This is a genomic window from Streptomyces sp. NPDC018019 (assembly GCF_044327805.1).
Classification (GTDB): domain Bacteria; phylum Actinomycetota; class Actinomycetes; order Streptomycetales; family Streptomycetaceae; genus Streptomyces.
Genome location: NZ_JBIRGD010000016.1, coordinates 1 through 57671, shown reverse-complemented (window position 1 = coordinate 57671; position 57671 = coordinate 1). Strand labels below are relative to the sequence as shown.

Genomic DNA, 57671 nt, shown 5'->3' with positions numbered 1-57671 from the left:
ACCGAGGTCGCGCCGGTCGCCTCCCTGTACGTGAACGACTTCAACACGGCGGCGCGGGCCGCGTACCGGCGGGTCGGCTTCCGGGAGGCCGGCGCCTTCATGAGTGTGCTCTTCTGAGCCGGCCGCGCCCCCGGCGGCGGGCCGCCGCCGCACACCGGCCGCCCCGCCGATCGTCTTCCGCCCCGGCGCCTTGTACGCTCCCCGCCATGGATGACGTCGCGGTCGGCCCCCTCGACCTCGCTGCCCGCGTGGACGACGCGCTCGCCGTGCAGGCGCTCGCCTTCGGACTCACCGACGACGAGATCGGCGTCCGCCGCCACATCGTCCTGCGCCACCTCACCAGCCCCGGAGCCCGCGCCCTCGGTGCCACGACCCCCGCCGGACGGCTGGTCGGCTTCGTCTACGGCATGCCCAACAGCCGTACGCACTGGTGGTCCACCGTCGTCGAGCCGTACCTGCGCGCCCGCGGCCTGGACCAGTGGCTCGACGACTCCTTCGTCATCACCGAACTGCACGTGCTGCCCGCCTTCCAGAACCGGCGGATCGGCCGCGAACTGATCACCCGCATCACGGACGCCGCCACCGAACCGCGCAGCATCCTGTCCGCCATCGACACCGACAGCCCGGCCCGCGGCCTCTACCGCTCCCTCGGCTACCAGGACCTGGCCCGCCGCGTCCTCTTCCCGAGCGCCCCGCTCCCGTACGCCGTGATGGGGGCGCCCCTGCCGCTCAAGCGGTGAACGGGACGCGGCCGGGCGCGATCCCGCCGGACGGGATCCGCCTGCCGCGGGGTGTATCCCATTTCCGTGGGGCGCGCCCCTCCGGATAACCTCGCGGCAGTCACTTTTCTTACGCAGGAGAATCACCATGGCCCAGGTCCAGCGCATGTCCCGATTGATGATCAAGACGCTGCGCGACGACCCGGCCGACGCCGAGACCGCCAGCCACAAGCTGCTCGTGCGCGCCGGCTACGTCCGCCGCACCGCCGCCGGCATCTGGACCTGGCTGCCGCTGGGCAAGAAGGTGCTGGAGAACGTCTCGCGGATCGTGCGCGAGGAGATGGACGCCATCGGCGCCCAGGAGGTGCTGCTCCCGGCGCTGCTGCCCAAGGAGCCCTACGAGACCAGCCGGCGCTGGGAGGAGTACGGCGACCTGCTCTTCCGCCTCAAGGACCGCAAGGGCGCCGAGTACCTGCTCGGGCCCACCCACGAGGAGATCTTCACCCTCACGGTCAAGGACCAGTGCACGTCCTACAAGGACCTGCCGGTGATGCTCTACCAGATCCAGACGAAGTACCGGGACGAGGCCCGTCCCCGGTCCGGCGTGCTGCGCGGCCGCGAGTTCCAGATGAAGGACTCGTACAGCTTCGACAGCAGCGACGAGGGCCTGGCCGAGTCGTACCGCCTGCACCGCGAGGCGTACCAGAAGATCTTCCAGCGCCTCGGCCTGGACTACCGCATCGTCTCCGCCGTCTCCGGTGCCATGGGCGGCTCGGCCTCCGAGGAGTTCCTGGCCCCCGCCGCGGCCGGCGAGGACACCTTCGTGGACTGCCCGGCCTGCGACTACGCGGCCAACACCGAGGCCGTCACGGTCAAGGTCGAGCCCTCGGACGCCTCCGGCGTCGGCGCGATGGAGGAGCTGGACACCCCGGACACCCCGACCATCGAGACGCTCGCCGAGCACCTGGGCGTCCCCGCCTCCGCCACCCTCAAGAACCTCCTCGTCAAGGTGGACGGCGAGATCGTCGCGGTGGGCGTGCCCGGCGACCGCGAGGTGGACCTCGGCAAGCTGGGCGAGCACCTGGCCCCGGCCACGGTCGAGCTGGTCTCCGCCGAGGACTTCACTGGCCGCGACGACCTGGTGCGCGGCTACGTCGGTCCGCAGGGCCTGGCGGGGAAGGCGTTCAAGTACCTCGCCGACCCCCGGGTCGCCCCCGGCACCGCCTGGATCACCGGCGCCAACAAGGACGGCAAGCACGCCCGCAACGTCGTCGCGGGCCGCGACTTCGAGGTGGACGAGTACCTGGACGTCGTCGTGGTCGAGCCGGGCGACCCCTGCCCCCAGTGCGGCGCGGGCCTGCGCATCGACCGGGCAATCGAAATCGGCCACATCTTCCAGCTGGGCCGCAAGTACGCGGACGCCTTCGAGCTGGACGTGCTCGGCCAGAACGGCAAGCCGGTACGCGTCACGATGGGCTCGTACGGCATCGGCGTCTCCCGCGCCGTGGCCGCCCTCGCCGAGCAGACCCACGACGAGTCCGGCCTGTGCTGGCCCCGCGAGGTGGCCCCGGCCGACGTGCACGTGGTCGCCGCGGGCAAGGCCAAGCAGACCGAGCTGGCCCTGGAGGTCGGTGACAAGCTGGGCGCCGCCGGGCTGCGGGTCCTGGTGGACGACCGGGCCGGTGTCTCGCCGGGCGTGAAGTTCACCGACGCGGAGCTGCTGGGCGTGCCGACCATCCTGGTCGCGGGCCGCCGCGCCGGTGAGGGCGTCGTCGAGCTGAAGGACCGCCGTACGGGCGAGCGCGAGGAGCTGACGGTCGAGGAGGCCGTGGCCCGGCTGAGCGCCTGACGGACGCGGAACGGCCCAGGGGCCGGGCGGGACCGGGAGTCCGGTCCGGTCCGGCCCCGATCGCCTTCGCGCGCCCTCTCCACAGGGCTGCCGCGCCGTCCGCCGGGCCTACAGCCAGGTGGCGAACTCCAGCAGCAGCTCGCCGCGCTGCTCGTCGCCGCCCGGCGTCGTCAGTTCGCGCACTCCCGCGGCCACCGCGCGGTGGAGCGTCCAACTGCGCAGCCGGTCCCGGTCCACGTCCAGGGAGTCCGCCAGTTTGGCCACCCGGCGCCGGGCCGCCGACGCGGCCCCCGAACCGGCCGCCAGGTCCTCGAAGCGGTCCAGCACCAGCCAGGCCAGGTCGTACGCCCGCTCGCCGACCACCGGCGACGGGCCGACCGCCAGCCACGGCGCCCGCTCCCCGGCCAGCACCTTGCCCTGCCGGAACGCGCCGTGCAGCAGCACCTCCTCGGGCGCGTCGGCCGGCAGCGCCCGGCGCAGCTCCAGGCACTCGTCCAGCAGCGGCCCGGCGGCCACCGTCGCGGACCCGAGCGCCCGCAGCTCCTCGACGGCTTCCTCCGTACGGTCCGCCAGCGACGGGAAGGGGTGGTCCGCGGCCGGCGGCACCCACAGCCGCCGTACCGTCCCCGCCGCCTCCAGCAGGGCCTTCGCCTCCGGCAGCGAGCGCAGGGACACCGCGCCCCGCAGCCGCTCCAGGAGCAGCGCACCGCTGTCCGCGTCGGCGCGCAGCAGCTGGACCGCGCCCCAGCCGTCCCACTGCGCCAGCGCCGCGCCCTCGTGCGCCGGCGCCCGGCCGGGCGCCGGGAACTTCAGCGCCGCCGGGGTGCCGTCGGCCTGCCGCACGTACGCGAGCAGGCTGCTGCGCCCGCCCGGGGCGTGCACCCGCTCCAAAGTCAGCTCCCAGGCGTCCAGCCGCTGCTGCACGAGCCCGGGCAGCGCGTCGAGCCAGGCACCGGCCGGGCCGTCCGGGTCGCCGCCGAGCGCGCTCACCAGCCGTTGCGGCGGTTCGATGGGTGCCGTAGCCATGCGTGTGCTGTCCCTTTCGACGGACGTTCGGTGGATCGGTGCGGTGAACCGGTCGTCGTGGACCGGCGCGGTGGCCCCCGGTGCGGGCGGCCCGTCATAACCGGCCGCGGCGGCGCCGGGGGCGCCGGACGGGATGCCGGCGCCCCCGGCGCGCTCCGTGAGCCCAGGGAAGGCTACGCCGCTGCCGCGCCAGCGCACCGCCCGCACCGCGGCCTCCCGCAGCGCCCCGGCCGCGTCCCGGCGCCGGGCACCGCCCCCGGCCCGTACGAGATCGGCGTACACCGCCGCCACCCGGTCCTCCAGCTCCGCGGCCAGCCGGACGGCGGCGGCCGCGTCCGGCACCGGGAACGGCAGCTCGTACGCGGCCGCGGCGGCCTGGGGTGTGCCGCCGAGGTCCTGCACGCCGCGCCGGAGCGCGTCCCGGCGCGCGCGGTGCGCGTCGTACCCCTCCCGCGCTTCTTTGCGCCGGTCGGCACCGATCCGGCCGCCGACCACGCCGTAGCCGTAGACGGCGGCGTGCTCGGCCGCCAGCGCCGCCTGGAGTGCCCGCAGCTCGGCGCCCCGTGTACCGCTCGCCGCCGCCTCGGCGCGCGCCGCCCTGGATGTCAGCATCGCTGTGCCCCTTCCGCGGCCGGGGCCGGGCCCGGCCTGTCGTCCGTGATCGGTGCCACCGTCGCCGCGGCGCGCCTCACGCGCCGCCCTCCGTGAGCAGGTACGCGTGCGCCGCGCCCGCCGCCGCGACCGACGCCAGCAGCCCGGCCAGCTCCGGCGGAGCGTCCACGAGGGCCGCGGCCCGGGCGTCGGCGGTACGCCGCTCCGCCGCCGCGAGGTCCGCCCGCGCCCGCTGCGCGTCCGGCGGGACGGCGGGGGAGGCGGGGGCGGAGGGCGCGGCCGACGCGCCCGCACGGGGCGACGTGGAGGGGGCGGCGGAGGCGGACGGCGCGGGGGAGGCCCCGCCGAACGCCGCCGCGTGCCGGGCCACTTCGGCGCGCAGCGGCCGCAGCCGCTCGCCGAGGCCGGGGTGCGCGGCGAGCGTCGCGTCGTACCGGGCGAGCAGCGCGGCGCTGTCCCGCGCGGCCCGCGCGCGCAGCCGCGCCTCCGCCGCCGCGTCCGCGTCCTTCCTGCCCCCGCCGGACCCGGAATCCTCCGAGCAGCCGGTGAGCAGCAGCGCCGTCCCGCCGAGCACGGAGCCGGCCAGCAAGGTCCTCCTGCGCGTGAGCGCGACGTTGTGCACGTGTGACTTCCCGGGGTCTTCGGTGGGGGCGTCCGTAGTGATCACCGCAGGCGAGCGTATCCGTGACCCGCCACCGAATCGTCAGTACCCCGCCGGAACAGCTAGGCTTTGACCCGACACGCGACCTTCCCACAACAGCACACGCGGCCGAGGAGTCACCCGGATGAGCACCACCCAGAGCGAGAGGCTGCGCGGACTGCTTGAACCGCTCGTCGCCGCGCGAGACCTGGATCTGGAAGAGATCGAGGTGACACCGGCCGGAAAGCGGCGTGTGCTGAGGATCGTGGTCGACTCCGACGACGGCGTACAGCTCGACGAGTGTGCCGAGCTGAGCCGCGAGGTGTCGCAGGCGCTGGACGACTCCGACGTCATGGGCGGCGCCCCGTACACGCTGGAGGTCACCTCCCCCGGAGCCGACCGCCCGCTGACCGAGCCGCGGCACTACCGCCGCGCCGTCGGCCGCCTCGTCAAGGCTCAACTCCACGAGGGCGGCGAGCTGGTGGCACGCATCACCGCCATGGACGACGAGGGCCTGGACCTGGAGGTCCCGGGCGTCAAGGGGCGCAAGCCCACCGCCCGGCGGGTCGCCTTCGCCGAGATCGCCAAGGCGCGCGTGGAGATCGAGTTCAACCGCAAGCAGGACCAGGGGCGCGACGACCGCGCCGAGCAGCACGACGAGAGCCAGGAGGAGGCGTAGCCGTGGACATCGACATGAGTGCCCTGCGGGGTTTGGTACGGGAGAAGGAGATCTCGTTCGACCTGCTGGTCGCGGCGATCGAGTCGGCCCTCCTCATCGCGTACCACCGCACCGAGGGAAGCCGCCGGCACGCGCGGGTGGAGCTGAACCGCGACACCGGGCACGTGACGGTGTGGGCCAAGGAGGACCCGGCCGACCTCGAAGAGGGCGCCGAGCCCCGTGAGTTCGACGACACCCCGTCGGGTTTCGGCCGGATCGCGGCGACCACCGCCAAGCAGGTCATCCTCCAGCGGCTGCGGGACGCCGAGGAGGAGATCACCTTCGGCGAGTACGCCGGACGGGAGGGCGACGTCGTCATGGGCGTCGTCCAGCAGGGCCGGGACCCGAAGAACGTCCTGGTCGACATCGGCAAGCTGGAGGCCATCCTGCCGGTGCAGGAGCAGGTCCCGGGCGAGGAGTACGCGCACGGCACGCGGCTGCGCTCGTACGTGGTCCGGGTGGTCAAGGGCGTGCGCGGCCCGTCCGTGACGCTCTCGCGCACCCACCCCAATCTGGTGAAGAAGCTCTTCGCCATGGAGGTGCCGGAGATCGCCGACGGCTCGGTGGAGATCGCGGCCATCGCCCGTGAGGCGGGCCACCGCACCAAGATCGCCGTGCGGTCCACCCGCTCCGGGCTGAACGCCAAGGGCGCCTGCATCGGCCCGATGGGCGGCCGGGTGCGCGCGGTCATGGCCGAGCTGCACGGCGAGAAGATCGACATCGTCGACTGGTCGGACGACCCGGCCGAGCTGGTGGCGCACGCCCTGTCGCCCGCCAGGGTCAGCAAGGTCGAGGTGGTCGACCTGGCGGCGCGCTCCGCCCGGGTGACCGTCCCCGACTACCAGCTGTCGCTGGCCATCGGCAAGGAAGGGCAGAACGCCCGGCTCGCCGCCCGGCTCACCGGCTGGCGCATCGACATCCGCCCGGACACCGACCAGGGCGGGGACCAGAGCTGAGCCCGGGCCGCCGCCGGGTACGGGCCATCCGCCCGTCCCCGCCGGGGGCCGGGACACGTCAGGGTGCGGCCGCAGCCGAAAATCGGTGGCGGCCCACCGGAATTTTGAGCGACCGTTCGGGCATTACCCCGTAGGGGTGAGGCCGTCGCGGGGAGGTAGACTTAAGCAGTGTCTGGCCGGACGCATGCCCGCGCATGCCCTGAGCGCACCTGTGTGGGGTGCCGGGAGCGAGCGGCCAAGAGCCATCTGCTGCGCATCGTGGCGATCGAGGGTGAGTGTGTCCCCGATCCTCGCGGTACGCTGCCCGGCCGGGGTGCTTATGTGCACCCGACACGGGTCTGTCTCGACCTGGCGGTCCGCCGCCGGGTCTTCCCCCGGGCCTTCCGGGGCCGGGGACCGTTCGATGCGACGGCCTTGCGCCGCTTCGTCGAACGGGCGCATGCCGATCAAGCCCCACCGGTTGATCGGGCAACACCGTAAGAAAGCACAGCGCACGGAAAACCGTGCGGTCAGGTACCTCGCGAGTCGGAAGTAGGTCGAGATTGCGATGAGCACTCGATGAGTACGCGATGAGTACGCCCATGAAGTAGCGACGGTCCGGTGGACACCCGGACCTAGAAGGAGCGAAGTGGCTAAGGTCCGGGTATACGAACTCGCCAAGGAGTTCGGAGTGGAGAGCAAGGTCGTCATGGCCAAGCTCCAAGAACTTGGTGAATTCGTCCGTTCGGCGTCCTCGACGATCGAGGCGCCGGTTGTTCGAAAGCTGACCGACGCTTTCCAGGCGGGCAACGGCAACGGCCGTGCCGCCGGCAAGCCCGCAGCACCGCGCAAGAGCGCGCCTGCGAAGCCCGCGCCGTCCCCGGCGCAGGGCGCACGCCCCGCCGCCCCGAAGCCGGGCGCCCCCAAGCCGGGCCCCGCCGCTCCGGCGCCGGCCGCCCCCGAGGCACCCGAGTCCCAGGCCCCGGCGGCTCCCGCCGAGGCCCCGAAGTCGGCCCCGACCCCGGGTCCGCGCCCCACGCCGGGTCCGAAGGCCCCGGCGCCCAAGCCCGCGCCGGCCGCGCCGGCGCAGCCCGAGTTCCAGGCTCCGCCGTCGGCTCCGGCCCCGAAGCCCGGCGCCACCCCCGGCCCGCGTCCGGCCCGCCCGCAGGGCGGCCAGGGCGGCCGTGACGGCGGCCAGGGCCGCGGCAACGCGCCGCGTCCCGGCGGCGAGCGCCAGGGGGCCCCGCGCCCCGGCGGCAACCGTCCGTCCGGACCGCGTCCGGGCAACAACCCCTTCACCTCCGGCGGCTCGACCGGCATGGCCCGCCCGCAGGCCCCCCGTCCCGGTGGCGCGCCGCGCCCCGGCGGCCCGGGTGCCCCCGGCGGCCCGCGTCCGCAGGGCGGCCAGGGTGGCCAGGGCGGTCCCCGTCCGCAGGCGCCCGGTGGCGCCCGTCCGACCCCGGGCGGCATGCCCCGCCCGCAGGGCGCCGGCCAGGGCGGCCCGCGTCCCGGCGGCGGTAACCGTCCCAACCCGGGCATGATGCCGAAGAGCCCGGCCGCCGGTCCCCGTCCGGGCCCCGGTGGCGGCGGTCGCGGTCCCGGTGGTGCCGGTCGTCCCGGTGGCGGCGGCGGTCGTCCGGGTGGCGGCGGCTTCGCCGGCCGTCCCGGTGGCGGCGGCGGTCGTCCGGGTGGCGGCGGCGGTTTCGCCGGCCGTCCCGGTGGCGGCGGTCCCGGTGGTGGCGGTGGCTTCGGCGGCCGTCCCGGCTTCGGCGGCCGTCCGGGTGGTCCCGGTGGCCGTGGTGGCACGCAGGGCGCCTTCGGCCGTCCCGGCGGTCCCGCGCGCCGTGGCCGCAAGTCGAAGCGGCAGCGTCGTCAGGAGTACGAGGCCATGCAGGCCCCGTCGGTGGGCGGCGTCATGCTGCCCCGTGGCAACGGTGCGACGGTCCGGCTGTCGCGCGGTGCCTCGCTGACCGACTTCGCCGAGAAGATCAACGCCAACCCGGCGTCCCTCGTCCAGGTCATGCTGAACCTGGGTGAGATGGTCACCGCGACGCAGTCCGTCTCCGACGAGACGCTGCACCTCCTCGGCGAGGAGATGAACTACGTCGTAGAGATCGTCTCCCCGGAGGAGGAGGACCGCGAGCTCCTGGAGTCGTTCGACATCGACTTCGGCGAGAACGAGGGCGGCGAGGAGATGCTCGTCGCGCGTCCGCCGGTGGTGACCGTCATGGGTCACGTCGACCACGGAAAGACCCGGCTGCTCGACGCGATCCGCAAGACGAACGTCATCGCGGGCGAGGCCGGCGGCATCACCCAGCACATCGGTGCCTACCAGGTCGCGACCGAGGTCAACGACGAAGAGCGGCGCATCACCTTCATCGACACCCCGGGTCACGAGGCGTTCACCGCCATGCGTGCCCGCGGTGCCAAGTCGACCGACATCGCGATCCTCGTGGTGGCGGCCAACGACGGTGTGATGCCGCAGACGATCGAGGCGCTGAACCACGCCAAGGCGGCCGACGTGCCGATCGTGGTCGCGGTCAACAAGATCGACGTCGAGGGCGCGGACCCGACCAAGGTGCGCGGTCAGCTGACCGAGTACGGCCTGGTGGCCGAGGAGTACGGCGGCGACACGATGTTCGTCGACATCTCCGCCCGCCAGGGCGAGAACATCGACCAGCTGCTGGAGGCCGTGGTCCTGACCGCGGACGCCGCTCTGGACCTGCGCGCCAACCCGGAGCAGGACGCCCAGGGCATCGCGATCGAGGCCCACCTCGACCGTGGCCGCGGCGCCGTGGCGACCGTCCTGGTCCAGCGCGGCACGCTGCGCGTCGGCGACACGATGGTGGCCGGCGACGCGTACGGCCGGGTCCGGGCGATGCTCGACGACAAGGGCAACAACGTCGAGGAAGCGGGTCCGTCGACCCCCGTCCTGGTCCTGGGTCTGACCAACGTCCCGGGCGCCGGCGACAACTTCCTGGTCGTCGACGAGGACCGCACGGCCCGCCAGATCGCCGAGAAGCGCGCCGCCCGTGAGCGCAACGCCGCGTTCGCCAAGCGAACCCGCCGGGTGTCGCTGGAGGACCTGGACAAGGTACTCAAGGCCGGCGAGGTCCAGCAGCTCAACCTCATCATCAAGGGCGACGCGTCCGGTTCGGTCGAGGCCCTGGAGTCCTCGCTGCTCCAGCTCGACGTCGGCGAAGAGGTCGACATCCGGGTCCTGCACCGCGGCGTCGGTGCGGTCACGGAGTCCGACATCAACCTGGCGTCCGGCTCCGACGCGATCGTGATCGGCTTCAACGTCCGCGCCGAAGGCCGCGCGACGCAGATGGCCGAGCGCGAGGGCGTGGACGTGCGCTACTACTCGGTCATCTACCAGGCGATCGAGGAGATCGAGGCGGCCCTCAAGGGCATGCTCAAGCCGGAGTACGAAGAGGTCGAGCTCGGTACGGCGGAGATCCGCGAGGTCTTCAAGTCGTCCAAGCTGGGCAACATCGCGGGTGTTCTCATCCGCTCCGGCGAGGTCAAGCGCAACACCAAGGCCCGCCTGGTCCGCGACGGCAAGGTCGTCGCGGAGAACCTCAACATCGAGGGTCTGCGCCGCTTCAAGGACGACGTCACCGAGATCCGCGAAGGCTTCGAGGGCGGTATCAACCTCGGCAACTTCAACGACATCAAGGTCGACGACGTCATCGCGACGTACGAGATGCGCGAGAAGCCGCGCGGCTGATCACACGCATCACCGCCCGCGTTCCCGGCCCGCCGTCACCGGCGGGCCGGGGCCGGGCGGGACTGGGGCCGGTCGGCGGATATTTCCGTCGATCGGCCCCGGCTGTTGCGTGTACGGTTCGGATGGCTCGTACATCTGCCATCTAGTGCCCCACGGGTGGCCTTACCCGCACCGCATGTACGTAGGGACGCTGTCCTTCGACCTCCTCCTCGGCGACGTACGGTCGCTGAAGGAGAAGCGCTCCGTCGTCCGCCCGATCGTCGCCGAACTGCACCGCAGGTACGCGGTCAGCGTGGCGGAGGTCGGTGACCAGGACCTCTACCGCAGGGCCCGGATCGGCCTGGCGGTGGTGTCCGGGGACCCGGGGCACCTCACAGACGTACTGGACCGCTGCGAGCGCATGGTCGCCGCACGGCCCGAAGTGGAGCTGCTGTCGGTACGCCGGCGGCTCCACGGCGACGATGACGACTGAGCGGGTCGTCGGCGCCACGAGCACCATGGTGAAAGAGACAGAAGGAGACGGACCAGTGGCCGACAACGCGCGGGCGAAGAAGCTGGCGGACCTCATCCGGGAGGTGGTCGCCCAGAAGCTGCAACGCGGCATCAAGGACCCGCGCCTGGGTTCGCACGTGACCATCACGGACACCCGGGTCACCGGCGACCTGCGGGAGGCGACGGTCTTCTACACGGTCTACGGCGACGACGAGGAGCGGGCCGGCGTGGCGGCCGGGCTGGAGAGCGCCAAGGGCATCCTGCGCTCCGAGGTCGGCCGGGCGGCGGGCGTGAAGTTCACCCCGACCCTCACGTTCGTCGCGGACGCGCTGCCGGAGAACGCCAAGACGATCGAGGACCTGCTCGACAAGGCGCGGGCCTCGGACGCCAAGGTGCGCGAGGTGTCCTCGGGTGCCGCGTACGCGGGCGAGGCGGACCCGTACCGCAAGCCCGGCGACGAGGACGAGGACACCACGGCGTAATGAAGCGCGAGAACACCGGCGCGAAGCGCGTGGAGCGCACCCGCGCCAAGCAGGGGGCGCCGGACGGCCTGGTCATCGTCGACAAGCCGGCCGGCTTCACCTCGCACGACGTGGTGGCGAAGATGCGGGGCATGGCCCGCACCCGCCGCGTCGGGCACGCCGGCACGCTCGACCCGATGGCGACGGGCGTGCTCGTCCTGGGCATCGAACGCGCCACCAAGCTGCTCGGCCACCTCGCGCTGACCGAGAAGGAGTACGTCGGTACCGTCCGGCTGGGCCAGACCACGGTCACCGACGACGCCGAGGGCGAGATCACCGCGTCCACGGCTGCGCACGGCCTGGACCGGTCGGCGATCGACGCGGGCGTGGCCGACCTGACCGGCGCCATCATGCAGGTGCCGTCCAAGGTCAGCGCCATCAAGATCGACGGCAAGCGGTCCTACGCGCGGGTGCGCAAGGGCGAGGACGTGGAGATACCGGCCCGCCCGGTGACCGTCTCCTCGTTCGTCGTGTACTCCGCCGAGGAGACCGAGGCCGAGGACGGCACGCCCGTCACCGACCTGCTGGTCTCGGTGGAGTGCTCCTCCGGTACGTACATCCGGGCGCTCGCCCGCGACCTGGGGGAGGCGCTCGGCGTCGGCGGGCACCTGACCGCGCTGCGGCGCACCCGGGTCGGCCCGTACAAGCTCGACCGGGCCCGCACGCTGGAGCAGCTCCAGGCGTCCGTGGACGACGAGACGGGCGGCGGGCTGCCGGTCATGCCGATCGGCGAGGCGGCGGCCGCGGCCTTCCCTCGCTGGGACGTCACGCTGGACCAGGCGCGGCTGCTGACCAACGGGGTGCGTCTCCCGATGCCGCGGTTCGACGACGCGGGCGGGCGACCGGCCGCGGCGTTCGCGCCGGACGGGACGTTCGTGGCGCTGCTGGAGAACCAGGGCGGCCGGGCGAAGAGCCTCGCGGTCTTCGCGCCGTAGCGGGGACCGGGGACGGACAGCACGGACGGGCGGTGCCATGGACATGGCGCCGCCCGTCGCCGTCCGCCCGGCAGGGGCGCGGACGGCGGTGCCGTGCTCCGGCGCACGGGTGAAGGGGCAAGCCGCGGCGGCCGGACGGGCGCCGCCGGGTGCCGCACTCCACAGAAGCGAGGCGACCCTTCCCGCGAACCGATGCGCACGGCATGGCAGTCTTAGACCTGCGTAAGGCCGAGGGTGCCCGGATCCGACCGGGTTCTTCCGGCGCAGTGACGGACGAGAGTTCTGGCGAGGAGCGGGCACAGTGCAGCGCTGGCGTGGCTTGGAGGACATCCCCGAGGGCTGGGGACGCAGCGTCGTCACCATCGGCTCCTACGACGGCGTGCACCGCGGACACCAGCTGATCATCGGGAAGACGGTGGCCCGCGCCCGGGAGCTGGGCGTGCCGGCCGTGGTGGTCACCTTCGATCCGCACCCCAGCGAGGTGGTACGGCCCGGCACCCACCCGCCGCTGCTGGCCCCGCACGAGCGGCGCGCCGAGCTGATGGCCGGCCTCGGCGTGGACGCCGTGCTGATCCTGCCGTTCACCCAGGAGTTCTCGAAGCTGGCCCCGGCCGACTTCGTGGTCAAGGTCCTGGTCGACAAGCTGCACGCGCAGCTGGTCGTGGAGGGGCCGAACTTCCGCTTCGGACACAAGGCCGCGGGCACCGTGGACACGCTCGCCGAGCTGGGCGGCACCTACGACTACGCGGTCGAGGTGGTCGACCTGTTCGAACGGGGCACCGCGGGCGGCGGCGAGCCGTTCTCCTCGACCCTGACCCGGCGGCTGGTCGCCGAGGGCGACGTGGCGGGCGCGATGGAGGTCCTGGGACGGCCGCACCGGGTCGAGGGCGTGGTGGTGCGCGGCGCCCAGCGCGGCCGGGAGCTGGGCTATCCGACGGCGAACGTGGAGACGCTGCCGCACACCGCGATCCCGGCGGACGGGGTGTACGCGGGCTGGCTGCACGCGGCCGGCGAGCGGATGCCGGCGGCCATCTCGGTCGGCACCAACCCGCAGTTCGACGGCACGGCCCGGACCGTCGAGGCCCACGCGATCGACCGCGTCGGCCTGGACCTGTACGGCCTGCACGTCGCGGTCGACTTCTACGCCTACCTCCGCGGCATGGAGAAGTTCGAGACGCTCGACGGACTGCTGGAGCGGATGGCGGTCGACATCAAGGAAGCACGCGAGCTGATCGCCTCCGCCGAGGACTGACGGCGGCTTCCCGACGGCGTACGGCGGTGCCCGCGTGGGCGGGGCCGCCGGAGCACGGAACGAGGCCCGGCACTTGGGAAAGTGCCGGGCCTCGTCGTGTGTGCCGCCGGGCTCCTGACCGGTCGCCAGGAGCCCGGCGGCAGCGGCCGCTACTGCGGCGGGGGCTGCTGCGTCCAGCCGGGCTGGAGACCGGGCTGTCCGGGCGCCTGGGGCGCGTCCGGGGGCTGCTGCTGCCAGCCGGGCGGCGGCTGCTGGCCCTGCGGCTGCTGGGGCTGCTGGGGCTGCTGGGTCCAGCCGCCCTGCTGCGGCGGGTAGCCGACGGGCTGGCCCTGCGCCTCCTGGCCCGGCTGCGGGTATCCCTGCTGGGCGTACTGCTGCTGCCCGTACTGCTGGGCGTTCGGGTCGCCCGGCACCTGCTGCTGGGCGGCGGGGTCGTTCCACACGCCCTGCGCCTGCTGGGCGCGCGAGAAGTCCTCGGCGACCAGCGCGGACAGGTTGAAGTACGCCTCGCGGGTCTTGGGGCGCATCATGTCCAGGTCCACCTCGGCACCAGCGGCCAGATGCTCGTCGAACGGGACCACGACCACCCCGCGGCACCGGGTCTCGAAGTGCGACACGATGTCGTCGATCTTGATCATCTTGCCGGTCTCGCGGACCCCTGAGATCACCGTGATGCCGCGCTGCACCAGGTCGGCGTAGCCGTGCGCGGACAGCCAGTCCAGCGTGGTGCTGGCGCTGGAGGCACCGTCCACCGACGGCGTGGAGATGATGATCAGCTGGTCGGCGAGGTCCAGCACACCGCGCATCGCGCTGTAGAGCAGACCCGTGCCCGAGTCGGTGAGGATGATCGGGTACTGCTTGCCGAGGACGTCGATCGCCCGCCGGTAGTCGTCGTCGTTGAACGTCGTCGAGACGGCCGGGTCCACGTCGTTGGCCAGGATCTCCAGGCCGGACGGCGCCTGCGAGGTGAACCGGCGGATGTCCATGTAGCTGTGCAGCTGCGGGATCGCCTGCACCAGGTCACGGATGGTCGCGCCGGTCTCCCGGCGGACCCGGCGGCCGAGCGTGCCGGCGTCCGGGTTCGCGTCGATGGCCAGGATCTTGTCCTGCCGCTCGGAGGCGAGCGTGGCGCCCAGCGAGGTGGTCGTCGTGGTCTTGCCGACGCCGCCCTTCAGGCTGATGACCGCGATCCGGTAGCAGGAGAGCACCGGGGTGCGGATCAGCTCCAGCTTCCGCTGGCGCTCCTGTTCCTCCTTCTTCGCGCCCAGCTTGAAGCGCGAAGGCTGCGCGTTGGCGCCCGGCTTCTTCTTCTTGGGCTGGTTGCGCAGCAGCCGGTCGGAGGTCAGCTCGACGGCGGCGCTGTAGCCCAGGGGCGCGCCGGGGGCGGCTCGCTGCTGGGGCTGCTGCTGGCCCGGCTGGGAGTACTGGGCGTAGTTGGCAGCGGAGTTGGGGTCGGCACCCTGGACAGGGGTCGGGGCCTGCGGCTGCTGCGGGGCCTGCGGCTGGGCCTGCTGGGGCTGTTGGGCCTGCGGCTGCTGGGGCTGTGCTTGCTGCTGGGGGTACCCGGGGTACTGCTGCTGGGCGGGCGCGGCCTGCTGCGGGTAGCCTTGCGCGGCCTGCGGGTAGCCGTAACCGCCCTGCTGCTGCGGATAGCCGTAAGCGGGCTGCTGCTGGGACTGTTGAACCTGCTGGGGCGCCTGCTGCTGCGGCTGCGCCTGCTGCGGGTAGCCGTAACCACCTTGTGCGGCAGCGGTGTTGGGGTCGGCCGGTGCCTGCTGCGGCATCGGGGCGCCCTGCTGGGGCTGCTGGGGGTACCCGTAAGCGGGCTGCGGGTAGCCGTACGCGGCCTGCTGGGGCTGCTGGCCCTGGTAGGGCGCCTGCTGCTGCGGCGGCTGGGGCTGCTGGACCTGCGGCTGCTGCGGGTAGCCGGCCTGCTGCTGGTGCTGCTGCGGCTGGGCCTGCGGGTATCCCTGCTGCTGAACCTGCGGAGCCTGTTGCGGGTACGGCTGCTGCTGGGCCTGGGCCTGGGTCTGGGCCGACCGCGGGTCCGCAGGCTGGTACTCCGGAGGCAGCGGCGGCAGGTTCGCAGGTGCACCTGCCTGCGGTGCGGCGGCAGCGCCCCAAGGCGCACCCTGCTGGGGAACGCCCTGCTGGGGCTGCTGCTGCGGCGCTGCCTGCTGCTGATACGGCTGCTGCTGGGGCACGCCCTGCTGAGGAACGTCCTGTTGGGCCGCGTCCTGCTGCGGAGCCTCGGGCTGCTGGGCCTCCGGCTGCGGTTGGGCCTCCGGCTGCTGCTGGGCGTCCGGCGCGGACTGCTCCTGTACGGGCATCTGCTGCGCGGCGACCGGCGCTTCGGACTCCGGAGCGGACTGGGGCGCGGGCGCAGGGGCGGCCGCTTCGCCTTCGGCGGGGGCACCGGACCGGTCCGCGGCGTCCGTCTGCGGCTCGTCGGCGGCCGGCGCGGCCTCCACCGGGGCGGGCGCGGGGGCCGGTTCGGGCTCGGGGTCGTCGTCCCACAGCGACGCCGACGGGTCCATGCCGCTGCCGGACCGTACGTTCCCGGACGCGGCCGGGTCGGAATCGGAGGACTCCGCGGGCACCGAGGGCTCGGCGGGCGTCTCCGGCGCCGCCTCGGCGACCGGCGCGGGCGGCGCCGGGGGAGTCACGGGAGCCGTCGGCTCGGGCGCGGGCTGCGGGGGCGCCACCGGGGCGGGCGCGGCCGGCGGCGTGCTGGGCGCGGGCGCCGCGGCGGCGTCGGCGCCCTCGGGCCGCAGCGTCGGGAACCCGGGCGGCGCGGCCGGCGGCATCGCGGCACCCTGCGGGGCACCGTGGGCCGGGGCGCTCTGCGGGGCGGCCGGCGCGGGCCCCGCCTGCGGCGGCCCGGTCAGCGGCGCACCGGTGGGCGGCGTGGGGGGCGTGGCGGCGGGAGGTGTCGTCGCGGCGGCACCACCGCCGGTGTCGTTGCTCGCGTACCAGGCCGGAGCCGCAAAATCGATCTTGAATTCACCTGTCAGATCGAACTCGGACTGGTCGTCGTCAGGATCGTTCCCGTCCGGACGGAAAGCCTCCTGCTCCCTCACTGTGCCTCCTGGTGTACTGAAACGCACCTGAACGGCAGGACCGGATACAGGCGGATCAATCGGATGTAGCGGACGTCGGACCACACCACCCCGGGTAGCGCCAACACTAACTGTCTCCATCCCCGTATCGGCAGCCGTCGGTGTGCTCCTGCGGCTCTCAATACAGCCTAATCAACAGTCGGCCTCGAACGGCAGTCGATGTCATCTCGTCTTGGCAACCCCCGGCGCCCCGGGGATTCACCCGAGTCGGCCCGCCCCGCGGAGCCTCCGGTACGCGGCCGTGCTCCCCCTGCGCCGGCGCGGGTCCGCGGCCACCCCCACGAGGTACCCGCGGAGGCCCGCGCCGTACGTGCGACCGCCCTGCCGGACCGTCAGTCCATGCGCCGCGGCCCGCCCAGCAGATTCGTCTCCGCGTCGGTGGGCTGCGTCATCACGAACTGGTGGTTGTCCCGCGTGCACCAGAGCATCGCGTTGTCGCTGAGCGTCGGCAGCACCCCGCCGATCTGCGCCGGCAGCCGCATGATGCGCGTCACCACCTCGGCCTCCTCCGGCGACAGCCGCTGCAGGCAGACCAGGTCGGCGCGGGCCAGCATCTGCGGCGACCGCGGCCCCAGGAAGGGGAGCACGGTCAGCACCGACTGCCAGGGGCTGGGCGCGAGCTGGTTGCGCGGCGGGCGCGCGCCCATGTCCCGTACGACCAGCACCGGGCTGGAGACCGACGGCCCCTGCGGCGCGATCTGCCGTACGTCGTGCACCGAGACGCACTGCTGCCCGCCGCCCGCGGCCTGTGCCATCTGCGCCCAGGCCGGCGGCCGGGCGGTCTCCACGGCGACCCGCGCGCCGGTGGCGACCGTCCGCAGCGCCAGCACCTGCGCCAGCCACATGCTGCCCACCAGCACCACTTCGAGCGGGCCGGGGCGCAGCAGGCTCAGCACCGCGGGCTGGTTCTGCGGGTCGATGCCGATGACGACACCGTCCTCGGCGACCGGCAGGGTCAGCGACCCGAGCGACTCGGCGGTCAGCACATGCGGACTGCGCCGCGGGCCGCGCAGACCGAAACCCGGCTGCGGGCGCGGCCCGGTGGGCGCCGCCTGCCGCTCGTCGGGCCGCGGCTCGTGCGACAGCCGCCGCCCGCCGCCCGCGGGCGCGCCGCCGATGGGGGGATTGCGCCAGCCGTCGCTGCTCGGGGTGGCGCGGGGCTGGTAGGTGGGCGTCGCCATCAGCGGGTACCTCCGAGGGGGAGCGTGGCCAGGAGACCGGGGAGCTGCTCACGGTCCAGCCGTACGAGCCCGACCTTCACCGAGCCGGAACGGCGCTCCAACTCGTCCTGCGCGGCGGTCAGTTCGTTCTCGCTGCGGGTCGACAGGCGGACGTAGCCCGAGATGGCGGGCGCCCGGCCGCTGCCGTGTGCGGCGGTCAGCGCGAAGGTGCTGGCCATCGCCGGGGTGCTGCTCAGCAGCTGGACGATGCCCGCCAGCGGCGTACCGCCCTGGCCCAGCTGGGGCCAGCGGCCGATCCAGTACGTGGTGTGCCAGCGGTCGTCGCAGCGCATCGCGCGGACCGTCTCCTGGGTGCGGCGCGCGGCGCGGCCGTCGCGGCCCATCGCGCCGTTCGCGGCCCGCGGGCTGACGCACACCGCGGTGCCGACCGCGGCCACCACCTCGCGTTCGGCGAGCACCTTGGCCCGAACCCCGTGCGCGGTGAGCCGGCTGACGAGCTGGTCGGCGGCGCGCAGCAGCGACCGCTGGGCGCCGTCGAGCCCGCCGCCGCGCGCCTCGATGGCCTCCGCGCACAGCTCCGGGTCCAGCTTGAGGGCGATCCAGGTGAGCTGGAGCGCGGGCGTCTTGGTCTGCGCCTGGAGGGGCGCGTAGGAGCGGGCGGCGACGGCCTGTTCGGGCAGGTGCGGCGCGGGCGCGGGCTGGGTGTACTGCACGAACTGCACCGATTCGAGGTGGATGTCCTCCACGTCCAGAGCGGTGTGCAGGACGTCCATCGGCAGCGGGCGGCTGCCGCTCTGCGGGCGCAGCGGCTCGTCGCGGCCCTCCACCTGGACGATGGCGGTCAAGAACGTTCCGTCCCCGACGAAGCCGATCGCCCGCTGCTCGGAGTCGGTGTACTCGTACGTCCGCAGTGCCGGATCGCACTCCACGAGCGGGGCGAAGGCCGGGTCCACCCCGGTGGTGCCGGCCGCCGAACCGCTCCGCTTGGCACGGCGCTTCATCGCACGCACCGTCGTGATCCACTCCGGCAGCGGGATCCGCCGGCGCCGGCCGAGGGCGAGCACGACGAGGACGGCCGCCACCACCGCCGCGACGGTCAGGGCGACGGGGTGGATCGCCCAGCCCACCAGCACCAGCGCCGCGGCGATTTCGATGATCGCGAGCTGCTGCACCCGGACGCCGCCGATGCTGCCGGCCTGCGCGCGCAACCGGGGTGCCACCGGGCCGGCCGGGCGGTCCGCGGCCTGGCCCCGGCTGTGATTTCCTCCATTGCCCGGAGCTATACCGTTTTGGCCCGCATTTCCCGCGTATTGCGGCGCAGCGGAAGGCTGTTGCTGCTGTTGCCGCCCATTGCGGCGTCGAGCCCTGGTGGCGCTGGACATCCCCCGGCCTGCTCCTCTACTGGTGGTGTGGCTCCGAGCATTGTGCCTCTGAGCGGTATGTCTTCCCGGCCTCAGTACCGTCGTCGAGACTGGTGCGCCGGAAGGTGGCACCCGTACCGTACGGGTCGATCGACACACGGCATAGTAGAGGGCGCTGCGGCCTGAGTGCCGGGGGCGGTCCACGGTGGATCCGACAGGCGGGGAGAGAAAGCAACAATGGCATCACGTCGGGACGAGCTGAATGCGTATTCGTTCGCTCGAAAGCGGACGACTGCGGCATTTCTGAAGCCGCTGCCGAACGGCTCGATCGAGAGTGCGCCGCGACCGCTCAAGGCCGTGCTCCCGAGCATCCTGCTGGGCCTGGTGGTCACCGTGGGCTTCGGCGCCTGCGGCATCCTCAAGCCGGTCGCGCCGAAGGGCTGGGACACCCCCGCCCAAAACGTCATCGTCGGCGACAAGTCCACCACCCGGTATGTCGTCCTGAACAGCAAGGGCGAAAACGGCAGCACCCAGAAACTCCTGCACCCGATCCTCAACCTGGCCTCCGCCAAACTCCTTCTCGACCCGAAGAAGTTTCAGGTCGTAAAGGTGAAGGAAGAGGAACTCGACGGAAAAATCCCGCACGGCCCCGCAATCGGAATCCCGTACGCCCCCGACCGCCTCCCCACCGAGAAGGAGGCCGGCACCCCGAAGGTCTGGGCGGTCTGCGACCGCCCCGGCAGCGGCGAGAACAGCAAGTCGCAGCAGGCGGTGTTCGTGCTGGGCGGGAAGGACAAGGCGCGGGTCCTCGACCACGGCAGGCTGGACCTGCACCAGGCCCTGTACGTCCAGGACCCGCAGGGTGAGAAATACCTGGTCGACCAGAACGGCGTGGCCTTCAAGTTCGACGCCCTGGCGGGCAAGGCCCCCTCGCCGGCGGTCAAGGAGCAGCAGGACGACAAGCTGCGTCAGGTCGTCTTCGGGGACGCGCAGCCGCAGCAGGTGACCTCCGAATGGATGAACACCCTCATCAAGAGCCAGACGCCGCTCGTCATGCCCCGGGTGGACAAGGCGGGCACGCGCATGCCCGTCGAGGGCGTGCCGGCCAAGTACAGCGTCGTCGGCAACGTCCTGAAAGCCGGTGACAACCAGAAGTACGTGGTGACCGCCGACGGCCTGAAGAAGGTCACGAACTTCCAGGCCAAGCTCCTGCTGGAGGGGCCGAACGCGACCGCCGTGAACAAGGGCGGCGAAAAGATGGAGGCGATCGCGGTCTCCACCGACAGCATCACTCCCAAGCGTGACGACAAGGACCAGGTCGTCCAGTTCATGTCCGAGAACCCGGGTACGGCCCTGTGGCCCTCCGAGGCCGTCACCATGGCCAACGCCGCGGCGACGCAGCGCACCTCCGGCATCGGCGACTCCGGCAAGCGCGCGGACGTCGCCTGCAGCGTCTACCACGGCACCGGCACGGAGTACGCGAACGGCGCCGGCAAGGCGCTCGGCTTCGACGGCTCCGTGCCCAAGATGAGCACTTGGGTCGGCAAGGACTACCCGGCCACCATCGCCTCCGGCTCCGCCTCGTACGTGACGCCCGGCTCCGGCCTGCTGTTCCAGCAGGTGACGGGCAGCGCCAAGAACGGCCCGCTGTTCCTGGTGACCGACACCGGCCTGCGCTATTCGGTGCCCCGCAGCAACGACAGCGCCACCAAGGCGGGCAATGCCGAGAAGGAGCGCGACCAGGCGCAGATCCACCTCGGATACGAGAACGTGCACCCGCCGACGGTCGACAAGGCGTGGTCGCAGCTGCTGTCCGAAGGGCCGTCGCTGGACGTCGACAGCGCCAAGAAGCCGCAGAGCTCCTGACCCCGACATCCTCACCTGTTCTTCACATCCGTTGGCGCCGCTTCACCGGCGGCGCTGACCGAAAGAAAGGCATCTGTCCGTTTCCAACGAAATGGCATTCGGAAGCCGACAGTTGGCATTGTTGTGATCCCGTCACAACCTCCCACCCGCTGTTGGGAGCGGGCGTATGGAGTGGTTAAAGTGGCGGAAGGCGTCAACAGAAGACGCCGACCGGGGGGCCCACATCACACGAGTCCCCCGGCACGACGTACGAGTCTCATGGGGGACGTTGACTTATGGCTGGTCAGCAGTTCACAACCACTGAGGAGGAGATGGTCGCATTCAGCGGCCGTATCGCCTCCGTCAACCAGTCGATCCAGGGTGAGATCACTCGCCTCAACGGGGTCGTCGAGGGCATCACGTCTGGGTGGAAGGGTGCTGCGGCCTCCTCGTACCACCAGCTGCAGACTCAGGTGAATGACGACGCCAAGCGCCTGAACCAGCTGCTGAACGAGATCAAGGAAGCGATCGACGCGACCACGAAGAACTACGTGGCCTCGGAAGAGGAGCAGGCCCAGTCGATGTCCCACGTCTCCGCGCAGGCTTCGCCCTTCGGATGACGGGACCGCGCCGCCCGCGGCGGCGCGCCCACTTCGCCGCAGCACGCACCGGCCCGCCGCCCGAGCGGCCAGGGCCCGGCTGACCTGCCGCGGCATGTGAATCGATCAGAGTTCGACTCCCCGAGGAGACCCTATGTCCGGCCAGATCCTCGTCAATTTCGCGACGATCTCCCAGGCCGCCTCCGACGTGCGCGGAACGGCCAACAACATCCGTACCCAGCTCGATGACCTCGAGTCGGGTGTCAAGAAGATCGCCGCCAGCTGGGAAGGCGCCGCGCAGGAGGGCTACCAGGCCCGCCAGCGCGAGTGGGACCAGCGCGCCGCTTCCCTGCACTCGACCTTGGAAGCCATCGCCAAGGCCCTGGACCAGGCCGCTCAGAACTACCAGAGCACCGAGTCCAAGAACGCCAGCATCTGGGGCGGCTGACCCGTCACCGTCCACAGGCGGATACGGCACAACGGCTGAGCAGCCACCAAGGCTCGCACAGTGGTGAATGAGGGCGGGCGCGCTGCACCAGTGCGCTCGCCCTCACGCAGTCCACCCCCTTCCTCCACCGCCCCCTCGGTTCCTCCCCTTCACCTTCCCGAATCCGCCTCACACGGAGAGCAGACACCTCGTGGGATCTCGCGCCAACGGTCACCGAGCCGGCCACCGCCGACGCGCGGCGGTAGCACTGGCCGGAGCGGCCTGCGCCGTCGCACTGTCCTGCGTGACGGCCGCGCCGGCGATCGCGGACCCGAACGTGCCCCTCAACAGTGGCCAGTGCACGTTCGGCACCGACGACATCAAAGAGACCCCGTGGTCGCTGCAGCGCCTGATCACCAGGCAGATGTGGGCCTACGGCCAGGGTGAGGGCATCAAGGTCGCGGTCATCGACACCGGTGTCGACGCGGGCAACGAACAGCTGCGCGGCGCGATCAGCGGCGGCAAGAGCTACGTACCCAAGGGCAACCCCACCGAGGACCAGGTCGGTCACGGCTCGAAGGTCGCGGGCATCATCGCGGCCCGCCCGAAGAGCGGCTCCGGCTTCCACGGCATCGCCCCCAAGGCGACGATCGTCCCCTTCCAGCAGACGGACAAGGAAAAGGGCGGCACGGCCGACAGCCTGGCCAAAGCCATCAACGACGCGGTCGCCGCGGGCGTCGACATCATCAACATCTCGCAGGGCACGAACGCCGACCCGGCGCTGCTGGGCCCGCTGCGGGCCGCGGTCACCAACGCCGAGGCCAAGAACGTCCTGATCGTCGCCTCGGCGGGCAACGGCGGCGCGAGCGGCGCCGAGCAGAGCATGTACCCCGCCGCCTTCGAGAACTCCAACGTCCTGGCCGTCGGCGCCTCCGACCGCAACAACGAGCGCGCCCCGTTCTCCCAGGCCGGTGCCTTCGTCGACCTCGCCGCCCCCGGCGTGGACATGGTCTCCACCGTCCCCAACGGCGGCAACTGCGTCGACCAGGGCACCAGCTTCGCCGCCCCGTACGCGGCCGGCGCCGCGGCCCTCCTCATCGGCCGCAACAAGGCCGAACACCAGGACTGGAAGCCGCGCGAGATCATCTGGCACCTGGAGAAGACCGCCGAACGCGTCCGCAAGAACCGCGACCACAACATCGGCTGGGGCGTCGTCGACCCCGTAGCGGCTCTCAACGACAAGACCAGGCCGACCGGCGAACCCAAACCGGACGCCACCTCCGACTCCGCCGCCACCGGCGCCAACATCCAGCCGGCCGTCCTGACCATCGGCGAATCCGCCGAGGAACGACAGGCCCGCATCGCCATCTACATCATCGGCGGCGGCGCCCTAGCCGTCGCCACGGTCGTCGGCACCTCGATCGCACTGCGCGACTGGCGCCGCAAGACCGGCTACAACTCGAACGGGGAGGCCAATCATGGCTAACGATTCCTACCGCGTTGATCTTGACCGGTTGGATGAAGTGGTGCGAAAGCTCCGGACGGTGCTCAAGGACATGCAGGGAGCCTCGGGCAAGGCGAAGAGCGGTACGCATTTGCCGGAGGGGGCGTTGGGGAAGGGGTTCGCGGAGGAAGGTGAACTCCGAAATGCTCACAACGAGATGAAGGCCCACATCGAGACGTACGTCCTCAAGAAGCTCGAGGACCTGATCGATGACTTGACGAAGAAGACGGCCAAGACGCACGGCGCGTACCAGGACCGTGAGCAGGACACGAGCAACGCGATGAAACACGGGCAGTCTTCGTCGGGTAACCAGTACCGGTGAGCGATGACCATGGATGCTGGGAAAACTGAGCAGAGTAGGGGGCAGAGCCGTGGGTAGTTACGCGGACAAGAAGTACACGCCGCAGGACAAGTGCTACGCGATCGAAAACACGACGCAATTTCACAAATTCGACTTCGAGTCGCTGAAAGCCATGGTGGCCAACGCGAAGCCCGAAGACGTCGCCGGTGTCGGCCATGCGTGGGAACAGGTGCACAACCGTCTGGTCAGCGACAACGGTGGGGGCATCAAGGCTTTCTTCGACAAGGCCATCAATGAGGTGCTGGAGCACTGGGAGGGCGACGCCGCGAAGGCTTTCCGGGCACGGGCAGACAAGATCAGCCAAAATATCGAGAACGGTGCTTCCTACGCCAAGGTCGTCGGCGAAGGGATGAAGCGATCGAGTGAAGCCCTGAGCGAGTACAAGAAGCATCTCGATGGGATGGAGTGGCCGAGCTGGGGGAACCGGGCCTGGGACTGGGCAACGGACAGCATCGGAAGGGATGACTCGAAGGCCAACTCGCAACTTTCGAGTGGAAAGAGTGCTGCTCAGGTTGTTGAGGACAACGAAGACAATCTCTCTGCCGGTAAGGAAACGCAGCTGAAGGCTGCGGCGACGATGGAGTACCTGGGCGCGGCTTACCGAACGAATGCGGCTGCCATCGGGAAGCCACCGAACACCAAGTTCAACGACGACACCGACATTCCGCCGCCGAACGTCGGACCAGACGTCCCGCCCGTTCTGCCGTTGCCCGCGGCTGTTGCCAAGAAGCCCAAGCCCCTCGTTGGCGGCTCCGGTGGCTCCCTGGGCAAGGGCCCGGGCTTCTCCTCCGACGGCCTCAAGGCGCCCAAGACGGACGGCATCCACGGTGGCATGGGCTCCGTCCAGCCCGGCAAGGGCATGGTGCCCTCGAACATCGGCACCGGCCTCGACAGCTTCAACCCGCCCAGCCCGTCGGGTCCCGGCGGTGGCTTGACCGGCACCGGTCCCGGTGGTGGACCGGGCCTGGGTACGCCCGGAGGCGGGCACCTCAATGGCGGCCCCGGTGGAGGCGGCCCCAGCGGCGGCCTGCCCGGAATGCCCGGCATCGCCGGTGGCGGTAAGGCCGGTGGGCGTCCCGGTGGTACGTCGGCCAGCCGTATCGGTACGGGAGGCACCCCTGGCGCCCCCGGAGGTGCGGGCGCCCGTGGCGGCCGTCCCGGCATGCCGGGTATGGGAGGCGGAGCAGGCGCCGGTGCCGGAGCGCGCGGCGGAGCTGCCGGCGCCGGTCGTGGTGGAGCACTGGCCCGCCAGAAGGGCGGCGTGGTCGGCGGCACCAGCGGCAGCAAGACCGGTGGCGGCGCGCAGGGCGGCTCCGGTCTGCACCGCAGCCGCGGTGGCGCGCAGGCAGGCGCCGGAGCGGGCGGTCGCCGTCCGATGGGCATGGCCGGCGCTCCGGGCGCACACGGGGCCAACGGCAAGGACAAGGGCGAGAACGGGCAGCGCCCCGACTACCTCGTCGAGGACGAGGAGACCTGGACGCCGGAGCGTAATGTGGCGCCCAAGGTCATCGAGTAGGGACCAGTCGGTCTAGACAGCCGGCGAAGACGAGACGGGGCCCGCAGTCCTCGGGCTGTGGGCCCCGTCCTGTTTCAGGAGAGGTGTACGGCATGAGCTTCACGCGGACGCTGCGTGCGGTGAGCGGCGCGGTCCTGGCGGGAGCGCTGGTCATCGGCACCGCGCCGGCTGCTTCGGCGGACTACATCAGGGACGGGCAGTGGGCGCTTAACGCGTTCGGCGCCAAGGACGTCTGGCAGCAGTCCACAGGTAAGAATGTGACTGTAGCCGTCGTGGACACAGGGGTCGACGGTAGCCACCCGGACCTACAGGGAAGTGTCCTACCAGGGAAGAGTTTCGCCTCGGGTGGTGGTACCGCTGACCGAGCATCGGGGGACAGCCATGGGACGGCAATGGCAGCCTTGATCGCCGGACACGGCCATGGCCCGAATCACGCCGACGGCATCATGGGCTTGGCTCCTGGGGCCAAAATTCTGCCGATCAAGACGAAGGACTCCGAGGGGGGTGTCTCTACGGAGAACGGCTTCGCTGAGCCGCTGCGTTACGCAGTCGACAACGGGGCGAAAGTCGTCAATATGTCGTTCGGTGGCGTCAGTTTCGACCAAAGGGAAAAAGAGGCCATCAAATATGCCTTGGAGAAGGACGTATTGATTGTCGCGGGTACCGGAAACGACGGTGTCGGAACCCCCATGTACCCGGCTGCCGCTCCCGGAGTTCTTGCTGTGGGTGCTGTGGCGAAGGACGGCCAAGTCTGGCGCAAGTCTAACTACGGTGAGCATGTTCGCCTTCTCGCACCTGGTGAAGGCATCTACTCGGCTGGCATCGGCTCCAAGTACCGCCAAGGCGACGGTACTTCCGACGCCACCGCCTACGTCTCCGCCGCCGCCGCGCTCGTTCGTTCCAAGTTTCCGGACCTTACTGCCGGACAGGTGGCCAACCGTCTGACGAAGACGGCGATCACCCCCGACGGCAAGTCCGGCATCAGCACGCCGAGCCCCAAGTACGGCTACGGCACCATTCGCCCGTACCGCGCGCTCACCGAGAACATTCCGGCCGGCTCCAAGTACGGCCCCCTCAAGGCGCCCGAAGTTCAGGATCCGACGTCTGCCGGGAATGACGGGGCCACTCCCGGCAAGCCTGGGGAGCAGAAGGCGAGTGGGAGCAGCGGTATCGGGATTCCGCCCATCGTGATCATCGGCCTGGTGCTGGTCGTGATCGTGGTGCTGCTCGTGGTCGTCATCGTCGTGGGCCGGCGGAAGAAGAACAACGGCGGTCCGCCGCCCGGTGGCCCCGGTGGTTACGGAGGCCCTGGCAGTCCCGGTGGCAACATCGGCTACCCGCCGCACCAGTCCGGCCCGTACCAGCAGCAGCCGAATCCCTACGGTTCCTACCCGTCGGCTCCGCCTGCCCAGCCTCCGGGGCAGTAGCCGAAACCTGAAGTCGAAGAAGGGGCCCGCAGCTTGCTGCGGGCCCCTTCTTCGTGTGTGCGGGGTGTGGCGGAGTGATGCGATGGCGTGCTTGTCAGCAAAGTGCCCGGTGTTCGCTCGGATGAGTGGTGACGGGTATTGGTTGAGATTTGTTGTATTGCTTTCGGTTGGTTGTCGGGGTGGGGTTGGTTCATGGGTGGGGAGGGGCTGGGGATGTCTTTTTTGTGGAGGAGGGTGGGTTCGGGGCTTGCGGCGGCAGCGCTTGGTTGCGGGCGATAAAGGTTTCTTCGGGTTGTGTGAATGGTGCGGACTGTGGAGGGGCGGAGAGGTTGGAGGGGCGTTTGCTGCGGAGGTGGGGGAGTGGGAGGCTCGCGGCACCTTTCGGAGCCGGCGGACGTGGTGTTCGCGCATTGAGGCTTGCTCCATTGTTCGAGTGGGGGTCTGGTGTTGAGTGAGGCGTTCGACGTCGATTCGGACGGGATCCGGCGGCAGGGGCGGGAGTTCGTGGCCATCGGGGCGGAGTTCGGAGCTGCTTCGAAGCGGTTGCAGGCGACGTTGCAGGGGCTGGGAACTCCTTGGTGTGGCGCGGAATTCGCCGAGACGTTCGCGATGATTTATGAGCCCGTCCGGGACGGCATGTTCAAGTCCATGGACTCGCTCGGGAAACGGCTGGAGGGGATGGGGGAGAAACTGCAGGAAATGGCGAGGGGGTATGAGGCGGCGGAGCGGGACGGGGTGCAGCTCGTCGGGCAGGTGTCGGTGACGCATTCCACGCCCTGGGGCGGGGCATGATGGCGGCACACGTCCGGAGGGGCGGTGGCCGTGGCCCTCACGCTGCCGGGTGAGGTCGTATGGGTGCTGGACCTGCTCGGTTACTCCTGGCCCGAGGCGGACGAGGACAGACTCATGGAGTGCGGGCGGGCCTGGCTGGAGTTCGCGGCTCAGGTCGGGCGGACCGATGGGCGGGGCGGTTCAGCCGTACGGGAGGTCGTGGCCGGCAACTCCGGTGAGGCGGTGAGCCGCTTCTCGAAGACCTGGGAGGGCTTTTCCGACGGGCCGGGTTCCTGTCTGCCCGATGCGCAGATAGCGGCCAACGTGATCGGGATTGCTTTCGAAGTGGCGGCGGCTGCGGTTCTCGCCGCGAAAGCCGAAGTGATCGTGCAGCTCGTGGTCCTGGCCGTCGAACTGATCGCGGCGCAGGCTGCCGCGCCGTTCACACTCGGGCTCTCCGAAGTGGGCGCTCTCGGGGTGACACAAGCCACCCGACTCCTCGTGCGTCGACTTTTGGACCGACTGAAGCGGGAGGTCGTCGAGGCGGTCACCAAGGCGATGGCGGAAGCCGCCGAGAAGGGCGTCAAGGAGATCGCCTCGGATTTCATGAAGAACCAGGTCAAGGACTTCGCGATGGAGTACGCGAAGAGGACGGCCCGGGAAGTCGTCATCGACCCGGCCAAGGCAAAGGCCACCGACATCGTGACCGGGGCCGGGCAGGACATCCTCCAGCAAGGTGTCGAAAGGCACTTCGGCGCCCGGTCCGGCGTCGACCTGGGGGACACGCTGGACGGCGCCAAGGAGGAATTCGGGAAGCAGTTCGGCGTGGTTGAGGGTGGGGTGTTCAAGCCCGGCGAATACGTCGTCGGCGAGTCAGGGGAGCGAGCGGGTGGTTTGGCCGGCCTTCTCGATCCCGCGGCTCATCGGGACCGGCTCGTCGACGGGGCGGTGGAGGCGGGCAACAACGCCTTGGCGGCAAAGGTGAGGGAGGGAGTCCACCGTGGGCGGGGAGACGGCGCCGGTACAACGGAAGGGAGTGGAGGGGCAGGAGAGGCAGGAGGAACCGACAGTTCGCGAGGGAACGCGGCCACGGGAGGTGGGGTTGCCGAAGACATGCGTGCTGTTTTCGGGTGATTTCGGCTGATGGTGTGGCTGTGCGACTGGTTGCGGCCCGTACGGGGGACGGGCCGCAACCAATCGCAGGGGCAGTCATCAGGGCCATGCCGCATGTGGTCGCGATGTGATCGGTGCTGCACGGTTCGCTACGCGAGGATTGCTGATTCGGCTGCCCCGCCTCGTCTTCTTGTGTCGGCGACGATCTACGGCCAACGACGCGCGGTCTGCCCCGATCGATTCGGCTGTCCCGGCCGCCTCAAACGATCCGGATATCCCCGCCGCCTCGAACGGTCCCGGGTGTCCTGCCCGCCCTCGGCCCCCTCACCCGAACACAGCCCGCACCGAATCCTTCGCGCCGTCGGTGATGTCCTGGTGCCGGGTGGCGGCGCCCCCGGTCCGGCTGTCGACGTGCTTCTGGGCCGCGTCGAGGCCGCGGTTGGTCAGGTCTTCCTTGGCGTGGTCGACGTACGTCTGCGGGTCGGCCAGGCTCTGGGCGCCTTCCTTGAGGCCGTCGATGTATTCGCCGGCCTTTTCCTTGCCGATGTCGGCGGTTTCGCCCCAGTCCATGCCGTCGCGGGCGCCGAAATGGTTCTCGATGCCCTGCTGGGCGATGTTCTGCCCCATTTCCGTGGCGGCTTCGGTGGCCTTCGCCTTGCCCTCTTCGACGACCTTGTCCTTGACGGTCTCCTTGACCGTGTCCTTGACCGTCTTCTTGGCGTAGTCCATTGCCAGCTGCCGGGCTTCCTTGGACACCGCCTTCTTCGCCATCTTCTTGATGGCGTCCATCGTCGCGTGTTCCATGGCCTTGGTGGCGGCCTGGACGACCTCTTGTTTGATCTTGTTCAGGATCTCGCGGACGGCGATCCGGGTGATTTGGGTGGCGCCCGCCGCGCCGGCTTCGGAAAGGCCGAACGTGAACGGGGCGGCGGCCTGCGCGGCGATGAGTTCCACGGCGAGGATGACGAGCTGGGCGATGATCGCGACCTTGCCGGTGAGCACCGCGATGGCCGCCGTGTCGAATGCCAGGGCGATGACTTCGGCGGCGAGTTGGGCGTCGCGCAGGTAGTGGTCGGAACCGATGCTGCCGGAGAAAGCGCCCCATTCCTTGCTGAATCCCTCGACCGCTTCGCCCGTATTGGCCCCGACCACCTCATTCGCCGCCGACGCGCCCTGCGAAGCCGCCTGTTCGACCTGTGCGGCGAAGGTGCGCCAGGTCTCCGCGCACTTGAAGAGCGCGTCCTCGTCGGCCTCCGGCCAGTCGTATCCGAGGAGTCCGAGGACCCAGGCGACCTCGCTGGGCAGCGTCAGTGACACAGTGATCGTCCCCCGTGCGGTTGCAGCCGTGTGCGGCTGGAGTGGTGTTCTGGAGCTGGTTGTTGGTGCTGATCAGGGCATTGATCGGGGTGTTCTGGGGGCGCCGCTGCGGGGTGGGGCGGCGGGCCGGGAACCGTACGGTGGGGACTGGCTACGGGCGTGGGTCCCGGCTCAGACGGCGGGGCGCTGGACCGAGCTGACGACGTGCACGCCCTCTTCGTCGGACGCCGCGTACGTGCGGGCCATGCCCTGGAGTTTGTCGCCGATGCCTTCGAGGCGCTCGCCCAGCGAATCCATGGACTCGAACATGCCGTCGCGGATCGGTGTGTAGATGGTGTCGAAGGCGGCCCCGAAGTCTGCGTCCTCCCAGGGCTTTCCGAGGCCCTCCAGGTCGTCCTTCAGTTTCTTGGCGGCCTTGCCGAACTCCGTACCGATGTTCACGAACGCGTGCCCCTGTGTGCGCAGCACCTCGGGATCTACGTCGAATGCCTTCTCCGCCATCACGGCCCCCGTCATTGCCCTGTCTTCGTGCTGGAGACGTTTGACTCCCGACATGTCCAGCGTGGCCACTTTATGTGCTCTTAACGGAGGCATGTCAAGGCGGCCCATCGGGAGCGGTGGCCGGGGTGTCGGCGGGGCTTCACGAAGGGGCAGCAGCGGTGAAAGCGGTGACAACAGGGCGCTGTCGGCGTTTCGTTGGAGTGTGCGTGCGCGAGGTATCCGCTCGAATGCGGGTCGAAATTGGGGGGATTGGCCAGGGGTAGGGGATTGGTGGCCGCCGGAATGCGGAGCGGGAGGAGAGTGGTGCGGAGCGGGAAAGAGGTGGTTAAGTTTCGGTACCTGCCCGGTCAAGCGGCCGTGTGCCCCAAAGGGCGCACAATGCGCCGCCGTACGCCCGGCCCGGCCGCAAGCCACTCGTCCGCGCGCCTCCCCGGTTGCGCGTCTGTCAGGCTGTGTGCCCACCCGTCCGTACGCCCACCGAGCAGCCCCGAACCGAACTGTCCCCCACAGCGACGCGGTCCCACCATGCCAACGCAGCCCTTCACCCGCACGCGCATCGGTGCGCGCGTCCGCGCGCGGTCCTCGGTCCGGTGGTGCTCCTCGGCGGGCAGGGTCGTCGGTGCCGGTCTGGTGCTCGCCGGGCTGTTCTTCGGCGGGATGACCGCGAAGGACATGGGGTACCCCAACGGTCACAAGGGCGACGCCGGCACGCTGACCGTCCGGGAGTGCCGTACGCAGTTCGAGCGCGTCGGCTCGTCCCGGCACCGGCACGCGCGGCCCGTCGACACTTGTACCGGCACCTTCCGTGCCGACCGGGGCGGTGCCGCCGTCGAGGACGCGACGGTCGAGACCGCGGCCAAGTTCGAGCCGGGCACGGAACTGGCGGTCCAGCAGACGGAGTACAAGTTCGTCATGATCGACGAGCAGTGGATCTGGCGGAGCTTGGCGATCGTCTGTGTCTCGGTGTGCGCGTTCGTGGCGGGTTTGTTCTGTTTGCTGACCGGGTTCGGTGGCCGTCGCGGTCCGGGCTTCCGGGAGGCGTGGCGTGCGGTGCCCGGCGGCGCGACGGTGCGCCGCGTCCTCGCCGTGGCCGGCGGCCTGGCTGCCCTCGGTGCCGGTGCCGCGTTGCTCGTGGACGGGATCGTCTGATGTGCTCTTCCAGGGATGTCCGCCGGCCGCTTGCGGCGGCCGGGGCGCTGCGCCGGGCACTGGGGGCGATGACCAGCCGCCGTAATGTCGCCCGCTACGTGCTGGGGCGCGCGGTCGGCCTCGTCCTCCTGCTGCTCGGGGTGATGGTCGGTGTGATCTCGGCCAAGGGGGCGGCCCTCGCCGCCGGATACACGGGCACCCACGGCACGTACACGGTCGAGGGGTGCCACGAGCGCTACCCGGCCGCCGGGAGCAGCCGCCACGCGGGCAGGACGATCAGCTGCACGGGCGCCTTCCGGCCGGACCGGGACGGCGGCAGCGGTGGCATCGGCGGCGGTGTCAATCCGTTCGGCACGTTCCACCCCGACGCGTTGTATCCGCCGGGCACCCGGGTCGCCGTCCAGAGCGGTGACGGCGGAACGTACGTGGCTGCCGGGCGGAAACAGGCGTGGGGCCACCTCGCCGGGGTGTCGGTAGCGCTGCCGATGCTCGCGGCAGGCGCGTTCTGCCTGCTGACCGGCTTCGGCGCGCGCTGGGGGCGGTCGTTCGGGGACAGCTGGGACGGGCTGCCCGGCGGGTTCGTGCTGCGCCCGCTGCTGCTGTCCGTCACCGGGATGGGCATCCTTGGTGCAGCCGTCTTTCTCTTTTTGCAGCATTACGGGTGACGCTGCGGGCCGCCTGGCCGACCGGGTGGTTGCGTACGGGCCGTAGGCTCGACACGTCGCAGAAGCCCGCGCTTCCGGCGCGCGTCGGCACGTTCCGCATGCCGGTGCGCGCACCGCTCGTCCCGCTCCTTCGCACGCCCCTGGAAAGGATCGCTGACCATGGCAGCACAGTCGGAACACACCAGGTCAGGCGCGACCCCTGCGTCCAGTGCGAGCAATGTGCCGGGCGTGCAGGGTGGGGTGAACCGCGGTCTGGGGCGGCTGATCGGTGTCGGCGTGCTGCTGGCCGGGCTCATGCTGATCGCGGCCGGCGTCTACGTGGGCCCGTACTCGGTGTGGGTGGACGGCAGCCCTGGCAAGATCACGGTGGAGGCGTGCGCCACCGACTACCACTACGCGAACAAGCAGCACTCCGGGAACCGGACGCGCGACATCCAGTGCTACGGCACCTTCCGGTCGGACGACGGCCGGACCAAGGACCTGAACGCCAGCGTCGACTCCTGGCACAAGTTCAAGGAGGGCGACCTGATCGAGGTCCGTCAGGTCGGCCGCTCCAGCTACGTGCAGCACAGCTGGAACCGGCTCGCCAACGGGGTGCTGTGCCTGTGCGGCGGCCTGGTCGTCCTGGTCCTCGGGGTGCTCTGCACCGTGACCGGCTACCGCTTCCGGGGCGCCCCGTCCTTCGATGACGCGTGGCGGTCGGTCGGCGCCGGAGTGCTGCGGACGCTGATGGTCGGAGTGATGGCCGCGGGGCTGATCGGCGCGGTGCTGTCCGGCGCGGTGCTCTTCTTCACGTAGCGGCGCCGGCGACGGAGAAGCGGGGCGGATGCGGGCGCGAGGGCGCGGGCGAGTGATCGAGTGGATGCGGCGGGCGCGGGCGACCGGTCGGGTGGCTGCGAGTGCTGAGGCGGGCGGTCCGTACGGAAATCGCCGCGGTGATGCGTCCTGTACGGAAAGGTGACGGATGCGCGCCGGGGTGATCATCCGCCGCGAACGGGGGCCGCACGGTGCCGTACCCAGCCGAACACCCGTCCCGTAGCATTCCCGCTCATGGACGCATCCGCCGATGAACAGCCCCTGCCCGGCCGCCTCGGAAAACTGACGCCCCGTCAGGCCCGGCGGGTACGGATCGTCCTGGCCTCCGTCCTGATGGCGGCGATGGCGGCCGTACTCGTCTTCCGTCTCGCGAGCCGTACGTCGGTCCTGGTGGTGGGGGTCTACGGGGCCGCGCTGATCCTGTGCGGGGTCGTCATCGAGCTGAGCCGGCACGGGCGTACGCGGCTGGGCACCTGGCTGCTGGGCCTCGGCCTGGCGGCGGCCCTCGCCGCGGACTGGCTGCTGCTGCCCTGAGCGGACGGCGCCACCGACCGCCCCCGCAGCCGCCGACCGTCCTCACAGCTGCTGCGGACCGGTCGGCGGCGGTCGGAAGCGGTCAGAACAGGCCGTGCCACATCTGCTCGACGATCAGGGACCACCAGTTCTTGTCGCTGTCCAGAGACCACGCGTCGATCGCGACCAGCTGCTCCTGGAAGGCGGCGACCGCCGCGCCCGCAGCGCGCGGATCCATGCCCCGCATCTGCTGCCGGGTGGTCGTCAGCACGATCAGCGACCGCACGAACGCCGCCAGGGAGGCGTTGACGAACCGGCCGCCGCCCGAGGACGGCTGGACCGCCCACACGGCACCGATCAGCGCCTGGCCGTCCTCCGGCGCCGCGCACTGGACGGTGATCGCATAGCTGCCGTCCGTGCCGATGCGGACGTGGCCCGCCAGGTTTCCGAGCGTCTGCTCGGAAGCCTCGGTGCCGAGCGCGCGCAGATGCGTCGCCGCGTCCGGGAACAGGCCGCCGGCCGGCGCCCGGTCCGGCTGGTCGGCGGCGAAGAAGTACGGCACCTCGACGGGCAGTCCGGCCCAGGTCAGCGTCTTCCGGGCGACTTCGGGCAGGGGGGTCTCCGCGATGTCGTCCGCGTCCGGGCGCAGCACCCCCTGCGGGCCGAACACCTCGGCGAGCTGCTTGCCGAGCGCCACGTCCCGTACGGGCTCGGCGCGCGGCACGCTGTCCGGCGACGGGACCGGCAGCCGGTGGGGGCGCGGCGGCGGCTGCTGCCCCGCGAGCTGATGCATCATCTCGACGTGCCGGAGCAGCCCGGCGACGCCCTCGGCACGCTGCTCGGGCGCCATACCGTACCCCTCGGTGCAGGAGAACCGGGCGTTCGGGAAGGCGCGGAAGACGAAGTCGCCCGTATAGCCGCCGGGCAGCAGCGCGGGGCGCAGGTCGGTGTGGACGGCGCTCACGTCCTCGCCGCGCACGCCGATCCGCCGCAGCTCCTCGGCCAGTTGGTACTCGGCGGGCGGCAGGCCCGGGCCGGACACCCGCACGAGGCTGGTCTCCTCGCCGGTCGCCGGGTCGTTGTACGTGGCGACGGCGGTGTTGCCCGGGCCGGTGACCGGGGGCTCGGCAGGGGTCGGCCCGGGGGCGCCGCCGCTGCCCGCGCCGTGCTTCTGCCGGTACATCCGCACGACCTCGTCGACCGGCACGGACGGCCAGACCGTCAGCTCGCCGCTGGCCCGGTCGACGACTCCGCAGGCGTCGCCCACCTCGGCCGGCGGCCGGCGCCGACCGGTCGCCGGATCGACCTCGGGCGGCGGCGGAACGGCCCACACCACCCAGCCGAGGTCGAACTCCTCCATGCCGACCTGGCGCGGCGGGCCCGGGTGGCCCTCGGGGTTGAGCCAGCGGTCGGCGGTGGCCTGGGCCTGCGCCTGGGTGATCACGAGCGGTCTCCTTCGCGGCCGTGCGGGCCGGCGGGGGTGTCGGCTGAGGGGACGGGGTCGGAGGGAGCGGCGGGGGCCGGTACGACGGCGTCGGGCGCGGCGGGGGCCTGCGCCGCGCCTGCGGTGCCGCCGGCCGCGGCGGACGTGGCGGGGGCCGGACCCGGCAGCGGTATCCGGAGCGCCTTGACACCGCGCGCCGTGGCGACGGCGAGCACGCCCTCGGGCGACAGGTCGGCCCCTGTGAAGGGAGTGTCGCTGATCAGGGCGGCCACCACCGTACGACGCTCCCGGTCCCACACCCGGAGGTAGTCGGCGCCCCGGCTCAGCGCGAGCGGCGCCGCGGCCCGTACGTCCGCCGAGGGGCGCAGGACCAGTGCCGGGTCGGTGTCCACGTACCCGGGGCCCAGCAGCTGGTGGACGAGAACGGCGGAGCCGCCTGCCCCCGCCGCGTCGGCCGGGACGGCGTGCGAACCCGGGGTGCCCTCGGGGACGGCGACGACGGCGACCGGCAGCGCGGCGGAGGCCGGTGCGCCCGCACCGCTCTCCTGGCTGCCGGGCGCGGTGTCCGGGCCCGGCGCCGCCCCGCCGGCCGGGGCCTGCGGCAGGGTGCCGACCGTGACGCCGGTGACACCGGACAGCGGCACGCTCCACAGCGTGCGCCACGGCAGGCCGAGACCGAGCGCGTGCAGGGCGTCCGCGTACGGACCGAGGCCGTCCTCGACGAAGGCGGTCTCCAGGAGCGCCGCGCGCATGACGACGGGCGCTTCGGTACGGGTGAGGAGCGGGGCCGTGCGCAGGTACGTACGGGCCGGGGCGCCCAGGGTGTCGTACGGGACCGCCTCGACCGCCGTCCGCAGCGTCACCGGGTCGGCGTGCGCGAACAGAGCCGGGTCGGTGAGCAGTTGCGGCAGCAGCCCGGCGGCCAGAGTGTGCGCGGCGAGGTGGTCGCGGACATACGGGTCGGCCCGGGACCAGTCCTGCTGGGGAACGGCCTCCAGCAGCGCCATGGCGATGCGCGTCTGCGCGTCGCGCGGGTCGGCCAGACCGGCCCGTACCGCGTCGGCGACCCCGGGGTGGACGAGACGCAGCAGCGTACGGCCGGTGTCCGCGCCGCCGTCAGTGGCTCCCTCGGAAGGCGCCGGAGCCACGCCGCCCGGCCCGGCCGCGCCCTCCGGTGCCGCACCGCCCGTCACAGCCGAGCCGCCCTCCGGAGCCTCCGCTGCCCCCGGTACCTCGACCGGTTCGACGAACGGCCCCGCGAGCAGCATCCCGTCCGCGATCTCCTGGCCCATGTCGCGCCCGGCGACGGCGTTCGCCAGCGGGCCCCACAGGCCGATGGGCAGCCCGTCCCCCTCGGCGAGCGCCAGCGGCGCCAGCATCAGCCGGAGCGTCTGCGGATCGGCGCCCAGCCGCCGTGCGTGCAGGTCCAGGGCCTCGCCCGCGCTGCCCGGGAGCAGCGAGGGATCGGCCGGGTCGAAGCCCTCGGGCCGCAGGAGGATGCAGCGCACGGCGAGCTGCGCGGTCAGCCGGCTGCCGTCGGCGCGCTCCGCAATGGCCTCGGCGAGCGCCCGGCGCGCGCCGGGATCTTCGGTGTACGGCAGCGCCGGAGCCCCGGAACCCGGGTCGAGCGCCGTCTCCACCTGGAGGACCAGCCCTGCCGGGTCGGCCCAGCGCGGCTCGTCCAGGTCGATCACCTGGCCCTGCCCGGCCGGCAGCGACGCGATGACCTCGGCGGCCAGCTCCCGCGGCACATCGGCGAGCAGCTGCACCGTCCCGGTCGCCGCGAGCGGCCTGAGCACCTCCCGCACGAGGCGGGCGGGCTCGTCGGCGGCCCGCACCGGCCCGGCCCGGTCGACGTCCGGGACGACGATCGTCAGCGGCTCCGGCGCGGCGGCGAGTTCGGGGACGATGTCCGCGCTGCGGGTGGCGCGCAGGCCGTAGTGGTCGGCGATGGCCCACAGGAGCTGATCCGTGGTCAGTCCGCGGGGGTCCGGTACGGCGGGCGCGGGCAGGTCCGGCGGCACGGTCGTCGGGTCCAGGTCGTCCAGCGGCAGCCGCTTGCGGTACTCCGGGTCGCACAGCATGAGGAAGCCGGCCACCAGGTGCGAACGGCCGCTGCCGGGGCTTCCGGTGAGCACGACGACACGGGGTGCGCCGGGCCACTGCATGCGCCAGGCGGCGAGCGCGCGCAGCACGGCGGTGCGGCCGCCGATGTGCGGGTGGGGCGCATACCCCTCCGCACCGCCGAGCGCCTCGCCCGAGGCGGTCATGAATTCCTCGTCCCCCATGAATCCTTCGCCTTCCACCGTCGTGGATCACCGCGGAGCCGGTACGTACATGCCGGCCGTCCTGCCCTGCTGATCGTGCTGTTCCCGCTGTCCGCGCTGCCTGTGCCGCGTGCGCGGATGGTGCTCCCTGCGCTGCCCGTGCCCGTTCTCCGACTTGGCCGAATCCTACGATCCGGCACTGACATCGCAGCCGTTGCCCGCCTTGGGCCAGGTCAGCCCGTGGGCGGCGGACCGAAACCGCCCTGCGGCGGCGGATACCCGCCGGGGGCCGGGGGCCCGCCGGGGCCCGGATACCCGCCCGGAGCCGGAGGGACGGGCGGCCCCTGGTAGCCGCCGTAGCCGACAGGCCCCGGCGCGCCGGGCATCGGCCCGCCGGCGTTCCCGTACACGGGACCGCCCATGGGCCCCGGCACACCGGGCGCCCCGGGAACCGCGAACCCCGGAAGCCCCGGCGCCTGCATGCCGGGGACACCCGGCTGGACCGGCATCCCCCGCCGCCCCATCAACACGAGCACCGCGATCGAACCGGCCAGGTGGACCAGCATCTGCGCCCGGCTCAGCAGGGCGCCGAACGGTGCCATGTCACCCAGTTCGAAGAGCGTTCCGGTACGGAGGGAGGCGCACAGGCTCAGGAAGCTGACCGGCAGCAGCATCAACGCCAGTCCGACGGCGAAGCCGCGCGCGGAGATCCGGCGGGTGGCGGCCAGCAGCGCGCCGACCGCGGACAGCGGCAGGAAGGTCGCCCAGGCCCAGCCGGGTGCAAGGCCCAGCATGCCGAAGAGCAGGCCACGGCCGGTGAAGATGACGTCCAGCGGGGCCCCGTACTCGCTGCCGAGGGACTGCACCATCAGGTAGCAGATCCAGATTCCCCAGATCAGCGCGGATACGCCCAGCGCGATCGCGGCCACCGGCCCCGCCGGTCCGGCGGGCCGGGCCGGCGGCGGACCGGATTCCGCGCCGGGCTGCGGCCAGGCGCGCATGCCGGCCAGCAGCACGACGCCCGCGACGAGGGTCAGCGGCACCAGCGCGCCCGAGGAGAGGAAGACCCCCGTGAGGGTCGAGTCGTTGCTGTAGCCCTCCAGACCGACGAACCAGCGGTTGGTCGAGGTGTGGTTGCCGGTGCTGATGATGGCCTGCACGCGGAGGGAGAACGTCAGCACCGTCGCCACCGCCAGCAGGCCGCCGGCCACCCGCCTCCCGGCGAACGCGGTGACCACTGCGGCTCCTTGGACGAGGGCGAGACCCACCTCGTACGGAGTCGTGGCCGGATAGGCGCCCTCCGGAAGGCCACCGGAACCCGGAGAACGGCCGCTGCTCACCGAAGCGACGCCGGTCCACAAATCCCACAGCAGGCCGGGACCGGTCGTTACGAGATCATGCCCCAGCCAGTAGAGGGTGTGCAGGAGGAAAAGCAGGCACAAGGTGCCCGCCGTGATCCGCGCGCCCTTGCCGAGCACCCGAATTTGTGGCATTTTGCTCCGCTCTCTCCCGCGTGCGCTTCTCCGGCACGCGACCGCGCACGATAGCAATGCCGGTCGAGAACCCGAGAAGAGCCGACAAGTGCCGTACCGAGCCGATCGGATACCGATGAATGCGGTCAATCGCCGGCCGGAGAACGGACGAGCGGGAGAACAAGGTGTGAATCGGGGCCGAAGGCGTCGAAGGTGCCGAAAGCCCGTGGGTGAGCCGAATCCCGTTCCCGGCGTACGGACGCCGGGAACGGGAGCGAGTGGATCATGACCGGCCGTGAACCGCCGGATTTCCCGGGTCAGTTCCGGTGACTGGTGCCGCCCCGGCCGCCCCGCCGCGACCCCGTCACGATGACGCCCGAGGGCCCGTCGCGCTCCGCGCGCTCCCGGTCCTCCTTCTCCTCCTGCTCCTTCTGCCACTTCGCGAACTGCTCGCGGGACGCCTCCCGCTCGGCCTGGGTCTGGTTCTCGGCGGCCCGTCGCATTTCGTTCATACGGTCGCCGATCGCGCCCATGTACTCCTCGGACTGGATGGCGTCCTTCATGCCGATCCGCCCGGAGAGCACCTCCTTGGCCATCTCCTGGAGCTTTCCGCCGACATTGGGGTTGGTGGCCAGTGTCTGCAGGGCCTTGCGCAGCCGGTGCGCCTGCTCGCGATCGTGGGCCACGTCCATCAGATCCTCGTCCTGGATCTGCCGCTCGTCGCCCGTGCCGCTCATACCGCTCATGTCTTCTGCCCCCGGTGAACTCGGTGGTACAGCAACCGCGTGTGCTGCACCGGCGTCAAGAGTCTAATGACGGATCCGAACGGCTCGTCAAGGAGGCTTGTTGGCATTGCGGGATATTGGTCCCTTTTCCCTCCCCGCGATGCCGTCCCACCGCATCCCGCACGGCGGTGGGCGGCTATCCGGGTGTGCTAGACCTGGGGCCTTGTCCGGCAGGTCGCCGCGCCATTCGAACCGCGTCATTCGAGCTGCGTCATCGAGCTGCGCCAAACAATTCGGGGAGAAAAGATGTCAGACGAGGTCCGGATCAGTACCGAGGAGCTGCACAAGCTCGGTACGCAGTTCGAGATATCCGCGGACGACCTGGGCCGGCAGCTGACCGCTTTCAGACGGCGCACCGACGCCGAGGCGCTATGCGACGGGTTCGGCTCGCGTGCAGCGGCCGGGCCGTACCTGGAGCTGTACGAGCAGGCCGAGCGCGCCCTCGAACAGCTGCGGGAGCGGCTGGCGGAGGTCGCCGGCGGCATCAGGGAGACCGCCGTGTCCACCGAGGCGGCCGAGACCGAGCTGGCCGAGACGATCCGGGAGGTCCGGTGACCGAGCGGCGCAACCCCGAGGCCCTGCACGAGGCGGCGGCCGGATGGCGGGACATGGGCACGCACCTGGGCGGCCTCGTACGGGACCTGGACCGGCACGTGGGCACGGCCGCGGCGGCCAACTGGCAGGGGCCGGCGGGCGAGGCGTTCGCGGCGGAGTGGCACCGCCTCAAGCGGTCCGTCGACGAGACGCTGCCGGTCTTCGAACTGGCCGCCGCCGACCTGGAGAGCGCCGCCTCCCAGGGCAAGGAGGCACACGCGGGCGCGGACTCCGGAGCGCACGACTCCGCGCCGGCCGCTTCCCAGGACGACGGTTCCGGGGCGTCCGGTACACAGACCGCGTACGGCTTCATGGCCCTGGGCCAGCTGGCCACGTCGCTGGGCGGCGCCTTCCGCGGCAAGGGCGGCAGGGGCGGCGGCCAGGGCCGACGGCCCCCGGTGACCGCACACTGGGAGACCTCCGGCGCTCCTCAGGGGCCCGACCCCTTCGGACCGCCGCAGGCCGGTGACGCGAAGCGCGCGCGGGGTGGTGCGGGGGTGGCCAAGGGCGTACGTACGGGGGCGCACGCGGCCGAGGCGGTTGCTGCGGACGCGACGCCGGAGGCACCGGCCCGGCGTCCGGCGAAACCGGCCGCCTCCTCCGACGCCACCACCTCCGCCGGTGCCACGTCTCCCGCCGCTCCCGGCTCGCCCCCGCCGACCAGTGAGGGCTCAGCCGCAGGGACCGGAAAGGACACCCCCGAGGCCCCGGACGCCCGGCAGCCCGCCACCAAGGACCCGTCTCCCGACGTGCGCCGCCACGGCGCCTTCGGCTGAGCCCCGCACGAAGCGCCGACGGCCCGTCCCGAACGCCGGTGGGGCGCCCCTCCCGAAGGAGGAGCGCCCCACCGTCTTCTTCTCACCGGCGGCCCGGAGCCGCCGCACCGGATCTCAGCCGCTGTGCGCCGGCAGCCAGCCGGTCTGCACCAGCTGCGCCCCGCGCTTGCGCGTGATGAACTGCGCGCGCCCCGGCGTCAGGCTGGTCGCCTTGATGTTGCCCATCAGCGGCCCCTCGCCCGGGTCACCCGAAAGGATCAGACCCTGGGCGCCCAGCTCCTTCGTGCGCTGCATCACGGGCTCGAACGAGGACCGTCCCGCACCCGACGAGCTGCGCGCCAGGATCAGACGCAGGCCCAGGTCGCGGGCGAACGGCAGGTACTCCAGCAGCGGCTGCAGCGGGTTGCCGCTGCTGGTCGCCACCAGGTCGTAGTCGTCCACGATCACGAACGCGTCCGGCAGGTCGTACCAGCTGCGGTTGCGCAGCTGCTCCGGCGTGACGTCCGGCCCCGGCATCCGGCGGCCCAGGGAACCGGCGAGCCCGGTGATGACCTCCTGGAGCTGCGGCCCCGCGGCACAGTACTTGTACATGTGGCTCTCGGGGATCTCGCCGAGCAGCGCGCGCCGGTAGTCGGAGACCACCATCAGCGCCTTGTCGGAGGTGTAGCGCTCCGCGATCTGCTTGGCGATCAGCCGCAGCAGCGAGGACTTGCCGGACTCGCTCTCGCCGTAGATGACCAGCAGCGGGTCGGTCTCGAAGTCGATGAACGCCGGCGACAGCGTCGTCTCGTCGACACCGATCGCGATGCCGTACTCCGGGTAGTCGCCGCCCTTGGGCAGGTCGCTCGCCGGCAGCAGCGTCGGCAGCATCCGCACCTTCGGGGCGGGTTCGCCCTGCCAGTGCTCCTTGACGGTGGCCACCAGGTGCGCCATGCCGTCACTGAGGCTCTCCGCGTCCTGGACGCCGTCGATACGGGGCAGCGCCGCCAGGTAGTCCAGCTTCTCCGGCGACAGGCCGCGGCCGGGGCGGCCCATCGGCACGTTCTCCGCGCGCTTGCGGTCGAACTCCGACTCCATCGGGTCGCCGAGCCGCAGCTCGACGCGGTTCAGCAGCTGGTCGCGCAGCGCCGGCCGCACCTCGGTGTACCGGGAGGCGCCCAGGATCAGGTGGATGCCGAAGCCCAGACCGCGGCTGGCGATGTCCAGGATGACCGGGTCGAGCTGCTCGTAGTCGGTCTTGAACGTCCCCCAGCCGTCGATGACGAGGAAGACGTCGCCCCACTTCTGGTCCGGGAACGCGCCCGCGGCCCGCCGCTGGCGGTACGTGCCCATGGAGTCGATGGTGTTCGCCCGGAAGAACTCCTCGCGCTCGTTGAGGATGCCGACGACCTCGGCGACCGTACGGCGCACCTTCTCCGCGTCCAGGCGGGAGGCGACACCGCCGACGTGCGGCAGGTCCTCCAGGGCCAGCATGCCGCCGCCACCGAAGTCGAGGCAGTAGAACTGCACCTCGGCCGGGGTGTGGGTGAGCGCGAAGCCCGCCATGGCGGACCGGATCAGCGTCGACTTGCCGGACTGCGGACCACCGACGACCAGGCCGTGACCGGCGCCCGCGGAGAAGTCCAGGTACATCACGTCACGCCGCTGCTCGAACGGCTTGTCCACGAGCGCGACCGGCACGACCAGCTTGCCGAGCGCCGTGTACTCCGGGGCGTGCACGCCCCGCTCGGGCGTGACCGCGAGTGCCGGGAGCAGCTGGTTGACGGTGGGGGACTCGTCCAGCGGCGGCAGCCACACCTGGTGCGCCGGCGGGCCCTGCCCCTGCATCCGCTGGACGATGACGTCCAGGACGGTGTCGGCGAGCGCGTCGTCCTGCTGCTGGGCGAGCGACGGCTCCTCGGCGACGATCTCCTCAACGATCGGCGCCAGCACCGGCGACGCGGTGAACGGCACCGGCATCCGGTTCGTACGGCCCCCACCGCCGCCCCCGGCGGCCCCCGGCCCGCGGTACGGACCGGAGACGTACGCGGCCTTGAACTGCACCATCGTCTCGGTGTCGTACTTCAGGATGCCGGAACCGGGCACATTGGGCAGGTGGTAGGCGTCCGGCACGCCGATCGCCGTACGGGACTCGGCGGCGGAGAACGTCCGCAGACCCAGCCGGTACGACAGGAACGTGTCCAGACCGCGCAGCTTGCCCTCTTCCAGGCGCTGCGAGGCGAGCAGCATGTGCACACCCATCGAACGGCCGATCCGGCCGATCTGGATGAACATGTCGATGAAGTCCGGCTTGGCGGTCAGCAGCTCGGAGAACTCGTCGAGCACCATCACCAGCGAGGGCAGCGGGTCCAGCGGGGCGCCGGCCGCGCGGGCCTTCTCGTAGTCGGTGATGTTGGCGTAGTTGCCCGCCGACCGCAGCAGCTCCTGACGGCGCTGCAGCTCACCGGTGATCGCGTCGCGCATGCGGTCGATCAGGCTGACGTCGTCGGCCAGGTTGGTGATGACCGCCGCCACGTGCGGCATGTCGGACATGCCGGTGAAGGTGGCGCCGCCCTTGAAGTCCGCGAGGATGAAGTTGAGCGTCTCCGAGGAGTGGGTGACCGCCAGCGCGAGCACCAGCGTGCGCAGCACCTCGGACTTGCCGGAACCGGTCGCGCCGACGCACAGGCCGTGCGGGCCCATGCCCTCCTGCGAGGCCTCCTTGATGTCCAGCATGACGGGCTGGCCGTCCTTGTCGACACCGATCGGCACCCGCAGCCGCTCGTGCAGCGTGCGCGGGCGCCAGGTGCGCGAGACGTCCACCGAGCCGGCGTCGCCGATGTTCATCAGGTCCGTGAAGTCCAGGTTGGACAGCAGCGGCTCCTCGCCGTCGGCGCCCGAGCCGGCCCGCAGCGGCGCGAGCTGGCGCGCCAGCGCCTCCGCCTCGGAGACCGACAGGGTGTCCACGACGCCGTTGTAGACCGCGCCGCTGGCCGACTCCAGCACCAGCTTGCCCGGCCACACCTGTACGGCCAGGCCGCCCCGGATCTCGTCCAGGTCGCCCGGCACGACCTCCAGGATCGTCACGCCCTGCAGGCCCTCGGCCCCGGCGATCACCGAGTCCACCGGCACCTCGCCGGCGTCCAGCACGATCACCACGTGCGGGGTGTCGGTGACCGGCGTGCCCTGCGGGTTGAACCGGCCGCGGCCCTCCAGCTCGTCGGCGAGCAGTTCCTCGATCTCGCCCAGGTCACCGACCACCAGCCGCCGGGTGCCGGCGCCGTCGGTGGTCTTGTCCTGGACGTGCGGCAGCCACTTGGTCCACTCCCACTCGGCCTGCGCGCCCGGCGCGGCCACCACGGCGACCACCAGGTCCTCCGGCGAGTGCAGGGTGCACAGCTGCGCGATGATGGCGCGCGCGGACCCGTACACGGTGTCCGGGTCGCCCGAGACCGTCAGGTGGTAGAAGGCGCGCAGCGAGACGGCGAGCGGCAGCGAGTCCAAATACCCGTGCTTGTCGAGGAATTCCTTCATCGCGTGCGCGGTGAGCGGCTCCAGCTCGTCGACCGGCGCGGTCTCCGGAGCCTTCAGGGGCGTCGCCAGCTGCTGCGGCCCCAGCCCCATGCGCACCTGCGCGAAGTCCGGGTCGGACGTCCGGCGTTCCCAAACGCGTTTGCCCTCGGCGACGATCGACCACAATTGGCCCGGATCGGGGTGCACGAAAAGCTGCGCGTCACGCTGTTTGCGTGCGGTACGCCGTACTTCCTTTCGCTTCTGTGCCAGGTATTTGAGGTAATCCTGGCGCTCCTGGAGCATTTGCCCGGAAGGCCCCTGCCGGGCCTTGACGATCTGGACAATAGCCATCGCGAGGGTGGAAACCACCATCACGCCACCCATGATCTTCATGAACGGCTGGGTGCCCATGAACAAGAAACCCGCCGAACCCGCCATGCCCATCATCGGCATGAGGTTCATCAGCATGTTGTCCTCGCCCTCGCGAGGCAGCTCCGGGGGAGCTTCGAGCGTCAACTCCTCTCCGGGGATTTCGGGTGGAAGCGCGCGGGGCGGGCGCTTGACGATGACAACGCTCACCGAGGCATCAGTCCTTCATGCATCTCGCAGTCTCGGACCGCCCCCGTTGGTTCGACGGTCCCCCGGACCAAGTCCATGGCCCGACGCAGGCGTTGATCCTACTGTTAACGGTCAAGTGCCGGGGCGGGTGGGGCGGCGCCCTAATTGGGGGGTACGCTGACGCCTCGCGTGCGCGCCCCGGGTCCCGTTACGGCGTCCCTATATATAAGGCACGGTGACGGCGCCCCATATATAAGGCACGCACGCGACAAACTGCCCAACGGATAGGGGGAACCGCCAGGTGAGCACGACTACAGGCACCGGCTTCTGCCGGGTCACAGTCGCCGCGCCGGACGCACGGATCGACGTGGCACTGCCGGAGGATGTCGCACTCGTCGATATTTATCCGGAGATCCTGCGGCTCTCCGGCCAGTCCCAGGCGGAGGGCGCCCCCACCGGATACCACCTGGTGCGCCGCGACGGCACGGTCCTGGACGCGGGCCAGTCGCTCGCCCAGCAGCGCATCCTGGACGGCGACCTGCTCCTGCTGCGGCCGTTCGCCGAGTCGCTGCCGCTGCCCGTCTTCGACGACGTCTCGGACGCCGTCGCCTCCGCGGTCAAGCGCAACCGCAACCGCTGGAGCGACGACCTGATGAACATCGTCGGCCTCACCGCCGGCGTGCTGCTGCTCGTCATGATGGCGTTCGCCCTGTGGTTCTCGAACCCGGTCGACCGCGACATGCACCGCCTGCCCGGCATCATCGCGGGCGTCACCGGCATCGTCCTGGTTGCCCTGTCCGGCGTACGGGCCCGGGTCTACGACGACCACGCCTCCTCCATCGCGCTGGGCCTGGCCTCGCTGCCGCACCTGCTGCTCGCCGGCTCCGGCATCATGCCGGTGGCCGACGGCGAGGGCCCGGGGCGCCTGCAGTTCCTGGTCGGCTGCGTGACCGTGCTGATCGCGTCCGTCCTGCTCGTGGTGCTGCTGCCGCGCGGCGACGCGCCCTTCGTGGCCGCCGCCTTCCTGGCCAGCATCGGCACCCTCGCGGTCTTCGCGTCCATCCTCACCGAGGCCGAGCCGCGCGAGGTCGCCGCGGTCACCGCCGTCGTCGCCATCGCCGTCGTCGCCTGGCTGCCCGGCCTGTCCTCCCGCTTCGCCCGGCTGCCCATCGGCTACAAGTCGCCCGACCAGATCGCCAAGGGCCCGCACGACGGCGACCAGAACGCCGTGACCGAGTCGGTCGACTTCGTCAAGATCGGCAACCAGGCCAAGCGCGGCCACGAACTGCTGCTCGGCCTGGTCGCGGGCTGCTCCGCCCTGGTCGTCGGCGCCGCCGGCGTCGTCCTCGGTTTCTCCGACAACAGCTGGGCGCAGCTGCTGGCGCTGGCCGCGGGCATCACGATCATGCTGCGGGCCCGGCTCTTCGACTACACCGCGCAGGTCGCCTGCCTGACCGTCGCCGGCATCCTGACGATCGTGCTGCTCATCCTGGGCATCGCGCTGCACCCGCCGGTCGACATCCTCACCGACCTCGCGCGCTTCGGGGACTCCGGTCCGCTGAACATCCGTACCGTCTGGTTCTCCAGCAGCATCGCGGCCGGCGCCGCCGTCCTGGTCGGTGTGGGTCTCATCGTCCCGCGCAAGGGCGTCACCCCCTTCTGGGGCCGTGTCTTCGACATCTTCGACGGTGTCGTCCTGCTGTCGCTGGTGCCGCTGTGCCTGGCGGTACTGGACGTGTACGGCACCGTGCGCGGCCTGACCAGCTCCTCGTAGCGCTCCGGAAAAGCTGCCCGGACGGATGATCCCCGCACCACGCGGGGTCACCCGTCCGCACGGCCCCCCTGACCGACCGGTCAGGGGGGCCGTTTTCAGCTGGTACTCTGGGTGACGGTCCTTGCCGAGTCATCGAAGATCCCCTGTGAAGACGATCCAGGGGCGCTCGCAGACCCAGAACACCCGAGGAGTACGCGTGTCGCTCGACGCCGCCACGAAGAAGCAGATCATGGCCGAGTTCGCCACCAAGGAGGGCGACACCGGCTCCCCCGAGGTCCAGGTCGCGCTGCTCTCCCGCCGTATCTCGGACCTGACCGAGCACCTGAAGACCCACAAGCACGACCACCACTCCCGCCGTGGTCTGCTGCTGCTGGTCGGCCAGCGCCGCCGCCTGCTCCAGTACCTGGCGAAGAAGGACATCACGCGCTTCCGCGCGCTGGTCGAGCGCCTGGGCATCCGCCGCGGCGCGGCGGGCGCCAAGTAAGACATCGTGAAGGGAGCGGTTCCCACACCCGGGGGCCGCTCCCTTTGCCGTACGCACCGGACGCCCGGTCCACTGTCCGGTGGACCGGAGCTTTGTAGTCTGGTCCCATAACGCCATAGCGAACGAGGTGGGGCGCCCTTCAGCCGCCGGTCCTCGGTAGTGGCCCCCGGATGGCGCGCGGACGACCGCGCGGCCCTGTATCCGGGTGCTTCGATCGAAGACCGGCCCGCAACCCCGGCGCTCCACCGAAGAAGGTCCGCCGCCACACGGGCGGTGGACGCAGACGAGGAGATATCCCTGGTGGAGAACGAGACCCACTACGCCGAAGCCGTCATCGACAACGGTTCCTTCGGCACCCGCACCATCCGCTTCGAGACGGGCCGCCTGGCCAAGCAGGCCGCCGGCTCCGCCGTCGCGTACCTGGACGACGACACCATGGTGCTGTCGGCCACCACCGCTTCGAAGAACCCCAAGGACCAGCTGGACTTCTTCCCGCTGACCGTGGACGTCGAGGAGCGGATGTACGCCGCCGGGAAGATCCCCGGCTCCTTCTTCCGCCGTGAGGGCCGGCCCTCCGAGGACGCGATCCTCACCTGCCGCCTGATCGACCGGCCGCTGCGCCCCTCCTTCAAGAAGGGCCTGCGCAACGAGATCCAGATCGTCGAGACGATCATGGCGCTCAACCCCGATCACCTCTACGACGTGGTCGCCATCAACGCCGCCTCCTGCTCCACGCAGCTGGCCGGCCTGCCCTTCTCCGGCCCGATCGGCGGCACCCGCGTCGCCCTGATCAACGGCCAGTGGGTGGCGTTCCCGACCCACTCCGAGCTGGAGAACGCGGTCTTCGACATGGTCGTGGCCGGCCGTGTCCTGCCGGACGGCGACGTCGCGATCATGATGGTCGAGGCCGAGGCCACCGAGAAGACCATCCAGCTGGTCAAGGACGGCGCCGAGGCCCCCACCGAGGAGGTCGTCGCCGCCGGTCTGGAGGCCGCCAAGCCCTTCATCAAGGTGCTGTGCAAGGCCCAGTCGGACCTGGCCGCCAAGGCCGCGAAGCCGGTCGGCGAGTTCCCGATCTTCCTCGACTACCAGGACGACGTCCTGGAGGCGCTGACCGAGGCCGTCCGCGGTGAGCTGGCCCAGGCGCTGACCATCGCCGGCAAGCAGGAGCGCGAGGCCGAGCTGGACCGCGTCAAGGCGCTCGCCGCCGAGAAGCTGCTGCCGCAGTTCGAGGGCCGCGAGAAGGAGATCTCCGCCGCCTACCGGTCGCTGACCAAGAGCCTGGTGCGCGAGCGCGTCATCAAGGAGAAGGTCCGCATCGACGGCCGTGGCGTGACGGACATCCGTACGCTCGCCGCCGAGGTCGAGGCCATCCCGCGGGTGCACGGCTCGGCCCTGTTCGAGCGTGGCGAGACCCAGATCCTGGGCGTCACCACCCTGAACATGCTCCGCATGGAGCAGCAGCTGGACACCCTCTCCCCGGTGACCCGCAAGCGCTACATGCACAACTACAACTTCCCGCCGTACTCCACCGGTGAGACCGGCCGCGTGGGCTCGCCCAAGCGCCGCGAGATCGGCCACGGCGCGCTCGCCGAGCGCGCGCTGGTGCCGGTGCTGCCGACGCGCGAGGAGTTCCCGTACGCCATCCGCCAGGTCTCCGAGGCGCTCGGCTCCAACGGCTCCACCTCGATGGGTTCGGTCTGCGCCTCGACCATGTCGCTGCTGAACGCCGGTGTGCCCCTCAAGGCCCCGGTCGCCGGTATCGCCATGGGCCTGATCTCCCAGGAGATCGACGGCAAGACGCACTACGTCACCCTCACCGACATCCTCGGTGCGGAGGACGCGTTCGGCGACATGGACTTCAAGGTCGCCGGTACGAAGCAGTTCGTCACCGCCCTGCAGCTGGACACCAAGCTGGACGGCATCCCGGCCTCCGTGCTGGCCGCGGCCCTCAAGCAGGCCCGCGACGCCCGTCTGCACATCCTCGACGTGATGAACGAGGCGATCGACGTTCCGGACGAGATGTCCCCGAACGCGCCGCGCATCATCACCGTCAAGATCCCGGTGGACAAGATCGGTGAGGTCATCGGCCCCAAGGGCAAGATGATCAACCAGATCCAGGAGGACACCGGCGCCGACATCACGATCGAGGACGACGGCACCATCTACATCGGTGCCGCCGACGGCCCGGCCGCCGAGGCCGCCCGCGCCACGATCAACGGCATCGCCAACCCGACCATGCCGGAGGTCGGCGAGCGCTACCTGGGCACGGTCGTCAAGACCACCACCTTCGGTGCGTTCGTCTCCCTGCTCCCGGGCAAGGACGGTCTGCTGCACATCTCGCAGATCCGCAAGCTGGCCGGCGGCAAGCGCGTGGAGAACGTCGAGGACGTGCTCGCCGTGGGCGCCAAGGTCCAGGTGGAGATCGCCGAGATCGACCAGCGCGGCAAGCTGTCGCTGGCCCCGGTCATCGAGGGTGAAGACGACGACGCGAAGGACGACGCCGCCAAGTGACGTCCCGTAGCTCACGGACGACGGCCCGCACCTCTTCGGAGGGGCGGGCCGTCGCCCGTACCCAAACGCTTCTCAAGGGCACCAACGGCGCCGGCACGGTCCGCAAGACGGTCCTGCCCGGCGGCCTGCGCGTGGTCACCGAGACCCTGCCGTCCGTACGCTCCGTGACGTTCGGCATCTGGGCGCACGTCGGCTCCCGCGACGAAACCCCTTCGCTGAACGGCGCCACCCACTACCTGGAGCACCTGCTCTTCAAGGGCACCAGGAAGCGCAGCGCGCTGGACATCTCCGCCGCCATCGACGAGGTCGGCGGCGAGATGAACGCCTTCACGGCGAAGGAGTACACCTGCTACTACGCGCGGGTGCTGGACACCGACCTGCCGCTCGCCATCGACGTGGTCTGCGACATGCTGACCGGTTCGCTGATCGAGCCGGACGACGTCGAGGCCGAGCGCGGCGTGATCCTCGAAGAGATCGCCATGACCGAGGACGACCCGGGCGACTGCGTGCACGACCTGTTCGCGCACACGATGCTCGGCGACACCCCCCTCGGCCGCCCCGTCCTCGGCTCCGTCGACACGGTCAACGCCCTCAGCCCCGAGCGCATCCGCCGCTTCTACAAGAAGCACTACGACCCGACCCGCCTGGTCGTCGCCGCCGCCGGCAACGTCGACCACGCCAAGGTCGTCCGCATGGTCCGCGCCGCCTTCGAGAAGGCCGGTGCCCTCGACCGTACGGACGCCACCCCGACGGCCCCGCGCGAGGGCTCCCGGACCATCCGTACGGCCGGTCGCGTGGAACTGCTCAACCGCAAGGCCGAGCAGGCCCACGTGATCCTCGGCGTGCCGGGCCTGGCCCGCACCGACGACCGCCGCTGGGCCATGGGCGTCCTGAACACGGCCCTCGGCGGCGGCATGAGCTCGCGCCTCTTCCAGGAGGTACGGGAGAAGCGCGGCCTGGCCTACAGCGTGTACTCCTACACCTCCGGATACGCCGACTGCGGCCTGTTCGGCGTGTACGCGGGCTGCCGCCCCAGCCAGGTGGACGACGTCCTGAAGATCTGCCGCGACCAGCTCGACCAGGTGGCGTCCGAGGGCCTGACCGACGACGAGATCCGCCGCGCGATCGGGCAGCTGCGCGGTTCGACGGTGCTCGGCCTGGAGGACACCGGCGCGCTGATGAACCGCATCGGCAAGAGCGAGCTGTGCTGGGGCGCCCAGATGTCGGTCGACGACATGCTGGCGCGGATAGCGGCGGTCACCCCGGACGAGGTCCGGGAACTGGCACGCGATGTACTGGGGCAGCGTCCCTCGCTGTCCGTGATCGGCCCGCTGAAGGACCGGCAGGCGCAGCGGCTGCACGACGCGGTCGCCTGACCTGCCCGTCGGGCGGACCAGGGCTACAGGAAGAGAGAGCGGGAAACGATGAGCAAGCTGCGCGTGGCGGTCATCGGGGCCACGGGGCGGATCGGCTCCGAGGCCGTACGGGCGGTCGAGGCCGCCGAGGACATGGAGCTGGTCGCCGCCCTCGGCCGGGGCGACGAACTGGAGACCCTGACCGAGGCGGGGGCGCAGGTGGCGGTCGAGCTGACCCACCCCGACGCGGTCATGGACAACCTCGGCTTCTGCGTCCGCAACGGCATCCACGGCGTCGTCGGCACCACCGGCTGGACCGACGAGCGCCTCGCGCAGCTGCGCGGGTGGCTCGACGCGTCGCCCCGTACAGGCGTGCTCATCGCCCCGAACTTCTCCCTCGGCGCGGTGCTGACCATGCGGTTCGCGCAGCAGGCGGCCCGGTTCTTCGAGTCGGCCGAGGTGATCGAGCTGCACCACCCGAACAAGGCCGACGCCCCCTCGGGCACCGCGGCCCGTACGGCCAAGCTCATCGCCGAGGCCCGCGCGGCCGCCGACTGCCCGCCGCAGCCGGACGCCACGAGCAGCGCGCTCGACGGCGCCCGCGGTGCGGACGTGGACGGCATCCCCGTCCACTCCGTACGGCTGCGCGGCCTCCTGGCCCACCAGGAGGTGCTGCTCGGCGGGGTGGGGGAGACCCTCACCATCCGCCACGACTCGCTCCACCACAGCAGCTTCATGCCGGGCATCCTGCTCGGCGCGCGCCGCGTGGTGGCGACTCCCGGCCTGACCGTGGGCCTGGAGAACTTCCTCGACCTGGACTGACGGGGACCGACCGTGCGAGCAAAGATCACCTACTGCGTCCTCGCGGCGATCCTGGTCGTCTACTTCGTCCTCGTCGGCAGCCGCGGCGTCCTGCTCATCGAGCAGGGCACCGCGCTGACCGTCGTGTTCGGCGTCGCCGTCCTGATCCTGCCGTTCATCGGACTGTGGTTCCTCTGGCACACCACCCAGTTCGCGCGCAAGGCCGGCCGCCTGGCCCGCGAACTGGAGGCCGAGGGCGGGCTGCCGGTCGACGAACTCAAGCGCACCCCGGGCGGCCGCATCGACCGGGACTCCGCCGACGAGGTCTTCGACCGGCGCCGCGCCGAGACGGAGCAGGCACCGGACGACTGGCGCAGCTGGTTCCGGCTGGCCGTCGCCTATCACGACGCGCGGGACACCCCGCGGGCCCGCAAGGCGATGCAGCGCGCCATCGCCCTGCACGACGGCAAGCCGGTACGCGTCTGAGCCGTACGGCGCGCAGGTTCACCGGGGCCGGTTCCGACCAGGAGCCGGCCCCGTCCCGTGTTCACCGGCGGTACTCGGCCGCCCACGCCTCCAGCACGTCCGCGGCCCGCTCGAACGCCTCGGGGCGCCCCAGGAAGTCACCGCTGTGGTCCGTGACGAGCGTGCGCAGCGGGCCGCCGCCCCGCCGTTCGACGACCAGCGCCTGACCCTGCACCGTCCGCGGCAGGCCCAGCCAGCGGACCGGCCGCTGGACCGTACGGACGGTGGCGACCTCGCTCCAGCGCAGCGTCGTCGTACGCAGCGGCTCCACCTGCCGCAGGCCGTGGGCGCTCACCCACATGCCCACCCGCAGGAAGCGCACCGCCAGCGCGATGATCAGGAGCGCGACCCCGGCACAGACCAGGGCGGCGGGCAGCGCGCCCGCGGCGACGATGATCACGGCCGACAGCAGGACGAACGAGGCCAGCAGCAGAAACACGGCCGCCGCCCCCACCCGTCCGGGGCCCGGACGGTAGGGACGGCGCCAGTGGTCGGCCCCGGCATGGGGCAGCGGGGCCGCCTCGGCGGCCTGGTCGTCGAGGTCGCGGTCGGCCGTCAGGAAGGTCAGGGGCACGGCGGATCCTCATTCCGGGCACACGAAAGGCTGTGACCGGTGAGGTTATCGGGCCCGAAGGGACGGAACCACTCCGTGCCCGGCGGCACGCGCGGTGTCGCCGCGCGTGCCGCCCGGCCGGGTCAGCGGCCGTGCGCCGCCTCGGACTGGTGCGTGCCGACACCGGCGGTCTCCTGCTGGAGCGCCGGGACGCCGAGCAGCAGGGCGCCGGCGAGACCGCCGACAACCGTCAGGCCGATCAGTGAGCGGCCCGCGAGCTGGGCACGGCTGACGCGTTCTCGGGGCGGGGGCGCGACATTGCTGCGGAACCGGTCGGCCTCGGCGACGAAGGCGAACGGCACGGGCTCTCGCCGGCGGAACATGAGCGGGCTCTCCTTGGAACCTCGAAGTGGGCACTGTCACAGGGTTAGACGACTGTCGCGTCCGTTTGGTGCCCGTTTTCCGCAACTTCTGTGAAAAATATCAACCGCGGTACGGGCCGGACCGAAGACTGTCCGTTTTTGTACGGTACGCGGTATCCCGCCGCAATTCCGGGACTGTCGGTGGCGGGCCGTAGGCTGGGGCCGCCACGTGGAATGAACGGAAGGAACCGCTGGTGTCCCCTACCCCCGCCGAGAGCGTCGAAAGCTCCGAAGGCACCGCTCCGAGCTTCCGGAGCGAGGTGACGGTCGAGCTGGTCAAGCACAGCGCCGCGGACAGCGACGTGCTGTGGGCGGCCCGCGTCTCCACCGCCGGCGAGCAGTCGCTGGAGGAGCTGCAGAAGGACCCCGAGCGCTCCAAGGGCCTGATCAACTTCCTGATGCGGGACCGGCACGGCAGCCCCTTCGAGCACAACTCGATGACCTTCTTCATCAGCGCGCCGATCTTCGTCTTCCGCGAGTTCATGCGGCACCGCGTCGGCTGGTCGTACAACGAGGAGTCCGGCCGCTACCGGCAGCTGGAGCCGGTCTTCTACGTGCCCGGTGCGTCCCGCAAGCTGGTCCAGCAGGGCCGCCCCGGCAAGTACGAGTTCGTCGAGGGCACCCCCGAGCAGCACGAGCTGGCCGCCAAGACCATGGAGGACTCCTACCGCCAGGCGTACGCCGCCTACCAGGAGATGCTGGCCGCAGGCGTGGCCCGTGAGGTCGCCCGCTCGGTCCTGCCCGTCGGCCTGTTCTCCTCCATGTACGCGACGTGCAACGCCCGTTCGCTCATGCACTTCCTGGGCCTGCGCACGCAGCACGAGCTGGCGGCCGTGCCGTCCTTCCCGCAGCGCGAGATCGAGATGGTCGGCGAGCAGATGGAGGCCCACTGGGCCCGCCTGATGCCGCTCACGCACGCCGCGTTCAACGCCAACGGCCGTATCGCCCCGTAAGGCGGCGACCCGGGGGCGGCCCGGCCGATCGCCCGGCGGACCGGCCGCCGCCCTCCGCGGCCGTACCGGACCGCACAGACGTGCCAAGTGTCCGTATTGCGGCATTTTGAGAAGTTCATCTACGCTGAAGAAACGGACCCGGCACTGCTTGAACCCCCGAGCAAGCAGTGCCGGAGTCCACCTCCCTGCTCCCCAGGGGCGCGACCCGAGGTGCGCTACGAGTAGCGTGGGACCCATGGCTCCGACTTCCACACCGCAGACCCCCTTCGGGCGGGTGCTGACCGCCATGGTCACGCCGTTCACGGCGGATGGCGCTCTCGATCTCGACGGCGCGCAGCAGCTCGCCGCGCACCTGGTGGACTCCGGCAACGACGGCCTCGTCGTCAACGGCACCACCGGCGAGTCCCCGACCACCAGTGATGCGGAGAAAGCCCGGCTGGTCCGGGCCGTGGTGGACGCGGTCGGAGACCGGGCCTTCGTGGTGGCCGGAGCCGGCACCAACGACACCGATCACAGCCTGGAGCTGGCGCGCGCCGCGCGCGACGCCGGCGCCCACGGCCTGCTCGCCGTCACGCCGTACTACAGCAAGCCCCCGCAGGAAGGTCTCTTCCGGCACTTCACCGCCATCGCGGACGCCACCGACCTGCCGGTCATGCTCTACGACATCCCCGGCCGCAGCGGCGTCCCGATCAACACCGAGACCATGGTGCGCCTGGCCGAGCACCCGCGCATCGTCGCCAACAAGGACGCCAAGGGCGACCTCGGCCGCGCCAGCTGGGCCATCGCCCGCTCCGACCTCGCGTGGTACAGCGGCGACGACATGCTCAACCTCCCGCTGCTGTCCGTGGGCGCCGTCGGTTTCGTCTCGGTCGTGGGCCACGTCGTCACACCGGAGCTGCGCGCCCTCCTCGACGCCCATCTGCACGGTGACGTCACCAAGGCCACCGAGATCCACCAGAAGCTGCTGCCGGTCTTCACCGGCATGTTCCGCACCCAGGGCGTCATCACGACCAAGGCCGCGCTCGGCCTCCAGGGCCTGCCCGCCGGCCCGCTGCGCCTGCCGCTCGTGGAACTGTCCGCGGAGGAGACGGAGCAGCTCAAGCGCGATCTCGCCGCCGGCGGGGTACAGCTGTAACCACAGACTTCACAACTGAACACGGAAAACAACCGCCAAATCGCAAGTGCACGAATGTCATGCGCGCCACGTGTGCCTCAGGGCGACGTGGCGCGTGTGGTGAGGAGAGTCTTTTGAGTCATCCGCATCCTGAACTCGGCGCGCCCCCGAAGCTTCCCAAGGGCGGCCTGCGCGTCACCCCCCTCGGCGGCCTGGGCGAGATCGGCCGCAACATGACGGTCTTCGAGTACGGAGGCCGGCTGCTGATCGTCGACTGCGGAGTGCTTTTCCCTGAGGAGGAGCAGCCCGGAATCGACCTGATCCTGCCGGACTTCTCGTCCGTCAGGGACCGCCTCGACGACATCGACGGCATCGTGCTCACGCACGGCCACGAGGACCACATCGGCGGCGTCCCCTACCTCCTGCGCGAGAAGCCGGACATCCCGCTGATCGGCTCCAAGCTGACCCTCGCCCTCATCGAGGCGAAGCTCCAGGAGCACCGCATCCGGCCGTACACGCTGGAGGTCAAGGAAGGCGACACGGAGGGCATCGGGCCCTTCAGCTGCGAATTCGTCGCGGTCAACCACTCCATCCCGGACGCCCTCGCGGTCGCCGTCCGCACCCCCGCGGGCATGGTCGTGCACACCGGCGACTTCAAGATGGACCAGCTCCCGCTGGACCGCCGCCTCACCGACCTCCCGACGTTCGCGAAGCTGGGCGAGGAGGGCATCGACCTCCTGCTGTCCGACTCCACGAACGCCGAGGTCCCGGGCTTCGTCCCGCCCGAGCGCGACATCTCCAACGTGCTGCGCCAGGTCTTCGCGAGCGCACAGAAGCGCATCATCGTGGCCAGCTTCGCCAGCCACGTGCACCGCATCCAGCAGATCCTCGACGCGGCACACGAGTACGGCCGCCGGGTCGCCTTCGTCGGCCGCTCGATGGTCCGCAACATGGGCATCGCCCGTGAGCTGGGCTATCTGAAGGTCCCGGCCGGGCTGGTCGTGGACGTCAAGGCCCTCGACGACCTGCCGGACGACGAGGTCGTGCTGGTCTGCACGGGCTCCCAGGGCGAGCCGATGGCGGCGCTGTCCCGGATGGCCAACCGCGACCACCAGATCCGCATCGTCCAGGGCGACACGGTGATCCTGGCGTCGTCGCTGATCCCCGGCAACGAGAACGCGGTCTACCGCGTGATCAACGGACTGACCCGCTGGGGCGCCAACGTCGTCCACAAGGGCAACGCCAAGGTCCACGTCTCGGGCCACGCCTCGGCCGGCGAGCTGCTGTACTTCTACAACATCTGCAAGCCGAAGAACCTGATGCCGGTGCACGGCGAGTGGCGCCACCTGCGCGCCAACGCCGAACTGGGCGCGCTGACCGGTGTGCCCAAGGACCGGATCGTCATCGCCGAGGACGGCGTGGTCGTCGACCTGGTCGACGGCGTCGCCAAGATCGTCGGCAAGGTGCAGGCGGGCTATGTGTACGTCGACGGCCTCTCGGTCGGCGACGTCACCGAGTCCTCCCTCAAGGACCGCCGCATCCTCGGCGACGAGGGCATCATCTCGGTGTTCCTGGTCGTGGACTCCAGCACCGGCAAGATCGTCGGCGGGCCGCACATCCAGGCCCGGGGCTCCGGCATCGACGACTCGGACTTCGCCGCCGTGATCCCGAAGATCGACGAGGCCCTTGCCAAGGCCGCCCAGGACGGCGTCGCGGAGACGCACCAGCTCCAGCAGCTGGTCCGCCGCTCGGTCGGCAAGTGGGTCTCCGACAACTTCCGCCGGCGCCCGATGATCCTTCCGGTCGTCGTCGAGGTCTGATCCCCTCAGGCGCACGCGTACACAGGTACGAGGAGCGGGGCAACCGGATTTGCATCCGGGCGCCCCGCTCCAGTACGTTTACGTCTCCGCCTGAACGGGAACCCCGGTACGTCTACGCGTCCGGTGGCCCCCCGAACCGGGCGGAATTCCGGCCCGGAGCAATCTGATAAAGTCGGAAAAGCCGAAAGGCAAACCCCTCCGACGAAATCGGAAACGAATTCAGCCCGGTAACGGACTGGAAATCGGATCTGATAGACTTGGAAAGGCCGGAAAGCGAAAGCCGGACGGCCGGCCCGCTCCAGCAGGGAGCCGGAAACGGAAAGCGGAAACGCCGAACGGATCTGGTAAGGTTGG

49 protein-coding genes and 1 pseudogene (1 of these 50 running past the window's edge) are annotated in these 57671 nt (G+C 71.2%); 35 read left to right on the top strand and 15 right to left on the bottom strand.

Going from position 1 to position 57671, the window contains the following annotated elements; translation table 11 throughout:
* The 3 genes from ACH4FX_RS25325 to ACH4FX_RS25315 form a co-directional block, all read left to right on the top strand.
* A protein-coding gene (locus tag ACH4FX_RS25325; RefSeq protein ID WP_398482563.1) for a GNAT family N-acetyltransferase crosses the window boundary here: on the top strand, window positions 1–117 show its 3' end. 729 nt of this gene lie to the left of the window's left edge; the window shows 117 of its 846 coding nt (coding positions 730–846); the start codon falls outside the window, past its left edge; its stop codon occupies window positions 115–117.
* Window positions 118–206: 89 nt separating this feature from the next.
* Window positions 207–740: a GNAT family N-acetyltransferase gene (locus ACH4FX_RS25320; RefSeq protein WP_398482561.1), complete on the top strand. Its 534-nt coding sequence runs from the start codon at window positions 207–209 to the stop codon at window positions 738–740.
* A 127-nt stretch (window positions 741–867) separates the two neighbouring features.
* Window positions 868–2568 (top strand): proline--tRNA ligase, encoded by a 1701-nt coding sequence (locus ACH4FX_RS25315; RefSeq protein WP_398482559.1) that lies wholly within the window; start codon window positions 868–870, stop codon window positions 2566–2568.
* A gap of 108 nt (window positions 2569–2676) precedes the next feature.
* On the opposite strand, the gene ACH4FX_RS25310 is transcribed toward ACH4FX_RS25315, so the two are convergent.
* The 3 genes and pseudogenes from ACH4FX_RS25310 to ACH4FX_RS25300 form a co-directional block, all read right to left on the bottom strand.
* Window positions 2677–3594, bottom strand: coding sequence for an aminoglycoside phosphotransferase family protein (locus tag ACH4FX_RS25310; RefSeq protein WP_398482789.1), 918 nt, complete (start codon window positions 3592–3594; stop codon window positions 2677–2679).
* Between the two features lie 165 nt (window positions 3595–3759).
* A pseudogene (locus ACH4FX_RS25305) lies at window positions 3760–4206 on the bottom strand (ferritin-like domain-containing protein); the annotation flags it as partial.
* Between the two features lie 76 nt (window positions 4207–4282).
* Complete coding sequence (locus tag ACH4FX_RS25300; protein ID WP_398482557.1) at window positions 4283–4873, bottom strand: hypothetical protein; 591 nt, start codon at window positions 4871–4873, stop codon at window positions 4283–4285.
* A gap of 118 nt (window positions 4874–4991) precedes the next feature.
* Here ACH4FX_RS25300 and rimP point away from each other — a divergent pair, with 118 nt between their 5' ends.
* From rimP to ACH4FX_RS25260, 8 genes are all read left to right on the top strand, one after another.
* The gene (gene rimP / locus ACH4FX_RS25295) at window positions 4992–5525 is read left to right on the top strand and encodes a ribosome maturation factor RimP (protein ID WP_398482555.1); all 534 of its coding nucleotides are present in this window, start codon (window positions 4992–4994) and stop codon (window positions 5523–5525) included.
* Window positions 5526–5527: 2 nt separating this feature from the next.
* Window positions 5528–6520, top strand: a complete 993-nt coding sequence (gene nusA / locus ACH4FX_RS25290) for a transcription termination factor NusA (protein WP_398482553.1) — start codon at window positions 5528–5530, stop codon at window positions 6518–6520.
* A gap of 168 nt (window positions 6521–6688) precedes the next feature.
* Window positions 6689–7000 (top strand): YlxR family protein, encoded by a 312-nt coding sequence (locus ACH4FX_RS25285; protein WP_398482551.1) that lies wholly within the window; start codon window positions 6689–6691, stop codon window positions 6998–7000.
* A gap of 148 nt (window positions 7001–7148) precedes the next feature.
* A complete protein-coding gene (infB, locus tag ACH4FX_RS25280) occupies window positions 7149–10229 on the top strand; it encodes a translation initiation factor IF-2 (protein WP_398482549.1) in 3081 nt (1026 codons plus the stop codon).
* Window positions 10230–10404: 175 nt separating this feature from the next.
* Entirely contained in the window at window positions 10405–10701 is a 297-nt protein-coding gene (locus ACH4FX_RS25275) for a DUF503 domain-containing protein (RefSeq protein WP_398482548.1), read from the top strand.
* A gap of 55 nt (window positions 10702–10756) precedes the next feature.
* Window positions 10757–11203 (top strand): 30S ribosome-binding factor RbfA, encoded by a 447-nt coding sequence (gene rbfA, locus ACH4FX_RS25270; protein ID WP_398482546.1) that lies wholly within the window; start codon window positions 10757–10759, stop codon window positions 11201–11203.
* Window positions 11203–12177, top strand: a complete 975-nt coding sequence (gene truB, locus ACH4FX_RS25265) for a tRNA pseudouridine(55) synthase TruB (RefSeq protein ID WP_398482544.1) — start codon at window positions 11203–11205, stop codon at window positions 12175–12177. Before rbfA ends, truB begins: the two co-directional genes overlap by 1 nt.
* A 301-nt stretch (window positions 12178–12478) precedes the next feature.
* A complete protein-coding gene (locus ACH4FX_RS25260; RefSeq protein WP_398482542.1) occupies window positions 12479–13429 on the top strand; it encodes a bifunctional riboflavin kinase/FAD synthetase in 951 nt (316 codons plus the stop codon).
* A gap of 149 nt (window positions 13430–13578) precedes the next feature.
* On the opposite strand, the gene ACH4FX_RS25255 is transcribed toward ACH4FX_RS25260, so the two are convergent.
* From ACH4FX_RS25255 to eccE, 3 genes are all read right to left on the bottom strand, one after another.
* Complete coding sequence (locus tag ACH4FX_RS25255; protein ID WP_398482540.1) at window positions 13579–16509, bottom strand: SCO5717 family growth-regulating ATPase; 2931 nt, start codon at window positions 16507–16509, stop codon at window positions 13579–13581.
* A gap of 371 nt (window positions 16510–16880) precedes the next feature.
* A complete protein-coding gene (locus ACH4FX_RS25250) occupies window positions 16881–17729 on the bottom strand; it encodes a hypothetical protein (RefSeq protein WP_398482538.1) in 849 nt (282 codons plus the stop codon).
* Window positions 17729–18937, bottom strand: coding sequence for a type VII secretion protein EccE (gene eccE, locus ACH4FX_RS25245; protein WP_398482536.1), 1209 nt, complete (start codon window positions 18935–18937; stop codon window positions 17729–17731). Before eccE ends, ACH4FX_RS25250 begins: the two co-directional genes overlap by 1 nt.
* 390 nt (window positions 18938–19327) lie before the next feature.
* On the opposite strand from eccE, the gene ACH4FX_RS25240 reads away from it, so the two are divergent.
* From ACH4FX_RS25240 to ACH4FX_RS25200, 9 genes are all read left to right on the top strand, one after another.
* A complete protein-coding gene (locus ACH4FX_RS25240; protein WP_398482534.1) occupies window positions 19328–20956 on the top strand; it encodes a type VII secretion protein EccB in 1629 nt (542 codons plus the stop codon).
* A gap of 275 nt (window positions 20957–21231) precedes the next feature.
* Window positions 21232–21555, top strand: a complete 324-nt coding sequence (locus tag ACH4FX_RS25235) for a WXG100 family type VII secretion target (RefSeq protein ID WP_398482532.1) — start codon at window positions 21232–21234, stop codon at window positions 21553–21555.
* A gap of 133 nt (window positions 21556–21688) precedes the next feature.
* Entirely contained in the window at window positions 21689–21982 is a 294-nt protein-coding gene (locus tag ACH4FX_RS25230) for a WXG100 family type VII secretion target (protein WP_030024340.1), read from the top strand.
* A gap of 283 nt (window positions 21983–22265) precedes the next feature.
* Window positions 22266–23447, top strand: coding sequence for a type VII secretion-associated serine protease mycosin (mycP, locus tag ACH4FX_RS25225; RefSeq protein ID WP_398482531.1), 1182 nt, complete (start codon window positions 22266–22268; stop codon window positions 23445–23447).
* Window positions 23440–23787 (top strand): hypothetical protein, encoded by a 348-nt coding sequence (locus tag ACH4FX_RS25220; protein ID WP_398482529.1) that lies wholly within the window; start codon window positions 23440–23442, stop codon window positions 23785–23787. Before mycP (ACH4FX_RS25225) ends, ACH4FX_RS25220 begins: the two co-directional genes overlap by 8 nt.
* 49 nt (window positions 23788–23836) lie before the next feature.
* Window positions 23837–25342, top strand: a complete 1506-nt coding sequence (locus ACH4FX_RS25215; RefSeq protein WP_398482527.1) for a hypothetical protein — start codon at window positions 23837–23839, stop codon at window positions 25340–25342.
* A 92-nt stretch (window positions 25343–25434) separates the two neighbouring features.
* Complete coding sequence (mycP, locus tag ACH4FX_RS25210) at window positions 25435–26769, top strand: type VII secretion-associated serine protease mycosin (protein WP_398482525.1); 1335 nt, start codon at window positions 25435–25437, stop codon at window positions 26767–26769.
* A 444-nt stretch (window positions 26770–27213) separates the two neighbouring features.
* Window positions 27214–27561, top strand: a complete 348-nt coding sequence (locus ACH4FX_RS25205) for a WXG100 family type VII secretion target (RefSeq protein ID WP_398482523.1) — start codon at window positions 27214–27216, stop codon at window positions 27559–27561.
* Window positions 27562–27591: 30 nt separating this feature from the next.
* Window positions 27592–28674 (top strand): PE-PGRS family protein, encoded by a 1083-nt coding sequence (locus ACH4FX_RS25200; protein WP_398482521.1) that lies wholly within the window; start codon window positions 27592–27594, stop codon window positions 28672–28674.
* Between the two features lie 303 nt (window positions 28675–28977).
* Here the strand turns inward: ACH4FX_RS25200 and ACH4FX_RS25195 are convergent, their stop codons facing one another.
* Window positions 28978–29970: a PE-PGRS family protein gene (locus ACH4FX_RS25195; protein WP_398482519.1), complete on the bottom strand. Its 993-nt coding sequence runs from the start codon at window positions 29968–29970 to the stop codon at window positions 28978–28980.
* Window positions 29971–30141: 171 nt separating this feature from the next.
* Window positions 30142–30471 (bottom strand): WXG100 family type VII secretion target, encoded by a 330-nt coding sequence (locus ACH4FX_RS25190; RefSeq protein WP_398482517.1) that lies wholly within the window; start codon window positions 30469–30471, stop codon window positions 30142–30144.
* Window positions 30472–30996: 525 nt separating this feature from the next.
* Here ACH4FX_RS25190 and ACH4FX_RS25185 point away from each other — a divergent pair.
* The 4 genes from ACH4FX_RS25185 to ACH4FX_RS25170 all read left to right on the top strand — a co-directional run bounded on the left by ACH4FX_RS25185 (window position 30997) and on the right by ACH4FX_RS25170 (window position 33635).
* Entirely contained in the window at window positions 30997–31620 is a 624-nt protein-coding gene (locus tag ACH4FX_RS25185; RefSeq protein WP_398482515.1) for a hypothetical protein, read from the top strand.
* A gap of 68 nt (window positions 31621–31688) precedes the next feature.
* Window positions 31689–32285: a hypothetical protein gene (locus ACH4FX_RS25180; protein ID WP_398482513.1), complete on the top strand. Its 597-nt coding sequence runs from the start codon at window positions 31689–31691 to the stop codon at window positions 32283–32285.
* Between the two features lie 159 nt (window positions 32286–32444).
* Complete coding sequence (locus tag ACH4FX_RS25175; RefSeq protein ID WP_398482511.1) at window positions 32445–33083, top strand: hypothetical protein; 639 nt, start codon at window positions 32445–32447, stop codon at window positions 33081–33083.
* A gap of 252 nt (window positions 33084–33335) precedes the next feature.
* A complete protein-coding gene (locus tag ACH4FX_RS25170) occupies window positions 33336–33635 on the top strand; it encodes a hypothetical protein (protein ID WP_398482509.1) in 300 nt (99 codons plus the stop codon).
* Window positions 33636–33717: 82 nt separating this feature from the next.
* On the opposite strand, the gene ACH4FX_RS25165 is transcribed toward ACH4FX_RS25170, so the two are convergent.
* The 4 genes from ACH4FX_RS25165 to ACH4FX_RS25150 all read right to left on the bottom strand — a co-directional run bounded on the left by ACH4FX_RS25165 (window position 33718) and on the right by ACH4FX_RS25150 (window position 39543).
* Window positions 33718–35058, bottom strand: a complete 1341-nt coding sequence (locus ACH4FX_RS25165; RefSeq protein WP_398482507.1) for an SUKH-4 family immunity protein — start codon at window positions 35056–35058, stop codon at window positions 33718–33720.
* A complete protein-coding gene (locus tag ACH4FX_RS25160) occupies window positions 35055–37346 on the bottom strand; it encodes an ATP-binding protein (protein WP_398482505.1) in 2292 nt (763 codons plus the stop codon). Before ACH4FX_RS25160 ends, ACH4FX_RS25165 begins: the two co-directional genes overlap by 4 nt.
* Before the next feature lie 212 nt (window positions 37347–37558).
* Entirely contained in the window at window positions 37559–38818 is a 1260-nt protein-coding gene (locus tag ACH4FX_RS25155; RefSeq protein ID WP_398482503.1) for a hypothetical protein, read from the bottom strand.
* Between the two features lie 296 nt (window positions 38819–39114).
* Entirely contained in the window at window positions 39115–39543 is a 429-nt protein-coding gene (locus tag ACH4FX_RS25150) for a hypothetical protein (RefSeq protein ID WP_398482501.1), read from the bottom strand.
* A 285-nt stretch (window positions 39544–39828) separates the two neighbouring features.
* On the opposite strand from ACH4FX_RS25150, the gene ACH4FX_RS25145 reads away from it, so the two are divergent.
* Window positions 39829–40137 (top strand): hypothetical protein, encoded by a 309-nt coding sequence (locus tag ACH4FX_RS25145; RefSeq protein WP_398482499.1) that lies wholly within the window; start codon window positions 39829–39831, stop codon window positions 40135–40137.
* Window positions 40134–40952 (top strand): WXG100 family type VII secretion target, encoded by an 819-nt coding sequence (locus ACH4FX_RS25140; RefSeq protein WP_398482497.1) that lies wholly within the window; start codon window positions 40134–40136, stop codon window positions 40950–40952. The genes ACH4FX_RS25145 and ACH4FX_RS25140 overlap by 4 nt, the downstream gene beginning before the upstream one ends.
* 114 nt (window positions 40953–41066) lie before the next feature.
* On the opposite strand, the gene eccCa is transcribed toward ACH4FX_RS25140, so the two are convergent.
* Complete coding sequence (eccCa, locus tag ACH4FX_RS25135) at window positions 41067–45023, bottom strand: type VII secretion protein EccCa (RefSeq protein ID WP_398482495.1); 3957 nt, start codon at window positions 45021–45023, stop codon at window positions 41067–41069.
* Between the two features lie 280 nt (window positions 45024–45303).
* Between eccCa and eccD the strand changes: the two genes are divergently transcribed.
* The 6 genes from eccD to ACH4FX_RS25105 all read left to right on the top strand — a co-directional run bounded on the left by eccD (window position 45304) and on the right by ACH4FX_RS25105 (window position 52416).
* Window positions 45304–46776, top strand: a complete 1473-nt coding sequence (gene eccD / locus ACH4FX_RS25130) for a type VII secretion integral membrane protein EccD (RefSeq protein WP_398482493.1) — start codon at window positions 45304–45306, stop codon at window positions 46774–46776.
* A 196-nt stretch (window positions 46777–46972) separates the two neighbouring features.
* Window positions 46973–47260 (top strand): 30S ribosomal protein S15, encoded by a 288-nt coding sequence (gene rpsO / locus ACH4FX_RS25125; RefSeq protein WP_030414166.1) that lies wholly within the window; start codon window positions 46973–46975, stop codon window positions 47258–47260.
* 300 nt (window positions 47261–47560) lie between these two features.
* Window positions 47561–49774 carry a polyribonucleotide nucleotidyltransferase gene (locus ACH4FX_RS25120; RefSeq protein WP_398482787.1) on the top strand — a complete coding sequence of 738 codons (2214 nt, stop codon included), beginning with the start codon at window positions 47561–47563 and terminating at the stop codon, window positions 49772–49774.
* Window positions 49771–51150, top strand: coding sequence for a M16 family metallopeptidase (locus tag ACH4FX_RS25115; protein ID WP_398482491.1), 1380 nt, complete (start codon window positions 49771–49773; stop codon window positions 51148–51150). The genes ACH4FX_RS25120 and ACH4FX_RS25115 overlap by 4 nt, the downstream gene beginning before the upstream one ends.
* Before the next feature lie 48 nt (window positions 51151–51198).
* Entirely contained in the window at window positions 51199–51951 is a 753-nt protein-coding gene (gene dapB / locus ACH4FX_RS25110) for a 4-hydroxy-tetrahydrodipicolinate reductase (protein WP_398482489.1), read from the top strand.
* A gap of 12 nt (window positions 51952–51963) precedes the next feature.
* Entirely contained in the window at window positions 51964–52416 is a 453-nt protein-coding gene (locus ACH4FX_RS25105) for a hypothetical protein (protein WP_398482487.1), read from the top strand.
* Between the two features lie 61 nt (window positions 52417–52477).
* On the opposite strand, the gene ACH4FX_RS25100 is transcribed toward ACH4FX_RS25105, so the two are convergent.
* Both ACH4FX_RS25100 and ACH4FX_RS25095 read right to left on the bottom strand, forming a co-directional pair.
* Complete coding sequence (locus ACH4FX_RS25100) at window positions 52478–53029, bottom strand: hypothetical protein (protein ID WP_398482485.1); 552 nt, start codon at window positions 53027–53029, stop codon at window positions 52478–52480.
* Between the two features lie 122 nt (window positions 53030–53151).
* The gene (locus ACH4FX_RS25095; protein WP_398482484.1) at window positions 53152–53391 is read right to left on the bottom strand and encodes a hypothetical protein; all 240 of its coding nucleotides are present in this window, start codon (window positions 53389–53391) and stop codon (window positions 53152–53154) included.
* A gap of 233 nt (window positions 53392–53624) precedes the next feature.
* Here ACH4FX_RS25095 and thyX point away from each other — a divergent pair, with 233 nt between their 5' ends.
* The 3 genes from thyX (at window position 53625) to ACH4FX_RS25080 (ending at window position 57317) form a co-directional block, all read left to right on the top strand.
* A complete protein-coding gene (thyX, locus tag ACH4FX_RS25090) occupies window positions 53625–54383 on the top strand; it encodes an FAD-dependent thymidylate synthase (RefSeq protein WP_398482482.1) in 759 nt (252 codons plus the stop codon).
* Between the two features lie 235 nt (window positions 54384–54618).
* The gene (gene dapA, locus ACH4FX_RS25085) at window positions 54619–55518 is read left to right on the top strand and encodes a 4-hydroxy-tetrahydrodipicolinate synthase (RefSeq protein ID WP_398482480.1); all 900 of its coding nucleotides are present in this window, start codon (window positions 54619–54621) and stop codon (window positions 55516–55518) included.
* A 113-nt stretch (window positions 55519–55631) separates the two neighbouring features.
* Window positions 55632–57317 carry a ribonuclease J gene (locus ACH4FX_RS25080; protein ID WP_398482478.1) on the top strand — a complete coding sequence of 562 codons (1686 nt, stop codon included), beginning with the start codon at window positions 55632–55634 and terminating at the stop codon, window positions 57315–57317.
* The last annotated feature ends 354 nt before the right edge of the window (window positions 57318–57671 follow it).

Coding starts and splice junctions, on each gene's coding strand:
- ACH4FX_RS25320 (WP_398482561.1), top strand. CDS start 207: ATGGATGACGTCGCGGTCGGCCCCCTCGACCTCGCTGCCCGCGTGGAC.
- ACH4FX_RS25315 (WP_398482559.1), top strand. CDS start 868: ATGGCCCAGGTCCAGCGCATGTCCCGATTGATGATCAAGACGCTGCGC.
- ACH4FX_RS25310 (WP_398482789.1), bottom strand. CDS start 3,594: ATGGCTACGGCACCCATCGAACCGCCGCAACGGCTGGTGAGCGCGCTC.
- rimP (WP_398482555.1), top strand. CDS start 4,992: ATGAGCACCACCCAGAGCGAGAGGCTGCGCGGACTGCTTGAACCGCTC.
- ACH4FX_RS25275 (WP_398482548.1), top strand. CDS start 10,405: ATGTACGTAGGGACGCTGTCCTTCGACCTCCTCCTCGGCGACGTACGG.
- truB (WP_398482544.1), top strand. CDS start 11,203: ATGAAGCGCGAGAACACCGGCGCGAAGCGCGTGGAGCGCACCCGCGCC.
- ACH4FX_RS25250 (WP_398482538.1), bottom strand. CDS start 17,729: ATGGCGACGCCCACCTACCAGCCCCGCGCCACCCCGAGCAGCGACGGC.
- ACH4FX_RS25240 (WP_398482534.1), top strand. CDS start 19,328: ATGGCATCACGTCGGGACGAGCTGAATGCGTATTCGTTCGCTCGAAAG.
- ACH4FX_RS25235 (WP_398482532.1), top strand. CDS start 21,232: ATGGCTGGTCAGCAGTTCACAACCACTGAGGAGGAGATGGTCGCATTC.
- ACH4FX_RS25230 (WP_030024340.1), top strand. CDS start 21,689: ATGTCCGGCCAGATCCTCGTCAATTTCGCGACGATCTCCCAGGCCGCC.
- ACH4FX_RS25220 (WP_398482529.1), top strand. CDS start 23,440: ATGGCTAACGATTCCTACCGCGTTGATCTTGACCGGTTGGATGAAGTG.
- mycP (WP_398482525.1), top strand. CDS start 25,435: ATGAGCTTCACGCGGACGCTGCGTGCGGTGAGCGGCGCGGTCCTGGCG.
- ACH4FX_RS25190 (WP_398482517.1), bottom strand. CDS start 30,471: ATGGCGGAGAAGGCATTCGACGTAGATCCCGAGGTGCTGCGCACACAG.
- ACH4FX_RS25185 (WP_398482515.1), top strand. CDS start 30,997: ATGCCAACGCAGCCCTTCACCCGCACGCGCATCGGTGCGCGCGTCCGC.
- ACH4FX_RS25180 (WP_398482513.1), top strand. CDS start 31,689: ATGACCAGCCGCCGTAATGTCGCCCGCTACGTGCTGGGGCGCGCGGTC.
- ACH4FX_RS25175 (WP_398482511.1), top strand. CDS start 32,445: ATGGCAGCACAGTCGGAACACACCAGGTCAGGCGCGACCCCTGCGTCC.
- ACH4FX_RS25170 (WP_398482509.1), top strand. CDS start 33,336: ATGGACGCATCCGCCGATGAACAGCCCCTGCCCGGCCGCCTCGGAAAA.
- ACH4FX_RS25160 (WP_398482505.1), bottom strand. CDS start 37,346: ATGGGGGACGAGGAATTCATGACCGCCTCGGGCGAGGCGCTCGGCGGT.
- ACH4FX_RS25155 (WP_398482503.1), bottom strand. CDS start 38,818: ATGCCACAAATTCGGGTGCTCGGCAAGGGCGCGCGGATCACGGCGGGC.
- ACH4FX_RS25150 (WP_398482501.1), bottom strand. CDS start 39,543: ATGAGCGGTATGAGCGGCACGGGCGACGAGCGGCAGATCCAGGACGAG.
- ACH4FX_RS25145 (WP_398482499.1), top strand. CDS start 39,829: ATGTCAGACGAGGTCCGGATCAGTACCGAGGAGCTGCACAAGCTCGGT.
- dapB (WP_398482489.1), top strand. CDS start 51,199: ATGAGCAAGCTGCGCGTGGCGGTCATCGGGGCCACGGGGCGGATCGGC.
- ACH4FX_RS25095 (WP_398482484.1), bottom strand. CDS start 53,391: ATGTTCCGCCGGCGAGAGCCCGTGCCGTTCGCCTTCGTCGCCGAGGCC.
- dapA (WP_398482480.1), top strand. CDS start 54,619: ATGGCTCCGACTTCCACACCGCAGACCCCCTTCGGGCGGGTGCTGACC.